At 59.3% G+C, this 56,918-nt stretch carries 51 protein-coding genes and 2 pseudogenes (1 of these 53 running past the window's edge); 21 read left to right on the top strand and 32 right to left on the bottom strand.

The genetic code is table 11. From position 1 onward, the window contains the following. Positions 1–1,112, top strand: partial view of a putative porin gene (locus tag CKW19_RS24890; protein WP_095060684.1) — the 3' portion only. Its footprint begins 220 nt before the window's first position; only the last 1,112 of its 1,332 coding nucleotides appear in the window; its start codon lies off the left edge, out of view; the stop codon is at positions 1,110–1,112. A gap of 316 nt (positions 1,113–1,428) precedes the next feature. On the opposite strand, the gene CKW19_RS24885 is transcribed toward CKW19_RS24890, so the two are convergent. The 3 genes from CKW19_RS24885 to aceK all read right to left on the bottom strand — a co-directional run bounded on the left by CKW19_RS24885 (position 1,429) and on the right by aceK (position 8,667). Next, positions 1,429–2,550 (bottom strand): beta-ketoacyl-ACP synthase III, encoded by a 1,122-nt coding sequence (locus CKW19_RS24885; RefSeq protein WP_095060682.1) that lies wholly within the window; start codon positions 2,548–2,550, stop codon positions 1,429–1,431. 321 nt (positions 2,551–2,871) lie between these two features. Further along, positions 2,872–6,783, bottom strand: a complete 3,912-nt coding sequence (gene hrpA, locus CKW19_RS24880) for an ATP-dependent RNA helicase HrpA (protein WP_095060680.1) — start codon at positions 6,781–6,783, stop codon at positions 2,872–2,874. Positions 6,784–6,948: 165 nt separating this feature from the next. Further along, positions 6,949–8,667, bottom strand: a complete 1,719-nt coding sequence (aceK, locus tag CKW19_RS24875) for a bifunctional isocitrate dehydrogenase kinase/phosphatase (protein ID WP_095060678.1) — start codon at positions 8,665–8,667, stop codon at positions 6,949–6,951. A gap of 158 nt (positions 8,668–8,825) precedes the next feature. On the opposite strand from aceK, the gene CKW19_RS24870 reads away from it, so the two are divergent. Continuing rightward, positions 8,826–9,734 carry a DMT family transporter gene (locus tag CKW19_RS24870; RefSeq protein ID WP_095060676.1) on the top strand — a complete coding sequence of 303 codons (909 nt, stop codon included), beginning with the start codon at positions 8,826–8,828 and terminating at the stop codon, positions 9,732–9,734. Positions 9,735–9,845: 111 nt separating this feature from the next. Here the strand turns inward: CKW19_RS24870 and CKW19_RS24865 are convergent, their stop codons facing one another. The 6 genes from CKW19_RS24865 to CKW19_RS24840 form a co-directional block, all read right to left on the bottom strand. Continuing rightward, the gene (locus CKW19_RS24865) at positions 9,846–11,426 is read right to left on the bottom strand and encodes an aldehyde dehydrogenase (NADP(+)) (RefSeq protein WP_095060674.1); all 1,581 of its coding nucleotides are present in this window, start codon (positions 11,424–11,426) and stop codon (positions 9,846–9,848) included. 120 nt (positions 11,427–11,546) lie between these two features. After that, the gene (araD1, locus tag CKW19_RS24860; protein ID WP_095060672.1) at positions 11,547–12,542 is read right to left on the bottom strand and encodes an AraD1 family protein; all 996 of its coding nucleotides are present in this window, start codon (positions 12,540–12,542) and stop codon (positions 11,547–11,549) included. 52 nt (positions 12,543–12,594) lie between these two features. Further along, entirely contained in the window at positions 12,595–13,770 is a 1,176-nt protein-coding gene (locus tag CKW19_RS24855) for an L-rhamnonate dehydratase (protein ID WP_095060670.1), read from the bottom strand. A gap of 320 nt (positions 13,771–14,090) precedes the next feature. Continuing rightward, a complete protein-coding gene (locus CKW19_RS24850; RefSeq protein ID WP_095060668.1) occupies positions 14,091–15,095 on the bottom strand; it encodes a 4-hydroxythreonine-4-phosphate dehydrogenase PdxA in 1,005 nt (334 codons plus the stop codon). Beyond that, positions 15,092–16,063 carry an amidohydrolase gene (locus tag CKW19_RS24845; protein ID WP_371856294.1) on the bottom strand — a complete coding sequence of 324 codons (972 nt, stop codon included), beginning with the start codon at positions 16,061–16,063 and terminating at the stop codon, positions 15,092–15,094. Before CKW19_RS24845 ends, CKW19_RS24850 begins: the two co-directional genes overlap by 4 nt. Further along, positions 16,056–17,393, bottom strand: coding sequence for an MFS transporter (locus CKW19_RS24840; RefSeq protein WP_095060666.1), 1,338 nt, complete (start codon positions 17,391–17,393; stop codon positions 16,056–16,058). Before CKW19_RS24840 ends, CKW19_RS24845 begins: the two co-directional genes overlap by 8 nt. Positions 17,394–17,838: 445 nt before the next feature. Here CKW19_RS24840 and CKW19_RS24835 point away from each other — a divergent pair, with 445 nt between their 5' ends. The 4 genes from CKW19_RS24835 (at position 17,839) to CKW19_RS24820 (ending at position 21,974) form a co-directional block, all read left to right on the top strand. Beyond that, entirely contained in the window at positions 17,839–18,852 is a 1,014-nt protein-coding gene (locus CKW19_RS24835; RefSeq protein WP_095060665.1) for a tripartite tricarboxylate transporter substrate binding protein, read from the top strand. Positions 18,853–18,903: 51 nt separating this feature from the next. Next, positions 18,904–19,437, top strand: coding sequence for a tripartite tricarboxylate transporter TctB family protein (locus CKW19_RS24830; protein ID WP_095060663.1), 534 nt, complete (start codon positions 18,904–18,906; stop codon positions 19,435–19,437). Continuing rightward, positions 19,434–20,963 carry a tripartite tricarboxylate transporter permease gene (locus CKW19_RS24825; RefSeq protein ID WP_095060662.1) on the top strand — a complete coding sequence of 510 codons (1,530 nt, stop codon included), beginning with the start codon at positions 19,434–19,436 and terminating at the stop codon, positions 20,961–20,963. Before CKW19_RS24830 ends, CKW19_RS24825 begins: the two co-directional genes overlap by 4 nt. A 69-nt stretch (positions 20,964–21,032) precedes the next feature. Then, positions 21,033–21,974, top strand: coding sequence for a LysR family transcriptional regulator (locus tag CKW19_RS24820; protein WP_095060661.1), 942 nt, complete (start codon positions 21,033–21,035; stop codon positions 21,972–21,974). 292 nt (positions 21,975–22,266) lie between these two features. On the opposite strand, the gene cysK is transcribed toward CKW19_RS24820, so the two are convergent. Next, positions 22,267–23,241 (bottom strand): cysteine synthase A, encoded by a 975-nt coding sequence (gene cysK / locus CKW19_RS24815; RefSeq protein WP_095060660.1) that lies wholly within the window; start codon positions 23,239–23,241, stop codon positions 22,267–22,269. A gap of 137 nt (positions 23,242–23,378) precedes the next feature. Between cysK and CKW19_RS24810 the strand changes: the two genes are divergently transcribed. Next, positions 23,379–24,455: a DUF748 domain-containing protein gene (locus CKW19_RS24810; protein ID WP_095060659.1), complete on the top strand. Its 1,077-nt coding sequence runs from the start codon at positions 23,379–23,381 to the stop codon at positions 24,453–24,455. On the opposite strand, the pseudogene CKW19_RS24805 reads toward CKW19_RS24810, so the two are convergent. Next, a pseudogene (locus tag CKW19_RS24805) lies at positions 24,452–24,796 on the bottom strand (helix-turn-helix domain-containing protein); the annotation flags it as partial. The gene CKW19_RS24810 and the pseudogene CKW19_RS24805 overlap by 4 nt on opposite strands. A 164-nt stretch (positions 24,797–24,960) precedes the next feature. Between CKW19_RS24805 and CKW19_RS24800 the strand changes: the two are divergent. Both CKW19_RS24800 and CKW19_RS24795 read left to right on the top strand, forming a co-directional pair. Then, positions 24,961–25,806, top strand: a complete 846-nt coding sequence (locus CKW19_RS24800) for a MoxR family ATPase (protein ID WP_034150015.1) — start codon at positions 24,961–24,963, stop codon at positions 25,804–25,806. An 11-nt stretch (positions 25,807–25,817) separates the two neighbouring features. Beyond that, positions 25,818–26,996, top strand: a complete 1,179-nt coding sequence (locus tag CKW19_RS24795; protein WP_095060658.1) for a VWA domain-containing protein — start codon at positions 25,818–25,820, stop codon at positions 26,994–26,996. Positions 26,997–27,096: 100 nt separating this feature from the next. Here the strand turns inward: CKW19_RS24795 and CKW19_RS24790 are convergent, their stop codons facing one another. From CKW19_RS24790 to CKW19_RS24775, 4 genes are all read right to left on the bottom strand, one after another. Continuing rightward, positions 27,097–28,017: a biotin-dependent carboxyltransferase family protein gene (locus tag CKW19_RS24790; protein ID WP_095060657.1), complete on the bottom strand. Its 921-nt coding sequence runs from the start codon at positions 28,015–28,017 to the stop codon at positions 27,097–27,099. Continuing rightward, positions 28,014–28,718, bottom strand: coding sequence for an allophanate hydrolase subunit 1 (locus CKW19_RS24785; protein WP_095060656.1), 705 nt, complete (start codon positions 28,716–28,718; stop codon positions 28,014–28,016). The genes CKW19_RS24790 and CKW19_RS24785 overlap by 4 nt, the downstream gene beginning before the upstream one ends. Further along, a complete protein-coding gene (locus CKW19_RS24780; protein WP_095060655.1) occupies positions 28,715–29,467 on the bottom strand; it encodes a 5-oxoprolinase subunit PxpA in 753 nt (250 codons plus the stop codon). Before CKW19_RS24780 ends, CKW19_RS24785 begins: the two co-directional genes overlap by 4 nt. A 66-nt stretch (positions 29,468–29,533) precedes the next feature. After that, entirely contained in the window at positions 29,534–30,820 is a 1,287-nt protein-coding gene (locus CKW19_RS24775) for an MFS transporter (RefSeq protein WP_095060653.1), read from the bottom strand. Positions 30,821–30,966: 146 nt separating this feature from the next. On the opposite strand from CKW19_RS24775, the gene CKW19_RS24770 reads away from it, so the two are divergent. Further along, the gene (locus tag CKW19_RS24770) at positions 30,967–31,881 is read left to right on the top strand and encodes a LysR family transcriptional regulator (RefSeq protein ID WP_095060651.1); all 915 of its coding nucleotides are present in this window, start codon (positions 30,967–30,969) and stop codon (positions 31,879–31,881) included. A gap of 68 nt (positions 31,882–31,949) precedes the next feature. On the opposite strand, the gene CKW19_RS24765 is transcribed toward CKW19_RS24770, so the two are convergent. Genes CKW19_RS24765 through CKW19_RS24755 form a run of 3 tightly spaced genes read right to left on the bottom strand, consistent with a single transcriptional unit; the run spans position 31,950 to position 33,812 of the window. Beyond that, the gene (locus CKW19_RS24765; RefSeq protein WP_095060649.1) at positions 31,950–32,492 is read right to left on the bottom strand and encodes a DUF2937 family protein; all 543 of its coding nucleotides are present in this window, start codon (positions 32,490–32,492) and stop codon (positions 31,950–31,952) included. Positions 32,493–32,504: 12 nt separating this feature from the next. Further along, on the bottom strand, positions 32,505–33,281 hold the full coding sequence (locus CKW19_RS24760; protein WP_095060647.1) for a class II glutamine amidotransferase: 777 nt from the start codon (positions 33,279–33,281) through the stop codon (positions 32,505–32,507). Between the two features lie 33 nt (positions 33,282–33,314). Further along, the gene (locus CKW19_RS24755; protein ID WP_095060645.1) at positions 33,315–33,812 is read right to left on the bottom strand and encodes an MFS transporter; all 498 of its coding nucleotides are present in this window, start codon (positions 33,810–33,812) and stop codon (positions 33,315–33,317) included. Positions 33,813–33,943: 131 nt separating this feature from the next. Between CKW19_RS24755 and CKW19_RS24750 the strand changes: the two genes are divergently transcribed. Both CKW19_RS24750 and CKW19_RS24745 read left to right on the top strand, forming a co-directional pair. Further along, positions 33,944–35,998: a S9 family peptidase gene (locus CKW19_RS24750; protein ID WP_095060644.1), complete on the top strand. Its 2,055-nt coding sequence runs from the start codon at positions 33,944–33,946 to the stop codon at positions 35,996–35,998. Between the two features lie 129 nt (positions 35,999–36,127). Then, positions 36,128–36,601 (top strand): Crp/Fnr family transcriptional regulator, encoded by a 474-nt coding sequence (locus tag CKW19_RS24745; protein WP_095060642.1) that lies wholly within the window; start codon positions 36,128–36,130, stop codon positions 36,599–36,601. On the opposite strand, the gene CKW19_RS24740 is transcribed toward CKW19_RS24745, so the two are convergent. After that, on the bottom strand, positions 36,598–36,888 hold the full coding sequence (locus CKW19_RS24740; RefSeq protein WP_095060640.1) for a hypothetical protein: 291 nt from the start codon (positions 36,886–36,888) through the stop codon (positions 36,598–36,600). The genes CKW19_RS24745 and CKW19_RS24740 overlap by 4 nt on opposite strands. 95 nt (positions 36,889–36,983) lie before the next feature. Between CKW19_RS24740 and CKW19_RS24735 the strand changes: the two genes are divergently transcribed. The 4 genes from CKW19_RS24735 (at position 36,984) to CKW19_RS24720 (ending at position 39,240) form a co-directional block, all read left to right on the top strand. After that, positions 36,984–37,670: a spermidine synthase gene (locus CKW19_RS24735; protein WP_095060638.1), complete on the top strand. Its 687-nt coding sequence runs from the start codon at positions 36,984–36,986 to the stop codon at positions 37,668–37,670. A gap of 49 nt (positions 37,671–37,719) precedes the next feature. Next, on the top strand, positions 37,720–38,091 hold the full coding sequence (locus CKW19_RS24730; protein WP_017336997.1) for a YajD family HNH nuclease: 372 nt from the start codon (positions 37,720–37,722) through the stop codon (positions 38,089–38,091). 208 nt (positions 38,092–38,299) lie between these two features. Further along, a complete protein-coding gene (locus CKW19_RS24725; protein ID WP_095060636.1) occupies positions 38,300–38,770 on the top strand; it encodes an RNA methyltransferase in 471 nt (156 codons plus the stop codon). Positions 38,771–38,862: 92 nt separating this feature from the next. Continuing rightward, on the top strand, positions 38,863–39,240 hold the full coding sequence (locus CKW19_RS24720; protein ID WP_095060634.1) for a DUF2892 domain-containing protein: 378 nt from the start codon (positions 38,863–38,865) through the stop codon (positions 39,238–39,240). Between the two features lie 85 nt (positions 39,241–39,325). Here the strand turns inward: CKW19_RS24720 and CKW19_RS24715 are convergent, their stop codons facing one another. Then, a complete protein-coding gene (locus tag CKW19_RS24715; RefSeq protein ID WP_095060632.1) occupies positions 39,326–40,555 on the bottom strand; it encodes a hypothetical protein in 1,230 nt (409 codons plus the stop codon). A 36-nt stretch (positions 40,556–40,591) separates the two neighbouring features. Then, the gene (locus tag CKW19_RS24710) at positions 40,592–41,041 is read right to left on the bottom strand and encodes a YcgN family cysteine cluster protein (protein WP_095060630.1); all 450 of its coding nucleotides are present in this window, start codon (positions 41,039–41,041) and stop codon (positions 40,592–40,594) included. 164 nt (positions 41,042–41,205) lie between these two features. Here CKW19_RS24710 and CKW19_RS24705 point away from each other — a divergent pair, with 164 nt between their 5' ends. Then, on the top strand, positions 41,206–41,799 hold the full coding sequence (locus tag CKW19_RS24705) for a nitroreductase family protein (RefSeq protein ID WP_095060628.1): 594 nt from the start codon (positions 41,206–41,208) through the stop codon (positions 41,797–41,799). A gap of 121 nt (positions 41,800–41,920) precedes the next feature. Here CKW19_RS24705 and CKW19_RS24700 read toward each other — a convergent pair whose 3' ends face one another. The 4 genes from CKW19_RS24700 to CKW19_RS24685 all read right to left on the bottom strand — a co-directional run bounded on the left by CKW19_RS24700 (position 41,921) and on the right by CKW19_RS24685 (position 46,232). After that, positions 41,921–42,853: a D-2-hydroxyacid dehydrogenase gene (locus CKW19_RS24700; RefSeq protein ID WP_095060626.1), complete on the bottom strand. Its 933-nt coding sequence runs from the start codon at positions 42,851–42,853 to the stop codon at positions 41,921–41,923. A 119-nt stretch (positions 42,854–42,972) separates the two neighbouring features. Further along, positions 42,973–43,266 carry a YcgL domain-containing protein gene (locus CKW19_RS24695; RefSeq protein ID WP_095060624.1) on the bottom strand — a complete coding sequence of 98 codons (294 nt, stop codon included), beginning with the start codon at positions 43,264–43,266 and terminating at the stop codon, positions 42,973–42,975. Continuing rightward, entirely contained in the window at positions 43,263–44,396 is a 1,134-nt protein-coding gene (rnd, locus tag CKW19_RS24690; protein WP_095060622.1) for a ribonuclease D, read from the bottom strand. Before rnd ends, CKW19_RS24695 begins: the two co-directional genes overlap by 4 nt. A 186-nt stretch (positions 44,397–44,582) precedes the next feature. Further along, a complete protein-coding gene (locus CKW19_RS24685) occupies positions 44,583–46,232 on the bottom strand; it encodes a phosphoethanolamine transferase (RefSeq protein WP_095060620.1) in 1,650 nt (549 codons plus the stop codon). Positions 46,233–46,583: 351 nt separating this feature from the next. Here CKW19_RS24685 and CKW19_RS24680 point away from each other — a divergent pair, with 351 nt between their 5' ends. Continuing rightward, positions 46,584–47,501, top strand: coding sequence for a DMT family transporter (locus CKW19_RS24680; protein WP_095060618.1), 918 nt, complete (start codon positions 46,584–46,586; stop codon positions 47,499–47,501). A gap of 114 nt (positions 47,502–47,615) precedes the next feature. After that, positions 47,616–48,551, top strand: coding sequence for a LysR family transcriptional regulator (locus tag CKW19_RS24675; protein WP_095060616.1), 936 nt, complete (start codon positions 47,616–47,618; stop codon positions 48,549–48,551). Between the two features lie 3 nt (positions 48,552–48,554). Here the strand turns inward: CKW19_RS24675 and CKW19_RS24670 are convergent, their stop codons facing one another. The 4 genes from CKW19_RS24670 to CKW19_RS24655 all read right to left on the bottom strand — a co-directional run bounded on the left by CKW19_RS24670 (position 48,555) and on the right by CKW19_RS24655 (position 50,892). Beyond that, a complete protein-coding gene (locus tag CKW19_RS24670) occupies positions 48,555–48,920 on the bottom strand; it encodes a 5-carboxymethyl-2-hydroxymuconate Delta-isomerase (protein WP_095060614.1) in 366 nt (121 codons plus the stop codon). Positions 48,921–48,977: 57 nt separating this feature from the next. Next, a complete protein-coding gene (locus CKW19_RS24665) occupies positions 48,978–49,904 on the bottom strand; it encodes a LysR family transcriptional regulator (RefSeq protein ID WP_095060612.1) in 927 nt (308 codons plus the stop codon). A 121-nt stretch (positions 49,905–50,025) separates the two neighbouring features. Further along, complete coding sequence (locus CKW19_RS24660) at positions 50,026–50,217, bottom strand: DUF1508 domain-containing protein (RefSeq protein WP_095060610.1); 192 nt, start codon at positions 50,215–50,217, stop codon at positions 50,026–50,028. 237 nt (positions 50,218–50,454) lie between these two features. Then, complete coding sequence (locus CKW19_RS24655; protein ID WP_143500385.1) at positions 50,455–50,892, bottom strand: hypothetical protein; 438 nt, start codon at positions 50,890–50,892, stop codon at positions 50,455–50,457. Between the two features lie 194 nt (positions 50,893–51,086). On the opposite strand from CKW19_RS24655, the pseudogene CKW19_RS29630 reads away from it, so the two are divergent. Further along, a pseudogene (locus CKW19_RS29630) lies at positions 51,087–51,557 on the top strand (Arm DNA-binding domain-containing protein); the annotation flags it as partial. 37 nt (positions 51,558–51,594) lie between these two features. Here CKW19_RS29630 and CKW19_RS24645 read toward each other — a convergent pair. Continuing rightward, a complete protein-coding gene (locus CKW19_RS24645) occupies positions 51,595–54,624 on the bottom strand; it encodes an FAD-binding and (Fe-S)-binding domain-containing protein (RefSeq protein ID WP_095060606.1) in 3,030 nt (1,009 codons plus the stop codon). Between the two features lie 158 nt (positions 54,625–54,782). Between CKW19_RS24645 and CKW19_RS24640 the strand changes: the two genes are divergently transcribed. Further along, positions 54,783–55,667: a LysR substrate-binding domain-containing protein gene (locus tag CKW19_RS24640; protein ID WP_095060604.1), complete on the top strand. Its 885-nt coding sequence runs from the start codon at positions 54,783–54,785 to the stop codon at positions 55,665–55,667. A gap of 3 nt (positions 55,668–55,670) precedes the next feature. On the opposite strand, the gene CKW19_RS24635 is transcribed toward CKW19_RS24640, so the two are convergent. Further along, complete coding sequence (locus CKW19_RS24635) at positions 55,671–56,726, bottom strand: amidase family protein (protein ID WP_256580382.1); 1,056 nt, start codon at positions 56,724–56,726, stop codon at positions 55,671–55,673. A gap of 72 nt (positions 56,727–56,798) precedes the next feature. Continuing rightward, positions 56,799–56,918: transposase (locus tag CKW19_RS24630; protein ID WP_141228961.1), on the bottom strand; the 120-nt coding region annotated here is incomplete at its 5' end.

Below are 56,918 nucleotides of genomic sequence, written 5' to 3'. Positions count from 1 at the left end.
AAATCACCGCGACCGCGAAGAAAACCGAAGCCCTGAGCACCTTCGACCAGAAACTGGCGTGGGCTGCCAAGACCCAATTCAAGGGCGACATGCGTTTCCGTCAGGAATCTATCGAGAACAACGACGCGCCCAACAACAAAGACAAGAACCGTCAGCGTATTCGTGCCCGCCTGGGTGCCTACAGCGAAATCAACCCGCAAGTCGACACCGGTATTCGTATTGCCACTGGCAGCAACGACGACGCTCGCTCCACCAACCAGGACTTGGACAACTACTTTAACAAGAAGGAGATTTGGCTGGACCTGGGTTACATCGACTACCACCCCGACGCCATCAAGAACCTGCACCTCGTTGGCGGCAAGATGCCGCAGCAATGGGTGAGCATGGGCGACATCATCTGGGATAGCGACGTCAACCCGGAAGGACTGGCAGTCACTTACAAGTACCCGCTGGGCGGCAGCACCGAGCTGTTCGGTAGCGCTGGTCACTACACCCTCAAGGACAACGTCGACGGCGAAGGCGTGCAATTCAAAAATGACCTGCGTCTTTACGCAGGTCAGTTGGGTGGGCGCTTCGCTCTCACTGACAACCTGAAAATGACCCTGGGCGGCAGTCTCTACGCCTACGACAACGATGAAGACAGCGCTTGCCCTACCTCCGGCAGCACCACTGCGCCGTGTGCGCTGGCCGTCAATGGCAACAGCCCGGGCGAAGAATTCAACTTGTACGAAGGTTTCGGTCAGTTGGACATCGGCGGTCTGCCAATGCCGCTGTCGCTGTACGGTCAGTACGTCAACAACACCGACGCCAGCAATGACCAGGACACTGCTTGGTTGGCCGGGGTCAAGACCAAGTTCTACGGCGTTGCACTGGACTACAACTACCGTGATGTACAACGTAACGCGGTGGTCGGCGCCTTCACCGACTCTGACTTCGCCTACGGTTACACCGGTTCGCGCGGCAGTAAGTTGAAAGCGAGCTACGAGTTGGACAAGAACTTCACCCTCGGCGCCACGTACTTCATGGCTAACTCTGACTACACCAACGCCAGCACCAACAAGAAAGATTCTGACATCAACACCCTGCAACTGGATGCTGAAGCGAAGTTCTGATTCACCGCGCCATACGACTCCAGCAAGGATGCCTGAGCCCGTTTTACAGCCTCGCGTTGATGTATCGGTCCCCATCATCCGCCGATACTTCAACGCTGGGCTTTTTGTTTTTCAAAGCCTGGAAAACCGGACATTTGTGGCGAGCGAGCTTGCTCGCGCTGGACTGCGAAGCGGTCCCGAAAGCAGCCATCGCAGACTGTCGGACACACCGCACCGCTGTATTGCGACGACTGCGTCGTCGAACGGGGGCAAGCCCCCTCGCCACAAAAAACTCACCGCCACAAAACACGCGATCTTTTCAGTTACCGCAACACAATCAGCGCTTGCGCAGCAACACACTACCAATCGAATAACCGGCACCGAACGAGCTCAGTACCGCCAGCGAGCCGGCAGCCAGATCGTCCTGGTTCTTGTGGAATGCAATCACGGAGCCTGCGGAGCTGGTGTTGGCGTATGTGTCGAGAATCACCGGCGCTTCCAGTTCGGTAGCGTCGCGACCGAGCAGTTTCCTGACGATCAGGTGGTTCATGCTCAGGTTGGCCTGGTGCAGCCAGAAGCGCTTCACGTCGCTGATGTTGAGCTGGTTTTCTTCCAGGTGCGTAGCGATCAGCTCGGCCACCATCGGGCAAACATCGCGGAACACCTTGCGGCCTTCCTGCACGAACAATTTGTCCTTGGCACCGATGCCCTCTTCCGCCGCGCGGTTGAGGAAGCCGAAGTTGTTGCGGATGTTGTTGGAGAACTTGGTCAGCAACTTGGTGCTGACGATGTCGAACTGGTGCTTGGACGTCGCCAGATCGGCACGTTCGATGATCACGGCGGTGGCGGCGTCACCGAAGATGAAGTGGCTGTCGCGGTCGCGGAAGTTCAGGTGACCGGTGCAGACTTCCGGGTTGACCATCAGGATCGCCCGGGCCTGGCCCAGTTGCACGCTGTTGGCAGCGGTCTGGATGCCGAAGGTCGCCGAGGAGCACGCCACGTTCATGTCGAAACCGAAACCCTGGATGCCCAGCGCTTCCTGAACTTCGATCGCAATGGCCGGGTAGGCGCGTTGCAGGTTGGAACAGGCGACGATCACGCCGTCGATATCAGCGGCGGTCTTGCCGGCGCGTTGCAAGGCTTGTTCGGCAGCGCCGATGGCCATTTGGCAAAGCACCGACCATTCGTCGTTGGAACGCTCCGGCAAGCGCGGTGCCATGCGTTGCGGATCGAGGATGCCTTCCTTGTCCATGACAAAGCGGCTCTTGATGCCGGACGCTTTTTCGATGAAGGCTGCGCTGGATTCGGTCAACGCGTCGACTTCACCGCGCGCAATGGCGTCGGCGTTATCGGCGTTGAATTGCGCCACATAAGTATTGAAAGACTGCACCAGCTCTTCGTTGGAGATGCTGTTGGCCGGGGTGTACAGGCCGGTGCCGCTGATGACGACGTTATGCATGGTCGTGTCTCTAATAATCTGTTCAGGCAGAAAGCATTGGCACCGACGTACCAACACACAAGGGGTCTATTCCCATCCGGGGAGGCAAACCTGGCATCACATTATCCGTCCTGCTCACGGCGCGAAGGCTCAAAACCGCGGGGTCGGCATTTATAGGCGCGAAGTTTGCCATAAACCTTGGGTTTTCGCCCTATTTGCGAGATGACTTGACCTGAAACGGCGTTTCGGAATGGGGATGACTAACCTGTAGGAGCCGGCTTGCTGGCGAAAGCGCCTTGAAGAACGCCATCGCCAGCAAGCCGGCTCCTACAGGGGGCTGTGTCAGGGTTCGACCTGAGTCCACTGCTTGTTCAGGCGCTTATCGGAGATCGGGACCTTGGTCCCCAATTGCTGGGCGAACAATGAAACCCGGTACTCCTCGAGCCACCAGCGATACAGCTCCAGCTGCGGATCACGCTTGCCTTCCTGGGCATGCTTGTTGGCGCGGGTCTGGTATTGCGCCCACAGACCGGACAATTCGCCGCTCCAGACCCGATCCCGCTGTACCTGGGCGCCGATTTTTTCGAAGCGTTGTTCGATCGCCTTGAGATAACGCGGCAGTTCCTTGAGCCACTGCATCGGCGTTTCCCGGACAAACCCCGGGTACACCAGATGACTGAGCTGTTGCTTGATGTCGTTCAGGGCCACGGCTTGGGCGAGGTCGATCTTGCCCTTGAAGCGTTTTTGCAGGCCATGCCAGAGCTTGAGGATTTCCAGGGTCAACTTCGCCACGCGCTCGGCGTGCTCGGTCCAGGCGCCACGCTTGCGCTCGGCCAGCGATGCCAGACCGGCGCCGTCACGGGGTAACGGGTCTTCGCCCTCGAGAATGCAGCTGTCGAGGCTGGCTAGCAGAATGTCTTCCACCAGCGCATCGACACGGCCCATGTCGCGGTACAGCAGGCCCAGCTCGGTCAAGCCCGGCAACTTGCCGCGCAGGAACTTGGCGGGTTCAGCCAGTTGCTGCATCAGCAGGCGTTGCAAGGCGCGGCGATGCTGGAACTCGGCTTCGGCCGGGGTCGAGAAACGCCCTTCCTTGACCGTGCCACCCTCTTCCACCAAGGCAGGGTAAACCGTCATCGACAGCCCGGCGATCTTCTGCTGGGTTTTCTCGGCCACGGCAGCGAACACTTTCGGCTCGACCGGTTGCTGGTTTTTTGCGGTTTGCGGTACGGCCAATGCCGCCTGGCTGGCTTCGGCAAAACGCGCCGTCAGTTCAGCCAGATCGCGACCTTCGCCGAGGAATTTGCCCTGGGCGTCGACGATTTCCAGGTTCATCCGCAGATGGCTTTCGACCTGCTGCGCCGCTTCGCTCCAGGCTTCGTCGCTGACGCGGGCGCCGGTCATGCGCAACAGTTCACGGCCCAACGCCTGGGGCAGCGAGCCCTCGGCAAACGTCATGCGCTGCAACGCCGCTTTGACGAAGTCCGGCACCGGCACAAAATTCTTGCGCAAGGCCTTGGGCAGGTTGCGCACCAGGGCAATGCACTTGGCTTCGATCAAACCCGGCACCAGCCATTCCAGGCGCTCCGGTGGCAGCATCGGCAACAGCGGCGCCGGCACACGCAGGGTCACGCCATCCCGTGGATGGTTCGGTTCGAAGTGGTAGCTCAGCGCCAGTTCCAGATCGCCGATGTGCAGCGTGTCCGGGTAATGCTGGGCGGTGACTTCACTGGCTTCGCGGGCCAGCACGTCTTCTTCGCGCATGATCAGCAGTTGCGGATCTTTCTGGCTGTTGATCCGGTACCAACTGTCGAAAGTCGCGGTCTGGTGGATCTCTGCCGGCAATCTCGCGTCATAGAAGGCGTACAGGGTTTCTTCGTCGGCCAGAATGTCGCGGCGACGGGCCTTGGCTTCCAGTTCGTCGAGTTGTTCCAGCAACGCTTTATTGGCCGTCAGGCATTTGGCTTTGGATTGAATCTCGCCGCGCACCAGCGCTTCGCGGATGAACAATTCGCGGGACACCACCGGATCGACCGGACCGTAATGCACCGGGCGACGACCGACCACGATCAAGCCGAACAAGGTGATCTGCTCGAACGCCACGACCTGACCACGCTTCTTCTCCCAATGGGGTTCGAAGTGGTTTTTCTTGATCAGGTGCCCGGCCAGTGGCTCGATCCAGTCGGCATCGATCTTGGCGACCATGCGCGCGTAGAGCTTGGTGGTTTCCACCAGTTCGGCAGTCATCAGCCATTGCGGGCGCTTCTTGCCGATGCCCGACGACGGGTGAATCCAGAAGCGCCGCTGACGGGCGCCGAGGTAATCGCCGTCTTCGGTCTTCTGGCCGATCTGGCTGAGCAGGCCCACCAATACCGCTTTGTGCAGTTTCGGGTAATCCGCCGGCTCTTTATTGAGGCTCAACTGCATGTCGCGGCAGATCAGGCTCAACTGGCGATGGGAGTCACGCCATTCACGCAAGCGCAGGTAATTGAGGAAATTCTTGCGGCACCAATTGCGCAGTGGACTGGCCGTCAGCGCCTGGCGCTGCTCTTCAAAACCACGCCACAGATTGACCAGCCCGGCGAAATCCGAATCGGTGTCTTTCCATTGAGCATGGGCCTGATCCGCCGCTTGCTGGCGTTCCGGCGGACGCTCGCGCGGGTCCTGAATCGACATGGCGCTGGCGACGATCAGCACTTCCTGCAAGCTGCCAAGCTTGGCCGCTTCAATCAGCATGCGCCCCATGCGCGGGTCCACCGGCAGCCGCGCCAACTGGCGACCGAGCGGGGTCAGCTGGCTGTTGCGGTCCACCGCCGAGAGTTCCTGCAGCAGGTTGTAACCGTCGCTGATCGCCTTGCCATCTGGCGGCTCGATGAACGGAAACGCGGTGACCTCGCCGAGACGCAGGTGCAGCATCTGCAAAATAACGGCGGCGAGGTTGGTACGCAGGATTTCCGGATCGGTAAATTCCGGGCGCCCGAGGAAATCTTCTTCGCTGTAGAGGCGGATGCAAATGCCCGGTTCGACGCGCCCGCATCGACCCTTACGCTGGTTGGCGCTGGCCTGGGAAACCGCTTCGATGGGCAGGCGCTGAACCTTGGCGCGGTAGCTGTAGCGACTGATGCGTGCGGTGCCGCTGTCGATCACGTAACGGATGCCCGGTACGGTCAGCGAGGTTTCCGCGACGTTGGTCGCCAGCACCACGCGACGCCCTGGGTGCGACTGGAAAATCCGCTGTTGCTCGGCGGGTGACAGCCGTGCGTACAACGGCAGAATTTCGGTGTGCTTGAGCTGGGCCTTGCGCAGCATGTCGGCGGCGTCGCGAATCTCGCGCTCACCGGGCAGGAACACCAGCACGTCACCGGGACTGCGGCGTTCGCTGCGCTCAAACGCGGCGATTTCGTCGAGGGTGGCGAGGATGGCCTGATCCACGGTCAGGTCATCTTCGACGCGGTTGCCCTCTTCGTCCTGCTCAAGCGTCAGCGGACGGTACCAGGTGTCCACCGGGAAGGTGCGACCGGAGACTTCGACAATCGGCGCATCGTCGAAATGCTTGGAGAAACGCTCCAGGTCGATGGTGGCCGAAGTGATGATGACTTTCAGGTCCGGACGACGCGGCAGCAGGGTTTTCAGGTAGCCGAGCAGGAAATCGATGTTGAGGCTGCGTTCGTGGGCTTCGTCGACGATGATCGTGTCGTAGCGTTCCAGATACCGGTCGTTCTGGGTTTCCGCGAGCAAGATGCCGTCGGTCATCAGTTTGATCAGGGTATTGGAATCGCTCTGGTCCTCGAACCGCACCTGATAGCCGACCAATGCGCCCAACGGCGTGCCCAACTCTTCGGCAACGCGACTGGCCACGCTGCGCGCCGCGATCCGGCGTGGTTGGGTGTGACCGATCAGGCCATGCTGGCCGCGACCGATTTCCAGGCAGATTTTCGGCAACTGGGTGGTTTTACCCGAGCCGGTTTCGCCAGCGATGATCAGCACCTGGTGCTTTTCCAGTGCCTTTTTGATTTCGTCGCGCTTGGCGGCAATCGGCAAACTGTCGTCGTAACGAATCAGCGGCAGGCTGGCGCGGCGGGCCAGCACCTGATCACAGGACACCTGCATCCGCGCCACCCACTGGGCCAGCTTGGCCTCGTCGGGTTTCTTGCGCAGCTCAAGCAACTGCCGCCGCAGCCGGTGGCGGTCGGCGAGCATGGCGTGATCGAGGTTTTTCAGCAGTTTGTCGATGGAGGGCGATTCGTCGGTCATCGGGTACGCAATTCAGTCGTCTAGTGGCGCAGGGTGCGGATTGTCGCAGATTTAAAGGATGAACGAGATCCCTTGTAGGAGCCGGCTTGCTGGCGGAGGCGCTCGCACTGGCGATGCAAGGCTCAGGATTGCCTTCGCCGGCAAGCCGGCTCCTACAGGTGGGGGTTATTCGGTATCGTGGCCCTTGCGCCGATACGGGAACACATCAATCACCTTCCCCGCCCGAATCGCCTCTTGCAGGCTTTTCCAGTAATCGGCGTTGTACAACTCGCCATGCAGTTGATCGAACAGCTTGCGCTGGCCGAAATCGGCAAACAGGAACGGCGGGAACTCTTCGGGGAACACGTCCAGCGGCCCGATCGAATACCACGGCTCGGAGGCCATTTCGTCTTCCGGGGTGCGCGGTAGCGGGATGTGGCGGAAGTTGGCTTCGGTCAGGAAGCAGATCTCGTCGTAGTCGTAGAACACCACCCGACCGTGACGGGTGACGCCGAAGTTCTTCAGCAGCATGTCACCGGGAAAGATGTTCGCCGCCGCCAGTTGCTTGATCGCCAGACCATAATCCTCCAGCGCTTCACGCACCTGCGCCTCGTTGGCGTTTTCCAGGTACAGGTTAAGCGGAGTCATGCGTCGTTCGGTCCAGCAGTGACGGATCAGCACCGTGTCGCCTTCCACCGACACCGTGGACGCCGCGACTTCCAGCAATTCTTCGAGGCACGCCGGATCGAACTTGCTCAGCGGAAAACGGAAGTCGGCGAACTCCTGGGTATCGGCCATGCGCCCAACGCGGTCGACGCTTTTTACCAGCCGGTACTTCTCGATCACCGTGGCGCGGTCGACGTTTTTCGACGGAGAGAATCGGTCCTTGATGATTTTGAACACGGTGTTGAAACCCGGCAGGGTGAACACGCTCATCACCATGCCGCGCACACCGGGGGCCATGATGAACTGGTCATCGGTGTTGGCCAGGTGATTGATCAGCGCCCGGTAGAACTCCGACTTGCCGTGTTTGTAGAAACCGATCGAGGTGTACAGCTCGGCGATGTGCTTGCCCGGCAGGATGCGCTTGAGAAAGCCGATAAACTCCGCCGGCACCGGCACATCCACCATGAAATACGAACGGGTGAACGAGAAGATGATCGACACGTCCGCTTCGTCGGTGATCAACGCATCGATCTGAATGCCGCGACCTTCGAGGTGCAGCAGCGGAATCGCCAGCGGCCATTGCTCATCGGCGGTGTAGATGCGCCCCACCAGGTACGCGCCTTTATTGCGGTAGAGCACCGAGGAAAACAGTTCGACGCTCAGCTCCGGGTCCTTGCACACCCAGTCCGGCAGGTTCTCGCGCAGCTGCGCTTCCAGGCGCGTCAAGTCACCGGACAGGTCGGCGTATTCCTCGCTGAAACGGTAATCGGCAAAGATGCTCGCGAGCATGCCGGACAACTGACCCTGGGGTTTGTAAGTGCGGGTTTGCGCAGCGCGGGCCCGACGCAGGCTCGGTCGGGTGGTGTGGATGAACATGCAGCCGTCGCTGATCAGGTCGTGGCTGAACAGCCCGCAGAAGATCGAGTTGTACCAGGTCTCGGACAGTTCATCGTCGAAACGCAGGTCGATCAGGCTGATGTAGGCGCTTTTCACCAGCGGCCAGCAGCTGACGTCCAGCGTGTCTGCGTCAAACGCAGTGCGCAGTTTCTCCACCGTTTCGCTGACTTTATCTTCGTACAGATTGATCCGCGCCGCCGACGCCGTTTGCGTTTCCTGCCACTTGGCTTGTTCGAAACGCGCCCGGGCGCCATCGGTGATCTGGCGAAAATGCTCGCGGTAATCGTCAAAGCCATCGAGGATCAAGCGGGCGATATCGGCGGCTGGCCATTGCTGCGGCATGGGTGAGACCTCTGCGGGAATTCGTGAGCCCTGAGCTTAGCCAGTGAAACGGGTGCAGGAGAAGCGTAATTTTGCCGGGGAATTAAATGCCCGTTTTCCGGTTGCCACGGACAAGGCTGTCAGCAACACTCTCGCCCTCATCAAGGAAGGAACGCGCTGTGAACCCCGTCGATATTTTCCGTTTACTGTCCCTGGCGGCCATTTGGGGTGCGAGTTTTCTGTTCATGCGCATCATCGCTCCGGTGATTGGCAGCATTCCGACCGCTTTTTTCCGTGTATCGATCGCCGCAGCCGGACTGCTGGTGATTCTTGGGCTGATGCGCATCAGTTGGGATTTCAAGGGCAAACTCAAAACCGTGATGCTGCTCGGGGTGATCAACTCCGGGATTCCGGCGACGCTCTATTCGGTGGCCGCGCAGGTGCTGCCGGCCGGTTACTCGTCGATTTTCAATGCCACGACCCCCTTGATGGGCGTGCTGATCGGCGGCCTGTTTTTCCATGAAAGGCTCACCGGCGCCAAACTCGGCGGCGTGTGCCTGGGGCTGTTCGGCGTGGGCGTGCTGACCCGTGCCGGCCCGGTGGCGTTCGATATGGAACTGCTGATGGGTGCCATCGCCTGCCTGCTCGCAACCACTTGCTACGGATTTGCGGGGTTTCTGGCCCGCCGCTGGCTCGATCAGGCCGGAGGTCTGGACAGCCGTTTGTCGGCACTGGGCAGCATGCTCGGCGCGACGTTGTTCCTGCTGCCGCTGTTCGGCTACAGCGTGATCAGCCAACCACCCGCAAGCTGGGGCGGCTGGAGCGTGTGGCTGTCGTTGCTGGGGTTGGGCCTGGGCTGCACGGCGTTTGCGTACATTGTTTACTTCCGGCTCCTGAGCTCGATTGGTCCGGTGAAATCGATGACCACAACCTTTTTGATCCCGCTGTTCGGCGTATTGTGGGGGGCGATGTTTCTCGATGAGCCGCTGTCGATGGCGCATGTCTATGGCGGGTTGTTGATTGCGCTGGCGTTGTGGCTGGTGTTGAAGCCGGCGGCTGTGAAGGTGGCTGAGGTGACTGCCAAGTAGTTCGGTGGTGCTGCTGATGACGCCATCGCTGGCAAGCCAGCTCCTACAAGGACGCGTATAACCCTGTAGGCGCTGGCTTGCCAGCGATGGCGTCAGATCAGACACCAACAATCACAAAGCTGACTGAGTGACCTCCCCATCCACCAACCGCCGAATCCTCAACGGATTACTGTCCTGCAACGCCTCGGGCAACAACGCATCCGGGTAATTCTGGAAGCACACCGGCCGCAGGAAACGATCAATCGCCAGGGTCCCGACGGACGTGCCACGCGAATCCGACGTCGCCGGATACGGCCCGCCATGCACCATCGCCTCGCAGACTTCGACTCCGGTCGGATAGCCATTAAGCAAGATCCGTCCAACTTTCTCTTGCAGCATTTCAGCCAGCCAACGGTACTCCAGCAACTCATCGGCCTCGCCGATCAGCGTCGCCGTCAATTGCCCACGCAACCCCTGCAACGCCGCCGTGAGCTGCGCCCGGTCCTCGACTTCGATAACGATGGTCGCCGGCCCGAACACTTCCTCCTGCAACAGCTCATCACCCTTGAGCAACAAACCGACATCGGCCTTGAACACCTGCGGCTGCGCCTGATTGCCCAGTTGTGGCTTACCCGCCAAATGGGTCAGACCCGGATGCTCGTGCAATTCCCCCAAGCCTCGGCTGTAGCTGTCCAGGGTTCCGGCATTGAGCATGGTTTGTGGCGGTTGCTGGTTCATGCTCGCGCAAAAGGTTTCCAGAAAGGTGCTGAATTGCGGCGAGCGCAAACCGATGACCAGGCCGGGATTGGTGCAGAACTGACCGCACCCCATCGTGACCGAACCGGCCAGTTGCGCTGCGATCTGCTCACCGCGCACCGCCAACGCCTCGGGCAACAGGAACACCGGATTGATACTCGACATCTCGGCGAATACCGGGATTGGCTGCGACCGAGTCGCGGCCATTTGGCCCAAAGCATTGCCGCCCTTGAGCGAACCGGTAAAACCCACGGCCTGAATAGCCGGGTGCTTGACCAGCCACTCGCCGACACCGCCGCCGTAGATCATGTTGAACACGCCGGCTGGCATTTGCGTGCGCTCGGCGGCGCGAATGATTGCGTCTGCCACCCATTCGGCCGTCGCCATGTGCCCGCTGTGAGCCTTGAACACCACCGGGCAACCGGCAGCCAGTGCCGAAGCGGTATCGCCACCGGCGGTGGAGAATGCCATCGGAAAGTTGCTGGCACCGAACACCGCCACCGGCCCAAGCGCGATGCGGTACTGGCGCAGATCCGGACGCGGCAACGGTTGGCGATCCGGCAACGCCCGGTCGATGCGCGCACCGTAAAAGTCGCCGCGACGCAGTACTTTGGCGAACAGACGCAGCTGGCCGCTGGTTCGCCCCCGTTCACCTTGAATACGCCCGGCTGGCAGCGCGGTTTCGCGACACACGGTGGCAACGAACTCATCGCCCAATGCATCGATTTCATCGGCAATGGCATCGAGGAAAGTGGCGCGTTTTTCCGCGCTCAGGTTGCGGTAGATCGGGTACGCCGCGGCAGCGGCATCGGCAGCGGCATTCACCTCGGCTTCGGATGCCTGAAAGTACAATCCGGGGAGCGGTTCGCCCGTCGTTGCATCGAAACTTTGCAGTTGCGTCGTGCCATCGGCACTGCGGCGACCGCCGATGTAGTTGTGTCCGAGTAACGTGGTCATGTCGAATTCCTTGATCAATTGCCGCCCTGTAGGAGCCGGCTTGCTGGCGATAGCGGTGTGTCAGGCGCTATCAATGTTGATTGATGCGCCGCTATCGCCAGCAAGCCGGCTCCTACAGGATCAGAGTGTGCGCACCTGGCCGATGGCTAACGGCTGGGCGCTCTCGCCGATGCCGTTGACCAACGGTGCACCGAACGCGTCGAGGCTGATCTGGAAGCGATCCCCCGGCTGGGTTTTCACGCCGTCGGCAAACGACAGCGTGGCGGTGCCGAAGTAATGCACATGGACATCGCCGGGACGCAAAAACTGCGCGTATTTGAAGTGGTGAAATTCAAGGTTGGCCAAGCTGTGGCACATGTTGTCCTCGCCGCTGAGAAACTCCTTTTCCCAGATCGTTTCGCCGTTGCGCTTGATCCGGCTGGTGCCGACCAAATGCCTAGGCAACTCGCCGACACGCAGCTCCGGACCGTAGGAACAACTGCGCAGTTTTGAATGGGCGAGGTACAGGTAATTGCACCGTTCCATCACATGGTCGGAGAACTCGTTACCCAGCGCATAACCGACGCGATACGGCTGGCCATCGTCGCCAATCACGTAGAGGCCGGTCAGCTCCGGTTCTTCACCGGCGTCCTCGGCAAAGGGCGGCACGGGGAAGTCCGCACCGGGGCGCACGACAATGCTGCCATCGCCTTTGTAGAACCATTCCGGTTGCGCGCCGACCTGCCCCGCTTCTGGCTTGCCGCCCTCAAGGCCCCACTTGAAGATGCGCATGGTGTCGGTCATGCCGGCTTCGACGGCGCCGTCCTGCTGGTGCATCTTGTCTCGAGTCGCGGCGCTGCCCAGATGCGTCAGGCCGGTGCCGCTGATCAGGCAATGAGCCGGGTCTTCGTGATCCAGCGGAGGCAGGACTTTGCGCTGCTGCAATAGCGTCGCGTAATCCGGGCCCGGGTCTGTGCCGCGCAAGGCGACTTCTTCCTGCAGATTGCGTTGGCTGCGGATCGCCGCCAGCGCCAGTTCACGAGTGCTGCGGGTGTCGCGCACGACCAGAATCTGCGCGCCGGCGACCAGCCCGACCTGACGCTCGCCGTCAGTGTTTTCAAATTGAATCAGGTGCATGTTGTGTCTCCGACAAGTCAGCCGGGCGCCGCCCGAAAGCGGCGCCTGAAGGTCATTCGATGATGTTGAAATCGCTCAGGTACTCATCGGAGATTTCCAGGCCCAGGCCCGGTTTGTTGTCATCGAGCTGGATGTAGCCGTTGACCGGTTGCGGCTCGCCCTTGAACACGTAGTAGAAGAGCTCGTTGCCGACCTCGACGTCGAACACCGGGAAGAACTCGGCCATCGGCGAGGCGGTGGTGGACATGGTCAGGTGGTAATTGTGCATCTGCCCGGCGTGGGGGATGACCGGCACCGACCAGGCCTCGGCCATGGCGTTGATCTTGCGCGCAGCGGTGATGCCGCCTACGCGGTTGGTGTCGTACTGGATCACGTCGACGGCGCGGCGTTCCAGCAGGTCCTTGAAGCCGTAGGAGGTGAACTCGTGTTCGCCGCCGGAGATCGGCATGATCCCCATTTTTTTCAGCTCGATGTAGCCTTCGATGTCGTCGGCGATCACCGGTTCTTCGAGCCAGCGCGGTTCGAATTCGGCCAGTTTCGGCAACATGCGGCGCGCGTATTCCAGGGTCCAGCCCATGTAGCATTCGAGCATGATGTCGACATCGGGGCCGGCCAGCTGACGCAGGGCGCGCACCTGTTCGATGTTGCGGCGCATGCCCGCAGGGCCGTCTTTCGGGCCGTAGCCGAAGCGCATTTTCAGCGCGGTGAAACCCTGGTTCAGGTAGCCCTGGGCTTCTTCGAGGAACAGGTCGAGGTTGTCGTTGGCGTAGAGCTTGGACGCGTAGGTCCAGATCTTTTCCTTGGTGCGCCCGCCCAGCAACTTGAACACCGGTTTGTTCACCGCCTTGCCCATGATGTCCCAGATGGCAATGTCGATGGCCGAGATCGCGGCCATGCCGATGCCTTTGCGGCCCCAGGCGTGGCTCTGGCGGTACATTTTCTGCCAGATGTATTCGTTGTCGAACGGGTCTTCGCCAATCGCGATCGGCGCCAGATAGGTGTCGATGATTTCCTTGGCCACGCGTGGTGCCAGGGCGCAGTTACCGATGCCGACAAGACCGGTGTCGGTCTCGACTTCCACCACCAGCCAGCCGTGGAAACGGAACGAGCCCATGGCATCGCCGCGCTCGAACAGGATGTCGCTGGCGTTGGTGCAGAAGTGCGCTTGAGGAGGAACGACTTTGCCTTTCCACTCGAAAACGCGGGTACGGATCGCTTTGATTTTCATGAATACAGTTCCTTGGGCTACCGGCCTTCTTGTCATTGTGGGTCGTGTGCGCAGAGCCTCTGGATAGTTGGGCTTTCGCATTCGATGGACCGACTTTAGCCAGCGCCCGGGGGCTGCGGATAATCACTTATGCGTATCCGGCGATAACCTGGGGTGATAGGAAAAAGCAGTTACCCCGTAGATCGAGTTATCGGGGCAATACCTAAAACTGTAGGAGCTGGCTTGCCAGCGATAGCGGCCCGACAGTCACTTCAAGGGTGTCTGTCAGGCCGTCATCGCTGGCAAGCCAGCTCCTGCAAGGGGTTGCGTGGGTCTGAAAGTCAGTAGCGGTTGCCACCCATCCGGCAAGCAATCTCGAACGCCTGGCGAATCGCGCCCACATTCGCCGTGCCCTGCCCCGCGATATCAAACGCCGTGCCGTGAGCCGGAGTGGTGATCGGGATCGGCAGACCGCCCTGCACCGTCACGCCGCGAGAGAACCCCATCAACTTGATCGCAATCTGGCCCTGGTCGTGGTACATCGTGACGACCGCGTCGAAAGCACTGGCATCGCCCTGGACCTTGAGGAAAATCGTGTCACCCGGATACGGTCCTTCCGCCGCAATCCCCAGCGCCTGAGCCGAGCGCACGGCCGGGCCGATAATGTCCAGTTCTTCGCGGCCGAACGAGCCGTTGTCGCCGTTATGCGGATTCAACCCACACACGCCGATGCGCGGTTTTTCCAGGCCGTTGCGCTTGAGTGCTGTGTCGATCAACTGGATCGCTTCGACCACCCGCTTTTCGCTGAGCAGCCCCGGCACATCCTTCAAGGCCACATGGGACGTCACCCGTGAAGTCCACAGATTGTCGAGCACGTTGAATTCGCAGAACGGCCCGTGGAAATCCAGCAGCTCGGCGAACCAGTGCAACTCATCGCTGTGGGCCATGCCGGCCATGTGCAGCGAAGTCTTGTTCAACGGCCCGAACAGCACCGCGTCAGTCGTGCCGGCCTCGGTCAGGCGCAGGGCAACTTCCAGGGTATCGAGACTGTAGCGACCGCCGACGACGCTGGCTTCACTGCGCGGGAACTCACCAACGGCATCGCCGCGAAAGTCGTAGAACAGGGGCGTGTCATCAATAAAGGAAAGTTGCTCCAGCGAATCCACGCGTCGATACGGAAATTCCATCCCGGCGATGCGCATGCCGCGGAGCATTTCCGCTTCGTCGGCGATCAGGATCACGTTGGCCTTGCTGCGCACGTCGGACTCGCCGAGCAGGCGTGCGATCAATTCCGGACCGATGCCCGCGGGGTCTCCCAGGACCATCGCGATGGTGGATTTTTTCATGCTTCACTCCTCAAGGGTTCAGGCTGCGCCCGGTCAATGGCGCAAGGCTCGCAGCGATACACACGCTGCGCGTTGCTGTAGAACAGTCGCTCCTGATCAGCCCAGGGCAGATCGGCGACGATGGATTTGAAACCGCTGTAGATGTCATCGAACGAGCCGCACAGGCTGTCGACGGGAAAGTTGCTGGCGAACATCGCCCGGTGGCTGCCGAACATGGCGATGACTTCGCGCACGATCCACGTGTTGTCCTTGGCGCGCCAGCGTTGGCCGCCCTGGCCCAGTCCGGAAATCTTCACCACGACGTTCGGCCATTGCGCCAGCCGCGCCATCGCCAGGCGCCAACCGGCGAGGCCTTCGGCGCTGCGGTCATTGGGCAACCCGGCATGGTTGAGAATCAGCGTGATGCCAGGGAAATCCCGAGCCAGGCGTTCGGCTTCGTGCAGGTTCCACCAAGGCGTCTGCAAATCGAAATGCAGGCCCAGGCCTTCCAGCGCGGCGTAGCTGCGACGCCAGTGCTCGTCGCTCATCAGGCTGCGCATGTGTCCCACCTGCGACGCCGTGATCGGCCCGCCCGGTTTGTGGCGCACGCTGCGCACATGCTTGAAGCGCGCCTGCTCGGTGAGCACGTCGATGGCGTCCGGGTGATCGAGCCAGGCTTGCGCGACGACAGCATTCGGCACGCCGTAGCGGGCGGCGAGTTGCTCGATGAAACGGGTTTCGCCAATCGGATCCTCAGGGTTCCATTCGGTCTCGACGTACACCGTTTGCACGACGTTGTGCGGACCTGCATCGGCGAAATAATCCTCAGGGAAATATCGGCGTTTGATCGCGGTGTAATCGCCGTAGCGAAACGGGATGCTGGCCTCGGGCGCGAGCCACGGATGGTCGTTGACGGTCGGATCCCAGAAATGATGATGGGCATCGATGATCGGGCCGTTCCAGGCTTTTTTCAGTAAGGGCTCAGTCATGACGCACCTCGTCGAGGCTGATGAACAACGTCGCCAGCACAAACACTGCCGAACACGCCGCGAAGAACCCGAGCACCGGGGCAAAACCACCGGCCGCTTGCAGAATCACCCCCACCAGAATCGGCACCGCAATACCGCCGGTGCTGCCGGCCATGTTCATCACACCGCCGATCAGGCCGACCCGCGCCGGGGCTGCCAGCAGCGCCGGGAAGCTCCAGTAGAGGCTGCCCCACATCAGGAAAAACGCAGTCATGGCCAACAACGCCACCGCCGCGTAGGGATTGGTCAGTGTTGGCAGCATCAGGAACGCACCCAGTGCGACCAGCCCGGAAAACGCCAGCAGGCTCTTGACCGCGACACCGCGGCTGACACCTTTGCGGATCAAACCGTCGCACAGGAAACCACCGGTCAACGAACCCAGCGCACCGCAGATGAAAATCACAAACGTCGCGGCACCAATGCCCTTGATATCAAAGCCGCGAGCCTGAGACAGATAACTCGGCCCCCAGGTCAGCAGACCGAAATACACCATCGCCCAACTGGCCCGTCCGATCAGCAAACCGCTCAGGGAACGGGCGGCGATGCCCAGTCCTTTGACCGGAACCCGCGCTGCTTCGGCGGCAGGGGTTGCACGACCGGCGTTGATTTTTTCCAGCTCCGCGTCGTTGACCTGCGGATGGCTGGCCGGGTCATCCCGCAGATAACGCCGGGCCACCCACGCCAGCACCAACGTGGCAATGCCGGCGATCACAAAGGCCAGGCGCCAGGAGTCCAGCGACGCGATCAGGTACGCAATGATCAAGCCGCCCAGCGCCACCCCCAATGGGCTGCCACTGTCCATCAACACCGCGCCACGACTGCGTTCGCTCGGGGCCAGCCACAAGGAAATCAGCTTGCCACCCGACGGGAACAACGGCGCTTCCGCCGCACCCAGTGCCACCCGTGCAAATAACAGCGACAAGCCGCCGGTAGCAAACGCCGCCAGCACCTGGAAGGTTCCCCACAATCCCGTCGACCAGCTGATGACCCGATGCGGGCCGAAGCGATCGATCAACCAGCCGCCGGGAATCTGCAACAACGCATAGGCCCAGAAGAAGCTGCTGAGGATGAGCCCTTGCAGGCTTGGTGACAGGGAGAACTCATGGGCGATGGTCGGCATCGCGATAGACAGCGACACCCGGTCGATCAGGTTGACCATGGTCAGCGCGAAGATGATCGCGAAGATTTTCCAGCGCACACCGCTGGCTTTGGCACTGGCTTGCGCGGGCGCAGCGGCCTGCTTCTGGACACCTGCGTCGGGCAGGCTCAGGGAAGCACTGGATCGAGCCATGGTGCGTACCTCGTTTTATTATTTTTGTGGAGATGCAAACGTCGATCTGTAGGAGCCGGCTTGCTGGCGAAAGCGGTGTGTCAGTCGCAATCAATGTTGATGCGCCATGATCGCCAGCAAGCCGGCTCCTACGGGATTGGCGTTGTGACGTTGTGACGTTGTGACGTTGTTGAACACTATCGAAGGCTCACTGATAACCGTCTAATCAAAACTTGAAATCAGGTGATAGCCACGGGTTATGTCATGTCGTGCTTTCAATGACCTTTCAACTCAGATCCTTGTAGGAGCAGGCTCGCTCCCATTGCTATAACCCCAGGCTATCGGTGTATGTATTGTTTTGACTAGACGCCACGCCTGGACCTTCACACACTCAGGCCAGGCTTGCAGCTTTCGAGCGCAGACAAGTCACTACTCATAACAACTACAAAAACGAGGCCCTTCCATCATGCGAAATGCATTCGTCCGTCGCACATCCCGTCTGTTTCTCGGTTGTACACTGGTCGCCGCCGGCGCCCTTCCCGCGCTGGCTCACGCCTGGCAACCGGACAAAAATGTCGAAATCGTTGTCGCCGGTGGCCCCGGAGGCGGTACTGACCAACTCGGTCGCCTGATCCAGTCGATCATCACCACGCACAAGCTGCTCGACGTCAATACCATCGTCCTCAACAAGGGTGGCGGCAACGGTGCCGAAGCCTTCCTCGACATGAAAATGAACAAGGGCGATGCCGAGAAACTGGTGATCGGCACCAACAACATCTACCTGTTGCCGCTGGTCTCCAAGCTCGGCTACCAATGGCAGGAGCTGACGCCGATTGCCGCCGTGGCCGAAGATGACTTCATCCTCTGGAGCTACAAAGGCGCGCCGTGGAAAGACGCGAAAAGCTTCTACGAAGCGGTCAAGGCTGACCCATCGAACCTGCGCATGGGTGGCAGCCAGTCCAAGGACGTCGACCAGACCCTGACCCTGCTGCTCAACCAGACCAACAACAGCAAACTGGTGTACATCCCGTTCAAGAGCGGCAGCGAGGCCGCGACCCAACTGGCCGGCAAACACATCGCCGCCAACGTCAACAACCCCAGCGAAAGCATCAGCCAGTGGCGTGGTGATCAGGTCGAGCCGCTCTGCGTGTTTAGTAAAGAACGCATGAGCTACACCGAAAAAGTCGCCGGCGACAAAGCCTGGGCCGACGTGCCGACCTGCCATGAACAGGGCCTTGGGATCGATCAGTATCGCTTCCCGCGCACCGTGTTCATGCCCGGCGATATCAGCGCCGAACAACGGGCGTTCTATGTCGAGCTGATGCGCAAAGTTACCGAAACGCCGGAGTTCAAGGCCTACGTAAAACAGAACGCGCTGGTGCCGACCTTCCTTGAGGGCGAGCCACTGACCGCCTACATCGAAAAAGACACCGCCCGCGTCACCCCGGTGTTCAAAGAAGCCGGCTGGCTGAAAAACTAAGTTGTCGCGGCCGCTCGCCTGCGGGCGAGCGTCTCCTGCTGGAGGTGTTTCATGTCCCATTCTTCGGATTCACCGGCGCTGGTCGGCACCCGTTGGGTCGAACTCGGCCTGACGCTGTTCACCACCCTGATCGGCGCCGTGGTGATGTTCGGCAGTGTCGAACAAGGCATCGGCTGGGGTGATGCCGGCCCCGAGCCGGGTTACTTCCCCTTTTATATCGGCCTGCTGCTGAGCGCCGCGAGCGTGGGTAACGCCGTTCTGACGCTGGTGCGCTGGCAGGCCATGAGCGTGGCTTTTGTCAGTCGCGACGCGTTCAGGCAAGTGTTGTCGGTGTTCATTCCAATTGCACTGTTCGTCGGCGCCATGCCGTTCACCGGCATCTACGTGGCCTCGGCGTGTTTCATCGCCTGGTTCATGTGGCGTGACAAGGTTCGCGTCAAGCCGTACGGCAAGTTGATGATCGGATGCGTATCGCTCGGCGCGGTGCTCGCCAGCTACCTGATTTTCGCGTTGTGGTTCAAGGTGCCGCTGGATGCCGGCCCAATGGGCGACTTGATTGCCCTGGTCGGGAGAAATTTCAAATGAGCGAGTTCGATTCCCTGCTGCAAGGCATGAACCTGATCCTCACCCCAGGCCACATCGGCTTGATGGTGATCGGCGTGCTGCTGGGCATTCTGGTCGGCGTCCTGCCCGGCCTTGGCGCCCCCAATGGCGTGGCGTTGCTGCTGCCGCTGACGTTCACCATGTCGCCGGTGTCGGCGATCATTCTGCTGTCGTGCATGTATTGGGGCGCGCTGTTCGGCGGTTCGATCACCTCGATCCTGTTCAACATACCCGGCGAGCCCTCATCGGTGGCCACCACGTTCGACGGCTACCCCATGGCCCGCGAAGGCCGCGCTGCCGAGGCGTTGACCGCCGCGTTCAGTTCGGCCCTGATCGGCGCGTTGTGCGGGGTGCTGCTGCTGACATTCCTGTCGACCAAGATCGCGGCGTTCGCCATGTCGTTCAGTTCACCGGAGTTCTTTGCGGTGTACCTCTTGGCGTTCTGCACCTTCATCGGCATGAGCAAGAACCCGCCGCTGAAAACCGTGGTGGCGATGATGATCGGTTTCGCCATGGCGGCGGTCGGCATGGACACCGTTTCCGGCAACCTGCGCCTGACTTTCGACCAACCGATCCTGATGACCGGTATCAGTTTCGAGGTGGCGGTGATCGGCCTGTTCGGCATCGGCGAAATCCTCTGCACGGTCGAAGAAGGTCTGGTGTTCCGTGGGGAGCACGCGCGCATCACGCCGATGGTGATTTTGCGCACCTGGGCAAAGCTGCCGCGCTACTGGTGGACAATCGTGCGCAGTACGCTGGTCGGTTGCTGGATGGGCATCACACCTGGCGGCCCAACCGCTGCGTCCTTCATGAGCTACAGCCTCGCGCGGCGCTTCTCGAAGAACCGTGACAATTTCGGCAAAGGTGAAATCGAAGGCGTGATCGCCCCGGAAACCGCCGACCACGCCGCTGGCACCAGCGCACTGTTGCCAATGCTGACCCTCGGCATTCCGGGTTCGGCCACTGCCGCGGTCATGCTCGGCGGCTTGATGATCTGGGGGCTGCATCCCGGGCCGACGCTGTTCGTCGAGCAACACGACTTTGTCTGGGGCCTGATCGCCAGCATGTACCTGGGTAACGTGGTGAGCCTGATCGTGGTGTTGGCCACCGTGCCGCTATTCGCTTCGATCCTGCGCATTCCGTTCTCGATCATCGCGCCGATCATCATCATGGTCTGCGCCATCGGCGCGTACTCGGTGCACAACTCGTTCTTCGATGTGGTCCTGATGCTGGGCTTCGGTGCGCTGGGTTACCTGTTCAAGAAACTCGGCTATCCGATTGCGCCGCTGGTGCTGGCGGCTGTGTTGGGAGACAAAGCGGAAGACGCCTTCCGTCAGTCGATGCTGTTCTCTGACGGGCAACTGGGGATTTTCTGGTCCAACCCACTGGTGGGCAGCCTGACCACGGCAGCCCTGCTGATGCTGTTCTGGCCGTTGATTTCCAAGGCCTTGGGCCTCTTGATCGGCCTGCGCAAACCTCACGTCGCCAAGCCAAAATCGGTGCTGTGACACAGCAATGCTGGCAACGCCTGACATTTGTTGTCAGGCTTGCCGCAGACTTTCTTGCGAGCGCGGCCCATGACCCGAATTCCAGTTGCCAATGTCATCCATAGTCGTCTGCGTTTGCGCCAATTGCGGCTGATGCTGGCGTTGCAGGAATTCGGTTCATTGCGCCGCGCTGCCGACCACATCGGCATGACCCAACCAGCGGCGACCAAGATGCTTCACGAAGCCGAGGACTTGCTCGGCGTCGAACTCTTCGAACGCCTGCCCCGGGGCATGCGCTCTACCCCGTTCGGGGAAACCGTCATCTATTACGCGCGCATGGTCTTCGCTGAATTGAGCGGCATGCGTGAAGAACTGGTCGCCCTCGAATCCGGCAACCTGGGCCGGGTCGCGGTCGGCGCCATTCCGGCACTCGCCTCAGGGTTGTTGACCCGCACCATCGCCACCTTGAAAAAAAGCCACCCGCGCTTGTCCATGAGCATCCAGGTCGATACCAGCGACGTGCTGGTACAGGCGCTGTTGCAGGATCAACTGGACATCGTGTTGGGACGAATTCCCGCAGGTGCCCGCGCCGAAGAATTGCTCTTTGACAGCCTCGGCGAAGAAGCCCTGTGCGTGATTGCCGGTGCGCAACATCCACTGGCCAAAGCCACGCAACTGAGCTGGGCCGAATTGCAGAACATGACCTGGGTGCTGCAACAACACCCAAGTCCGATGCGCGCAATCATCAATCAGGTGTTTCACAACGCCCGCGTCGACATCCCGAGCAGCATCGTTGAAACCACATCGATCATGACCTTGCTGTCTTTGATTCAACAAACCGACATGCTCGGTGTAACGCCGGTGTCAGTGGTCGAGGACTATCCCGGCCGGGATCTGCTGGCGGTGTTGCCGATCAAATTCGAAGCGCGACTTCCGCCTTATGGGTTAATCACCCGCCGACATCGTATTCAGTCTTCGGCGATGCAGGCGTTCATGAATTCGGTGCGGGCTGAGCATACTCAGGTTAAATAAAAAATCGCTCCCAGAGCGCTGTTTCTTCATCAGAATCACCCAAACAGCCAATACCCCAACAACGTCAGCACCACGACCGCCAACACCGGGACGCCTTTGCGACAAAGGATAGGTCCACCTACAACTACCCGACATCGCCAACCACGGGAATAACCCGCCTGACCCGACATTCAGTCTTAACAGTTACGCAACAAAGCCGTTGCTAACATGAAGCACCTGAACGCTCGCTGACCTTGAATCTCCTTGATGAAGAGGCGGTTGCCCCGCCCCTTCATTGTCCTGCACCCGACTGTTACTGCTGGTTCTCCTGCTCGGTGAACAGATCGCTGAAGAGCATGCTCGACAGATAACGCTCGCCCGAATCCGGCAGGATGACCACGATGGTCTTGCCCTGCATTTCCGGGGTTTCGGCCAACCGCACCGCTACCGCCATCGCTGCACCGCAGGAGATGCCGCACAAAATCCCTTCTTCCTGCATCAACCTCAGGGCCATCGCCTTGGACTCATCGTCGCTGACCAACTCGACACGGTCGACCATCGACAGGTCCAGGTTCTTCGGCACAAATCCGGCACCGATGCCCTGGATCTTGTGCGGGCTCGGTTTGATTTCCTCTCCCGCCAGCGCTTGGGTAATCACCGGGGAGACCACCGGTTCTACCGCCACCGAAATAATCGGTTTGCCCTGGGTATTCTTGATATACCGCGAAACACCCGTGATCGTTCCGCCCGTTCCGACGCCGGCTACCAGCACGTCGACAGCGCCATCGGTATCGTTCCAGATTTCCGGGCCGGTGGTCTTTTCGTGGATGGCCGGGTTGGCCGGGTTGTCGAACTGCGCAGGCATGAAATATCTGGACGGATCGCCGGCAACGATTTCGCCCGCTTTCTCGATGGCGCCTTTCATACCCTTGGCGGGCTCAGTCAGCACAAGTTCGGCGCCCAGGGCCTTGAGCACTTTGCGCCGTTCGATACTCATGGACGCGGGCATGGTCAGCATCAATTTGTAGCCACGGGCAGCGGCCACGAAGGCCAGGCCGATGCCGGTGTTGCCGGAGGTCGGTTCGACGATGGTCATGCCCGGCTTGAGTTTACCGCTGCTTTCGGCGTCCCAGATCATGTTCGCGCCGATCCGGCACTTGACCGAGTAACCCGGGTTACGACCTTCGATTTTGGCCAGGATAGTGACGCCACGCGGGGCGATTCGGTTGATCTGCACCAGCGGTGTATTGCCGATGGAATGGGCGTTGTCAGCAAAAATTCGGCTCATGGCTGTGTCCTTGACTCATGACTTCAACATTAAAAACAGGGCATCAAGGTAAGCCTCTTGCACGTAGGCGTCCAGTCAGGTCGAACGTCCGCTTACCCGCGCAGTCAACCGCATTACATCGCCAGAGATTTGCCATCATGAAACGTCGATACAGCTGGCCCCTGTGGACCTTCGCCGCCCTCGTCGTGCTGTTGGTTACCTTGCACTTCACCCTGCCTTATCTGGTGCGTGATTATCTCAATGAGCGGCTGGCTGACATGGGCGACTACCGTGGCCAGGTGATCGATGTGGACCTGGCCCTGTGGCGCGGCGCTTACAAAATCAATGGCCTGAGAATCGTCAAGGTCAATGGCAAGGTGCCGGTGCCCTTCGTCAATGCGCCGTTGATCGACCTCTCTGTCAGTTGGCACTCCTTGTGGTACGACCGCGCGGTCGTCGCTCAAGTGCATTTTTTTGACCCCGAAATAAACTTCGTCGATGGCGGGGCCAACAAGAAAAACTCACAGACCGGTGAAGGCACTGACTGGCGGGCTCAATTGGGTAAATTACTGCCCATTACCCTGGACGAAGTGCGGATTTACGATGGCCGAATCACCTTTCGTAATTTCAATTCCAAACCGCCGGTCAACATGAATGCCACAAAGGTAAACGCCAGCATCTTCAACCTGACCAACGTGGTGGACAAAAAAGGCAAACGCGACGCGCGCTTCGAAGGCAAAGCACTGCTGCTGGGCCACGCCCCTCTGGAAACCACGGCAACGTTTGATCCCCTGAGCGACTTCCAGGATTTCGAATTCCGGATGAGAGCCACGGACATCCAGCTCAAACGCTTGAACGACTTCGCAGCGGCGTACGGCAAGTTCGACTTCAACGCCGGTCATGGCGATGTGGTGATAGAAGCCAAGGCCGAGAAGGGGCGCCTCACCGGCTATATAAAGCCGTTGCTGCGCGATGTTGACGTGTTCAATTGGCAGCAGGATGTGGAAAACAAGGACAAGGGCCTGTTTCGCTCCATATGGGAAGCCTTGGTCGGCGGCACTGAGAACGTGTTGAAAAATCAGGGCAAAAACCAGTTCGCAACGCGCGTCGAACTCAAAGGCAATGTGCATCAACGGGATATCAGCGGATTCCAGGCGTTTTTACAGATTTTGCGCAATGGTTTCGTCCAGGCCTTCAACGCACGGTACGAACGGCCAAAGCCGGAATCCGGTTAACGTTTACGCGTGACGGTGTATCGACCTGTTTCCTCCGCCGCCCTGGACGGGTTCGATTGCTGTTGCAGAAAATCCCAACCCAGACAGGCCAGGGCCAAAGAACGCGGCACCGTTTCGCGACCACTGCTGTAGCGACTGATACTGCGGGTGCTGACCCCCAGAGCCTCGGCGGCCTGATTGAGCGGTAACCCGGTGCGTGCACGCCAGTCGATAAAGATACGGGTATTTTCATCCGCTGCGTTTTGCGCCAGGGCATCCAGATACAAGGTGTCGGCGCCAATCTGGATATCCGGCTCGAGCCATTCGACACACCAACCGTCATCACCGAGGGTGGCGGCCTGGCTACACGCCGAGACTGAGTCAAGATGTGACGCCCCATTCAGAGACTGAATAAGCCGTCTGCGTTCACAGTCGACGGGGCGCCGCGTTATAGTCGGGGCTGACCATTTTTATTGCGCCCCGCCCTGCCTCGCTCAGGTCGGCGTTACCGTTCGAGGATTAGCAGATGAAGTTCGAAGGCACCCAGGCCTACGTCGCCACCGATGACCTGAAGCTGGCGGTCAACGCCGCCATCACCCTGGAGCGGCCATTGCTGGTCAAGGGCGAACCGGGCACCGGCAAGACCATGCTCGCCGAGCAACTGGCCGAATCCTTTGGCGCCAAGCTGATCACCTGGCACATCAAGTCGACCACCAAGGCCCATCAAGGCCTGTACGAGTACGACGCGGTCAGCCGCTTGCGCGACTCGCAACTGGGCACGGAAAAAGTCCACGACGTTCGCAACTACCTGAAAAAGGGCAAGCTGTGGGAGGCTTTCGAGTCCGAAGAGCGTGTGATCCTGCTGATCGACGAAATCGACAAGGCCGACATCGAGTTCCCTAACGACCTGCTGCAAGAACTCGACAAGATGGAGTTCTACGTTTACGAGATCGACGAGACCATCAAGGCCAAGAAACGCCCGATCATCATCATTACCTCCAACAACGAGAAAGAGCTGCCGGACGCCTTCCTGCGCCGCTGCTTCTTCCACTACATCGCCTTCCCTGACCGCACCACCCTGCAAAAAATCGTCGACGTCCACTACCCGGACATCAAGAAAGACCTGGTCAGCGAAGCGCTGGACGTGTTCTTCGACGTGCGCAAGGTGCCGGGCCTGAAGAAGAAGCCGTCGACCTCCGAACTGGTGGACTGGCTGAAGCTGCTGATGGCCGACAACATCGGCGAAGCCGTACTGCGCGAACGTGATCCGACCAAGGCCATCCCGCCGCTGGCCGGCGCTTTGGTGAAGAACGAACAGGACGTGCAATTGCTTGAGCGTCTGGCGTTCATGAGCCGTCGCGGCAGTCGATAAGGGCCAACGCCATGTTGCTCAACCTGTTCAATGAAATGCGCGCAGCCAAGGTGCCGGTCTCGGTGCGTGAACTGCTGGACCTGATCAACGCGTTGAAACAGCGCGTGACGTTCGCCGACATGGACGAGTTTTACTACTTGGCCCGGGCGATCCTGGTGAAGGACGAAAAGCATTTCGACAAGTTTGACCGCGCCTTCGGTGCTTACTTCAATGGTCTGGAAAAACTCGACGACCACTTGCAAGCGCTGATTCCCGAAGACTGGCTGCGCAAGGAATTCGAGCGTTCGCTGACCGACGAAGAACGGGCGGCGATCCAGTCCCTTGGCGGGCTCGACAAGCTGATCGAAGAGTTCAAGAAACGCCTGGAAGAACAGAAAGAACGCCATGCCGGCGGCAACAAGTGGATCGGCACCGGTGGCACCAGCCCGTTTGGTTCTGGCGGTTTCAACCCGGAAGGCATTCGGGTCGGCGACGCCGGCAAGCGCCAGGGCAAAGCGGTCAAGGTCTGGGACCAGCGCGAGTACAAGAACCTCGACGATTCGGTGGAACTGGGCACGCGCAACATCAAGGTCGCGCTGCGCCGTTTGCGCAAGTTCGCCCGTCAGGGTGCGGCGGAAGAACTCGATATCGATGGCACCATCGACCACACCGCCAAGGATGCCGGCCTGCTGAACATCCAGATGCGTCCGGAGCGACGCAACACGGTCAAGTTGTTGCTGCTGTTCGACATCGGCGGCTCGATGGACGCGCACGTGAAGATCTGCGAGGAACTGTTCTCGGCCTGCAAGACCGAGTTCAAGCATCTGGAGTACTTCTACTTCCACAACTTCATTTATGAATCGGTGTGGAAGAACAACATGCGCCGCACTTCCGAGCGCACGTCGACCATGGACCTGCTGCACAAGTACGGCGCCGACTACAAAGTGATCTTCATCGGCGACGCCGCGATGGCGCCGTATGAAATCACCCAGCCCGGCGGCAGCGTCGAGCACTGGAACGAAGAAGCCGGTTACGTGTGGATGCAGCGCTTCAAGGAGAAGTACAAGAAGCTCATCTGGATCAACCCGTATCCGAAGGAAACGTGGAGCTATACCTCGTCGACCAACATCGTGCGGGATTTGATCGACGACCAGATGTATCCGCTGACCCTTCGGGGGTTGGAGGAAGGGATGCGGTTTTTGTCCAAGTAACACCTCTGTCCTGTAGGAGCTGGCTTGCCAGCGAAGGCGTCCGATCTGTCGCGACAAGGATCAAGATTGCTTTCGCCGGCAAGCCGGCTCCTACAGGGGGTCAGCTGAACCGGTGCAGATATTCGACCTGTTCGCGATGCGCCACTTCCTGCACCACCGGCCGCAACCGCACCTGCGCCCCCGGCAGACACTGCGCCAGCCGCGCCAGCGCCAACGGCGTCAACGCCCCCAATCGCGGATAACCGCCAATGGTCTGCCGATCATTGAGCAGCACAATCGGCTGCCCGTCCGGTGGCACCTGGACCGCGCCCAATGGAATGCCTTCGGAAATCATCGGTTTGCCCTGGTACTGCAACGCCGTGCCCAACAGGCGAATGCCCATCCGGTCGGCTCGGCTGTCGAGGGTCCAATTAGTGTTGAAAGCATCGAACAGGCTTTGCCCGCTGAACTCGCCGATCTGTGCGCCAAGGACCAGATCCAGAGGTGCATTCAGGGTCAGATCGGGTTGCTGGTCCGCCGTGAGCTCACGCAGCAACATCAGCGAATTGCCCGAATAGCGCAAACTCGCGCCGTTGCTCAGCGCACGGCCCATGCCATCCAGTCCACCGAGTTCTTCACGGACCACCGTCGCGCTGCTGCCCAACACCTTTGGCGCGTCAAACCCACCCGGCGCCGCCAGATAGGCGCGAGCGCCGAGCAACGGCTGGGTGAATTGCAAGCGCTGACCCTTGAGCAGCCGGAAACTGCGCCAAGGCGCCAAAACCTCGCCATCCACCCGCGCCCCCAAATCCGCACCGGCCAGCGCCAGCACGCAATCGTCTTCGGCCACTACAGTGAATCCGCCGAGGGTGATCTCGATCACCGCCGCGTCCAGCCCGTTACCCAACAGCCAGTTGGCCCAGGACATCGAACGCCAATCGGCCGCACCGCCCTGGGTCACGCCCAAATGCCGCACACCGAATCGACCGGCATCCTGCAACAGGCACAACGGCGTGCTCGTCTCAATCGTCAAACCGCTCATGCCAAGGCCTCCTGCGGTGTGTCATCACCGCCCAGGTTGATGAACTCGGCATGGCCGATCGCTTCGAACCGCACGGTATCGCCCGGTTGCATCAGGCTGTAGCCGTCACGATTTCGATCAAACAATTTGGCTGGTGTACGACCGATCAGGTTCCAGCCACCCGGCGATACCACCGGATAGGCGGCCGTCTGCCGTTCGGCGATACCGACACTGCCCGCCGCGACTTTCTTGCGGGGTGTGTTCAGGCGCGGCGCGGCGAGCACTTCTTCCACCAGGCCCATGAAAGCAAATCCCGGGGCAAACCCCAGCGCGAACACTTGATATTCATGCGCGCTGTGGCGGCGGATCACCTCCTCTATCGGCAGCCCGCTGCTTTGCGACAGCAGGCTCAATTCCGGGCCGACGCTCAAGTCGTACCACACCGGCAATACATGGCAGGTGCCACGAGTGCGCGCATTGGGCGTGAGGTCGATCAACGCTTCGGCAATCAACTCCCGTGCCTGGTTCGGGCTCAACGCGGTCAGGTCGTAATGCACCATCAACGTTGTGTAGGACGGCACCAGGTCGATCAAATGCTCAGCGAACGCCGCGCGCAGGCTTTCACTCGCGGCGAGCATCCACGGCATGTTGGCTTCGGCGATCTCGTCGAACAGACGCACCATCAGGCAATCGAGGGCGACCACTTCTACCCGCAGTTTCATGATGCGGTCTGCCGGTTCAGGGCTTCACGGATGTGTTGCACGGCGGCGACCGAGTGGGCGTTGTCGCCGTGTACGCAGAGGGTGTTGGCCTGCAAATGCAACGCGCTGCCGTCAATCGCGGTGAGCGGGTCGCCGCGGGCAATCGTCAGCGCCTGTTCGATGATGTGCTCCGGATCGTGATGCACGGCGCCCGGCGTTTGTCGCGAAACCAGCCTGCCGGCGCTGTCGTAGGCGCGGTCGGCAAAGGCTTCGAACCACAGGGTCACGCCGTACTCGTCGCCCAACTGCTGGGCGGCGCTGTTGTCTTTGGTCGCCATCAACATCAGCGGCAGGCTGCGGTCGTAGGACGCCACGGCTTGCAGCACCGCACGCAATTGGGCCGGGTTGGCCATCATGTCGTTGTACATCGCGCCATGAGGTTTGACGTAGCTCACCCGCCCACCCTGAGCGCGGCAGATGCCATCGAGTGCGCCGATCTGGTAGTGCAGAATGTCTTGAAGTTCCTGGGTGGCATAGGCCATGGAGCGACGGCCGAAACCGACCAGATCCTGATAGGCCGGATGCGCGCCGATCTGCACGCCATGGCTGAGAGCCAGGCTGACGGTCTTGCGCATGATGCTCGGGTCGCCGGCATGGAAACCGCAAGCGATGTTGGCGCAATCGATGAAGGGCATGACCTCGGCGTCCAGACCCATGGTCCAGCTGCCGAAGCTCTCGCCGATGTCGCAGTTCAGTAGCAGGCGGCTCACGATGAACACTCCTGTAGGCTTTATTCTTTTTAGCTGCGGGACATTTCTGATCCCGCAGGTTATCAGTTACTGCGCATCCAGTTGTTTGCCACGGGTTTCCGGCAGGCTCAGGGCCGCGAGGATCACCACGCCGTAGGACACCGCCGCAAAGGCACCGATGCCTACACTCAACGGAACGGTCTGGCTGAGCAGACCGATCAGCAGCGGAAACAACGCCGCCAGCGCACGGCCGATGTTGTAGCAAAAACCCTGGCCCGAACCGCGAATCCGGGTAGGGAACAACTCGGTCAGGAACGCGCCCATGCCGCTGAAAATCCCCGAGGCGAAGAAGCCCAACGGGAAGCCCAGCCACAGCATCACGCCGTTGCTGACCGACAGTTGCGTGTACAGCAGGACGATGGTGAAGGAACCGACCGCGAACAGGATGAAGTTCTTTTTTCGTCCGAGGATGTCAGTCAAATAAGCGCTGATGACATAGCCGACGTAGGAACCGATGATCACCATCGCCAGATAACCGCCGGTGCCGAGTACGCTCAACCCGCGTTCGTTCTTCAGAAAAGTCGGCAGCCAGGACGTGATGGCGTAGTAGCCGCCCAATGCACCGGTAGTCAGCAGCGAAGCGCGAATGGTGGTGAACAGCATGTCGGGGGCGAAGATCTCGTAGAACTTCGACGGATTGCTCGGCTCCTGTTTAGCCTTGGCCTCACGGTAGATTTCCGGGTCTTTCACCAACCGGCGAACGAAAATCACGAAAATCGCCGGCACGATGCCAAGGAGGAACAGTGCACGCCAGGCGTCTTCCGGCGGCAATACCGAGAACAGCAGCGCATACAGAATTGCCGTCAGGCCCCAGCCCAGCGCCCACCCGGATTGCACCATGCCCACAGCCTTGCCGCGGTCCTTGGCACGAATGACTTCGCCGATCAGCACTGCACCGGCCGTCCACTCGCCACCGAAACCAAAGCCCATCAACGTGCGCGCAATCAGCAGTTGCTCGTAGTTTTGCGCGAAGCCGCAGAGGAAGGTGAAGAAGGCAAACCACAACACCGTCAGTTGCAAGGTGCGAACACGACCGATGCGGTCGGAGAGAATCCCCGCTACCCAGCCACCGATGGCCGAGGCGATCAGGGTGCTGGTATGAATCAGCCCGGCCTGCCCGGTGGTGATGCCCCACATCGCAATCAGGGTCGGCACCACGAAGCTGAGCATTTGAGTGTCCATGCCATCCAGGCCATAGCCGATCTTGCAGCTCCAGAAGGTGCGACGTTCTTGCTGATTGATGTTTCGATACCAGTCGAAAGGTCCCGGCCGGGCCGTTGCTTTCGGGATGGCGGTGCTGTCGGGCGCACTCATGGCAAATCTCCGCGCTGATTTTATTGGTATTGTTCTGAGCCCCGACGACGCCTATCGTGGGAACCGGATGCGCCGATTTTTGGTCGCACACCCCTGCTGCGTCCAACTAATAAAAACCCGCCTTAGCCATAAGAAATCTTTATCCCATGAACCTGAAGTTTCTCGAGACCTTCGTCTGGGTCGCCCGACTCAAGAGCTTTCGCCTCACGGCCGACAAGCTCTTCACCACCCAGGCGTCGATTTCCAGCCGTATTGCCGTGCTGGAAAGCGAGCTGGGGGTGAAGCTGTTTCTGCGTGATTCGCGCGGCGTCAGCCTGACGCCCGAAGGCTTGAAAGTGCTCGACTATGCCGAGCAGATGATGGACACCATGCAGGCGCTCAAACAATCGATCGAAACCCGTTCGAGCAAGGCCGGACGTGTGCGCATCGGTGTGATGGACACCGTGATCCACACCTGGCTCAGCCCCTTGGTGGCGCAGATGACTGATCACTACCCGCGGGTGGAAATCGAGCTGGTGGCCGATACCTCGCTCAACCTCTGCGATCAGCTGCAAAAAGGCTTTCTCGATGTGATCCTGCAAACCGACCTGCTGCGTCATGAGAGCGTGCGCAGCCTGGAACTGGCGAGCCACCCGATGGGCTGGATCGTTGCCAGCAATTCCATCTACAACCGTGAGTATTCAGGCATCGCCGATCTGGCGAACGAACGGATCATCACCTATTCGAAAAACTCCCATCCGCATCAGGAAGTGCTCAGCCTGATGCAAGCCAATGGCGTGATGGCGCCTCGATTGAACTGCGTGAATTCGGTGTCGGCGATTACCCGCTTGTTACGCGACGGCTTTGGCATCGGCGCGTTGCCACCGGTGCTGGTGGCCGAAGAACTGGCGCGCGGCGAATTGACCTTGCTCGACATCGAACAACGTCCGCCGAACTTGCAGGTTGTGGTGTCGTGGCGGGTGGGCGTGGAGTGGGTCGAAGAGATTGTGGCGTTGTGTCAGCAGGTGCTGGAGGGGTATGCGCGGAAGGTGGGTGAGGGCTACATCGTTTTAAATCGCTGAAGATCAAAAGATCGCAGCCTTCGGCAGCTCCTACAGATGAGCGCGCTGCCGAAGGCTGCGATCTTTTCTTACAAACCGCGCAAATCCCGTTCTTCAATCGGCCGGCTCTGGCGCAGGCGTTTGCCGCCCAGCACCACCCAGTCGATCAGACGGAACAGGCATTCAATCCCGAACGACAGCAGCAACGCGCCGCTCATGCCCCAGATCATCGCCTCAGGCGTCAGCAGGATCTGATAGCTGTAGCCATTCCAGGTTTCCTTGCGAATGTCCGGATCGGCGGCCAGCACCACTTGCAGGAAGCGGATGTACCACGGGCCTTGCATCGCCTGAAACTGCTTGTCCAGCGCCACCTGGCGGGTCAACAGGTTGCTCAGGCTGTCGGCATCGCTGCGAAAGATCGGGTCTTCACTGGCGCGATAATGGGCAACCAAGGCCTGCATATCGCCCTTGAAAAACTGATTGGCGGTGCCCTGAAACCCACTCAGGCTGGTTTGCGCCTCAATCAGATGCGCCTCGACCCGCTTGGCATAATCGTTGATGAACCCCGGCACCTGGACACCGATCAACAGGCCCGCCGCAAACAACACCAGTCGTAGATAACTGAGCAACATGGGGAACAATCCTTAAAGGGTCTGGCCCTGGCTGACGCATTCGCCGCGTCGCCACAGGCTCCATTGACCCGGTTCGTAACGGGTCCAGGTTTCGTTTTCGGTCAACGGCTCGGTGGCGATCACGGTGACCACGTCATTGGGTGTGGTTTCGGCCTGAAAATCGACGATCACGTCGACATCTTTCAAGCGCGCCGGACCGAATGGAGCACGCCGGGTGATCTGTGCCAGCTTGGTAGAGCAGTAGCAGAACAGCCAGTCGCCATCACTGAGCAGGCAGTTGAACACGCCTTTGCTGCGGTATTCGGCGCAAGCGGCCACCAGGTCCGGCAGCAGCGCTTCGACCTCAACCGGTTCAGGGAACGCCGCCCGCACGCGGTTGAGCAAATCACAGAACGCCGCCTCGCTGTCGGTATCACCGACGGGGCGGTAGAAACTGGCCGTTGGCTGAAAGTCTGCCAATTGGCCGTTATGCGCGAAACACCAATTGCGTCCCCACAGTTCACGGACAAACGGATGGGTGTTGGACAGGCAAACCTTGCCGACGTTGGCCTGGCGGATGTGCCCGATGACCACTTCACTCTTGATCGGATAACGCTGCACCAGGTTGGCGACTTCCGACTCGCTGCTCGCGGCCGGGTCCTGGAACAGGCGCAGCCCGCGACCTTCATAGAAAGCGATACCCCAGCCATCACGATGCGGGCCAGTGCGCCCGCCGCGCTGCATCAGCCCGGTGAAGCTGAAGACAATATCGGTCGGGACATTGGCGCTCATGCCCAATAACTCACACATGCTCGGGATTCTCGCTCAATGACAGGGCCGGGGTTACAGACGGGGTTCGACGCGCATCCGCTGGGGATTGCTCGGCACAGGCGGACGACCGTAGCGATCATCGCCAGCACCGCCGAAAGGATGATCCTCCCCCGACTCGTCGGCACGGGCAGCCGCTTTGGCGGCGGCAGCCTGCTCCTTGCGAGCGCTGGAGGCACGTTCGATAGGGAAGCGGATCGCCACCATCACCAGATAGAGACCAAAGGCGATCATGCCGTACATGAACAGATCGGAAATCGCCCGCCAGGCGTTGTTGCCGACCTTGAACAACAGGTCCAGGGCGGTAATGGCGATGGCCGGTGCAACTTTATCCTTCACCGGGTCAATGATGGTCGGGCTGAACAGCAGCACCACCACCAGCAGCCGCAGCGGCTCGCGCAGCCAACGCCACATCCAGTGGGTAATGCGCATCCACACCAACAGGCAGCCCAAAGCGGCAAAGGCGTAGAGGCCCCAAGCGATCAGATAGTCGTTCTCGGTCATGGTGTCCATGGCAAGGCAGGCAAAGAGGCGCTTATGATAACGGCTTTTCGCCCATCAGGCTGCATCAATGCCTGACAGTTAAGCCGGCCCGCTCCCACAGGTTGCCAAGCCCCCTATTCCGTACTGTTCGAGAGTCCTTCATGCCTCTATCCGCCAACATTCACGACGCCCCGATCGCCCACAGGGCTGAAGGTCCCGACCCGTATGCCTGGCTGCAAGAACGCGACACCGCGGCCGTGCTCGATTACCTCAAGGCTGAAAACAGCTATCAGGAAGCACAAACCGCCGATCAGGCCGGGTTGCGCGAAACGCTGTTCGAGGAAATCAAAGGCCGGATTCTCGAGACGGACCTGTCCCTGCCTTCGCCGTGGGGACCGTATCTGTATTACACGCGCACCACGGCAGGCGACGAATATGCCCGACACTACCGCTGCCCGCGTCCGGCCGATGACAGCCTGACCCTCGACGAAAACCAGGAACAACTGCTGCTGGACCCGAACGTGCTGGCCAACGGCGGCTTCTTTTCCCTTGGCGCGTTCAGCATCAGCCCGGACCATCAGCGTCTGGCCTACAGCATCGACGCCACGGGTGATGAGATTTACACGCTGTTCGTGAAGGAACTGTCCGACGGGCGTGTCAGCGAACTGGAGTTCCAGGATTGCGACGGCAGCATGACCTGGGCCAACGACAGCCTGACGCTGTTTTTCGGTGAACTGGACGACACTCACCGCCCGCACAAGCTGTACCGCTACCGTCTGGACGGCACGGCGGCCGAAGAAGTGTTCCATGAGCCGGACGGGCGCTTCTTCATGCATTGCTACCGCTCAAGCTCCGAACAGCAATTGCTGCTGTCCGTGGGCAGCAAGACCACCAGTGAAGCCTGGGTCCTCGACGCCAACCAGCCACAGCAAGCCTTTACCTGCATCGCACCACGGGTCGAGGATCATGAATATGACGTCGACCACGGTATGCTCGATGGTCAATGGACCTGGTTCATTCGCACCAACCGCGACGGCATCAACTTTGCCCTGTACACGGCTGTCGATACCGGCAGTGCGCCGTTCGAGGCCGACTGGCAAAGCCTGATTGCCCACAGCGACAGCGTGATGATCGACGGTATCAGCCTGAACACCGGCGCCATGACCCTGAGCCTGCGGATCGGCGGCCTGCCGGTGATTGAAGTTCACCCACAAGGTTTGTCGCCCTATCGCGTGCAATTGCCGGACGCGGCCTACAGCCTGCACGTGCAAAACAGCCTGGAGTTCGTCAGCGACCGGATTCGCCTGCGCTACGAAGCGTTGAACCGTCCGGCGCAAATCCGCCAGCTTGAACTGGCGACCGGCGAGCAGAAAGTCCTCAAGCAAACCCCGGTGCTTGGCCCGTTCGATGCCGATGCCTATGTCAGCCAGCGCCTGTGGGCGACCGCGCCGGACGGTACCCAAGTGCCGATCAGCCTGGTGATCAAGCGCGAAAACCTCGGCAAACCGGTTCCACTGTATTTGTATGGTTACGGCGCCTACGGCGAGAGCCTCGACCCTTGGTTCTCCCACGCACGCCTGAGCCTGTTGGATCGCGGCATGGCGTTTGCCATTGCGCACGTGCGCGGCGGTGGCGAACTGGGGGAAGCCTGGTATCGCGCCGGCAAGCAGGAGCACAAGCACAACACGTTCAGCGACTTCATTGCCTGTGCCGAACACCTGATCGCCAATGGCTTCACCACCGCGCCACAACTGGCGATCAGCGGCGGCAGCGCTGGTGGACTGCTGATCGGCGCGGTACTCAACCAACGGCCGGAGCTGTTTGGTGCGGCCATTGCCGAAGTACCGTTCGTCGACGTGCTCAATACCATGCTCGACCCGGACCTGCCGTTGACCGTGACGGAATACGACGAGTGGGGTAATCCTGAAGAGCCGGACGTCTATGATCGGATCAAGGCCTATGCCCCGTACGAAAACGTCACCGCACAAGCCTATCCGGCGACGCTGGTCATTGCCGGCTACAACGATAGCCGCGTTCAATACTGGGAAGCGGCCAAATGGGTGGCGAAGTTGCGCGCGAGCAAAACCGACAACAATCCCCTGCTGCTAAAGACTGAACTCGGTGCCGGGCATGGCGGGATGAGCGGGCGTTATCAGGGATTGCGTGACGTAGCACTCGAATACGCCTTTTTGTTCAAGGTTTTGGGTATTGCCTGAGGAACTTGGGCCGATGAACCGGTCTTAATTCCGCACACCGAATGCCGATACAACACCTGCTCGCTTCCACAGGGGATTTACGGTGATTTCAAATTCGAGTCGGCAACACACACAAAAGACCATGACGACATGTCAGAACCAACCTTTCTAAACAACGAAATTCGCGACTGGCTGATGGACTGCGGCCTGTTCAATCAACTGCTGCCAGCGGACTTTGCCGCAGCATCGGGCTATTTCAGCATCAGCACCATTGCCCAGGGCGAACAGATTTTCCAGGAGGGCGATGCCGGCAGCTTCATGTGCATCATCCACACCGGCCAGGTCTCGGTGCAGAAAACCACCGCTGACGGGCAACGAGTAACCATCGCTACATTGCGCAGCGGTCGCTCGTTCGGCGAAATGGCCGTCCTCGACGGCGAACGGCGCTCGGCCAGTTGCGTGGCGGCGAGCAATTGTCAGCTGCTCAATCTGGGTAAGGACTCGCTGGAAAAAATGCTCAATGACGCACCGAAAATCGCTGCCAAGATCATCCGCGCCCTCGCCGTTTCGCTGTCCAAACGCTTGCGCATGGCCGATGGGCAACTGCTCTCCCAGCAGGTCTAACCGCCCGGTGGCTTGGGTTTCGGTGGGTTAGGCTCCAGCCCCGGCAGTGGCTGGTCCTTGGTCGGCGGGCTCGGCTTGTTGATGGGCACCAACGGCGGACCGCTGCTACCCGGGCCGACCCTGGGCAATGGCGCCGGGCTGATTTGCGGATAGGGCGTGGGCGTCGCGGTACCCGGTGAGCCGGGCATCGCAGCGGGACTGATGGGCGTGGCCTGCAACGGTTGGGCCTGTGCTGCAGTTATCGCGAGCGCGGCCAGGGCAATGACCGTTAGAATGGTGCGCTTCATCAATGGCTCCGTTAGCCTTGTTGTCATAAACAGGCTACTCCCAACTGCGTCTGTTTGCCCCTTCGAGTTCTGCCAATTTTCTTCAAGTGAGCCCCATGAAACGTTTCGTTCTGCTCGACACCACCCCCATCCCGGAAAACGGCGGAGCCCTGTGCCTGTTCGAATACGGTGAGGATTTCGTCATCAAGATCCAGGGCGGTGACGGCGGGCAATTGATGAACACCCGCATGCACGGCTCCGAGGATGCCCTGGCCGAGATCCCTTGCCGCAAGGTCGCCGGTCGGCCGAGTTCACGTGTATTGATCGGTGGCCTGGGCATGGGCTTCACCCTCGCCTCGGCCCTCAAGCACCTGGGCAAGACCGCCGAAGTGGTGGTCGCTGAGCTGGTCCCTGGCGTTGTGGAGTGGAACCGTGGTCCGCTCGGCGAGAAAGCGGGAAACCCGCTTCAAGACCCGCGCACCGTGATCCGCATGGAAGACGTGGCCAAGGTCCTGCAAGCCGAGCCGCAGGGTTTCGATGCGATCATGCTCGATGTCGACAACGGCCCCGAAGGCCTGACCCAGAAAGCCAACAGCTGGCTGTATTCCGCCGGCGGCCTGAGCGCCTGTGCCAAAGCCCTGCGCCCCAAAGGCGTGCTGGCGGTCTGGTCGGCCAGTGCAGACCGGCAGTTTTCCGACAAACTGAAAAAAGCCGGGTTCAAGGCCGAGGAAGTGCAGGTCTTCGCCCACGGCAACAAAGGCACTCGCCATACCATCTGGATTGCCGAGAAGCTCAAGGGCTGAGCTAAACTGGCTGCATAACCGTCATTAGTCTTTCTACAAAGGTGAACCCATGAGTTCGTCCACCCCAACCAACACGTCGAAACTGGACCGCATCCTCGCCGACAACCAGCGCGACAAGGAAATGGGTTACCGCGACAAGGCCCTGAAAATGTACCCGCACGTGTGCGGCCGCTGCGCCCGTGAGTTCTCCGGCAAGCGCCTGAGCGAACTGACCGTGCATCACCGCGACCACAATCACGACAACAACCCGCAGGACGGTTCGAACTGGGAGCTGTTGTGCCTGTACTGTCACGACAACGAACACTCGCGCTACACAGACCAACAGTATTTCGATGAAGGCTCGCTGAGCACACCGAAAATCGCCAAGGCGACACATAACCCGTTTGCGGCGCTGGCTGGCCTGATGAAGAAAGACGACTGAAAATCCTCAGCGCCTGGAATGGCCCCATCGCGGGCAAGCCCGCTCCCACAGTGATTGATGGTGACCACAAATGTGGTGTACACCACAGCACCCTGTGGGAGCGGGCTTGCCCGCGATTTCGATAGCCCGGCCACCACCAATCTCAAACTGAACACCCCTGCCCCATTCCCCGTATAATCGCGATTTTTTCCCGAAAGGCACCCCGCTCGTGGCAGACAAACGGTACAGCTGCATTGGTTTGTATAACCCCAAATCACCGGAGAACGTCGGTTCGGTGATGCGCGCCGCTGGCTGTTATGGCGTGGCGTCGGTGTTCTACACCGGCAAACGCTATGAACGCGCCGCCGATTTCGTCACCGATACCAAGCGTGTCCACTACGACATCCCGCTGATCGGCATCGACGACCTGAAAAAAATCCTGCCGCTGAACTGCGTGCCGGTCGCCGTGGAGCTGGTCGAGGGCGCCCGCCCGCTGCCGGAGTACACCCACCCGGACCGCGCGCTGTACATCTTCGGTCCTGAAGACGGTTCGCTGGATCAAGAGATTCGCGACTGGTGCGAAGACGTGGTCTACATCCCGACCACCGGTTGCATGAACCTGGCTGCCACGGTCAACGTCGTGCTTTATGACCGCATGGCCAAAGGGCTCAACACCCGCTCGGGGCCAAAATTCCGCTGAGCCACCGCACATTCGATGGAACAAGCGACAGGCCCCGGCAGTCAGCTTAACTATCGAGACTGAAGCTGCCCTTCCCTGCCTGGAGATAGATCATGAGCGAACTCAAACGCGTCGAGCGTATCGAATCCACACCGTTCCAGACTCCTTCCGAACAGAACGTCCAGGGCTGGGAGCGCATCGGCTCGATAGCGGGTGGCGTGGTGATGGTGGGCAAGGGCCTGCGTCGCGGCGGGATCTTTGGTTTGATTCAAGTGGCCATCGGCGGTGTTGCCCTGGCCCGTGGTATCACCGGCCACAGTTCGGCAAAAAGCCTGCTGGAGAAAAGCCGACAGGACATGGACAACGTACGGGCGAAAATCCAGCGGGCGGGTGAAGAGCTGAAGACGCTGAAGGCCAATGCCGAGGCAGCAACCAAAACCGCGACGGTTACGGGCAATGATTCATTGAATTCGCCAAAAACCGGCGTTTGATGATTCAAAGTAAAAGATCGCAGCCTGCGGCAGCTCGTGTGTGCGCGCCCTGCAGGAGCTGCCGCAGGCTGCGATCTTTTGATCCCTACTGAAGCAACCCGGTATCAAGGACCTTCGAAGCGTCGCCAATAACACTCTCCGACAGCTGCACAAACGCCTTGGTATCGATGCTCTCCAGCCGTATCGCCGCGCGCAACACATCATCCAGCGAGCGCTTGTTGCGCGTCTTCAGGCGAATCTCGCGATCCAGTTCCTGCAGCATCACCACCGCCCTGGCTACCTGCGCCGGGCTGGCCTGCTCACCGCGCAAGGTCGTGACCTTCTCGCCGCTCTTGAGCAGTTTTTCATGCAGGCTCTCGAACCGCTCATCGCTCATCCCTCCCGCCCGACGCACCCACTCAATCGCGTAATACTCGGCAAGTCCTTCACTGATCCAGTCACTGCGCTGTTTGTCGTTGATTCGCCCGAACACCTGGGCCAGCTCCCGCACCAACGCACTGGTGCCGCTTTCACTGACCAGCGGCAGACGACTGTTAAGGTAGATCGACTCGTGCCCGGCCAGGCTGCCGCGCCACATGGGATCGCTGGCGCCAACAATCAGCAGCTTGGCGGGATGATGAGGGAACACGGCTTGCACTTGTGGCCAGACGAACGTCAACAGCGTCAGCACATCCATTCGGCGCATGCCCTGCCCCTGCGGGGAGCTGACCGTGACTTCCGTTTCCCCCAGACGCGTACGGCGACTGCCCAAGTGGCCAGCGAGCATCCAGCCTGTGGGTCTATCGAACAGTCGGGATGGGTTATCGATACGGAATTTGTTTTTGCCAATCCGCGGCCACGCAGTTTCGACGCTCTTCCAGCCGCCGGGCAGCTCGAACTCAAGACGTGACACCAATTCGACGCCGTCCTGCTGATCGAGCCGGGCGGCGGGCACCAGATCGTCGCCGCGCATCAATGCCCAGTTCGGCGTCATGCGCGTATCGAAACTGCCGCTCTTGCGGCCATGGCTAATGCGAACGCGATAGGTCAGGCTGGCCTTGTCGGCGGCGGGTCTCCAGAGACCGCGAGCCTGCTTGCCGGGGCTCAGTTGCCATTGTCCGTCAGCCTTGAAATCGCTGTAGTGACTGCCGTCGCCAAGGTCGAAATCCAGACTGCGCACCGCTGCCCCCTGGGCCAGGGTCAGACGCACTTCGGCCTGGTCGCTTTGCGGCAACAGGCGCACGTGATAATCCAGATCAACCTTCTGAGCCGCCCACACGGGCGAGCCCAGGGCCAGACACCCAACCGTCAACGCCAGCCGCCATCCCACAGCCATACACACTCCTTCGTGAAACGTCAGATCCGTGGGCGATCAGCCTGCCCGGAAAATCAGATGTTCTTCCCAATCATCTTCCGGCACGCTGCCTTCGGCGAGCATGCGCCCTGACTGGGAAATGCGTTCGTGGTGCACCGCGTCGCGATCACCGCACACCAGGTGATGCCACAGCGGCAGGTCCTTGCCTTCGCTGACCAGGCGATAGCCGCAGGTCGGCGGCAGCCACTTGAACTCATCAGCCTTGCCCGGAGTGAGCTGGATACAGTCCGGCACCGAATCACGACGATTCGGGTAGTCGGTGCACTGGCAGGTTTTCAGGTCCAGCAGTTTGCAGGCAATGCGCGTGTAATAGACGCTGTTGTCATCTTCGTCTTCCAGCTTTTGCAGGCAGCACAGGCCACAACCATCGCACAGCGATTCCCATTCCTCCTGATCAAGTTGATCGAGGGTTTTGCGTATCCAGAACGGTTCTACTTTGGCAGCCATGGTTCGAGCGTCGACATCAGGTGGTGAAAAGGCCGCCAGTCTAGTGCCCGCAGGCCTTGCGGCCAAGCATTGGCGACTGCCGGTAGAACGTGCTTGTCAGTTTTAGCGCCGCCAAGTAGGGTTTTGCGTCGCCCACACCTTCAAACGTAGCAAGGAATCTATTGATGAGTGCCAACCCACGCGTTGCCGAGTACGCCATTCACCCGCAGTTCACCGATCGTTGGTCGCCCCGCGCCTTCACCGGTGAAGCCATTTGCGAAGAAACTCTGCTGAGCTTTTTCGAAGCCGCGCGCTGGGCGCCGTCGGCGTACAACTCGCAGCCATGGCGGTTTCTCTATGCGCGTCGCGATACACCGAACTGGGAGCGTTACCTGGGCCTGCTCAACGAGTTCAACCGCAGCTGGGCGCAGCATGCCTCGGCATTGGTGATCGTGATCTCGAAAACCACCTTTACCGCACCTGGCGCCACCGAAGAAACCCCGGCGCTGTGGCACACCTTCGACACCGGTTCGGCCTGGGGTCATCTGGCGCTGCAAGCGAGCATCAGCGGCTGGCACACCCACGGCATGGCCGGTTTCGATCAGGAGCTGACCCGCAAAGAACTGAACATTCCTGAAGGCTACGCACTGCACGCGGCCGTGGCCGTTGGCAAGCTGGGCGACAAGGCCAGCCTGGCGGAATACCTGCAGGCCCGTGAAGCGCCGAGCCCGCGCCGTCCGTTGAGCGAATTGGCAGCGGAAGGTGAATTCACCCTCTAACCCACACGGCAAAACCCTGTAGGAGCGAGCCTGCTCGCGATGAGGCCGTGTCAGTCAAAGTACATGTGAATGACACACCGCTATCGCGAGCAGGCTCACTCCCACAGGGGTGAGTGGTGGTTCAATACCCGCGATTGAAATCCACTTCCCCGCGCAACGCCTCGCCCGCCTGATACGCCCGCAGGTTTTCGACAAACAACTGCACCATCATCGACGGCGATGTCGGCGCGGAACTGTGGCCGGTCAGCAGTAATCCCCAGGCCGTCCAGAACGGATGGCGCTGCGGCAACGGCTCCTGACGGCACACGTCAATCACCGCCCCCGCCAGATGCCCTTCCTTCAGCGCTTCAACCAGGTCCGCGTCGACCACCGCCACGCCGCGTCCGACATTGATGAACAACCCCGTCGGCTTGAATTGCTTGAACAGCGCGGCATCGTAAATGTCGTGGGTGTCCGCCGTGTTGGGCAGCAGGTTGACCACGAAATCCATTTCACCGACCAGACGCGGCAGATCCGCCAGCGAACCGACTTCGACAAACGGTGCCTGCTCGCGAGCGCTGCTGGCGATTCCGTACAACTCGACGCCAAACGGTACGAGGAATTTCGCAACGGTCTGTCCGATGTCACCGGTACCGACAATCAACACCTTGCGCCCCGCCAGGCTCTGGCCATGGCGACTGTCCCACTTGCGCTCGACCTGGCTGACCAGCCGCGCCAGTACTTCACGCTCATGCCCGAGCATGTACGTGAGCACGTATTCAGCCATGACCTGCCCGAAGATCCCCACCGCGCGGGACAAACGATAGTGTCGCGGCAAACCGTCGGCCAGCAGCGGCGTGATGCCCGCCCAGGTCGATTGCAGCCATTGCGGCTGGTGGCCCTGACGCAACAGCGTCGCCAACAGATCAGGCTGACCGAGCCAGACCGGGCAATCGGCGGCCTGGGCGGCCAATTCAGCAGAGTCGCCGCTGGTCAGCACTTCCAGATCGGGCGCAGCCTCGCGCAACAACCGGGCGTACACGGGGTGGTCGTGTTCAGCAATCAGAACGCGCATGCTTCAAACCTTTCCAAAGCGGAGCGGACGACCGCCGGTGGAGTATCGCTCCATCGATGCGGTCATCGCCAAAATCAATCAGTGTTTCATCGCGGCCCTGAACCGAGCCTGTCTGGCGCTTACATCGGGTCGTTGCGACGCAGCAACTCTTCCGGCAAGTGCTCGATGTACTCGTCTTCAGCCGGCGGCATTTGCAGGTGATAACCCTGCTTATCGAGGTTTTCCAGCACGATCGTGATGTCTTCGCGCGACAGTTTGCGCTCGGGGCTCAGCACCAGGTCAAAGGCATGGATAGCTTTGCCGAAGGCGGCCATCAGCGTTTCCGGGACGCGCTCCAGAGCATCGCTCTTGAGCACATACAGGTACATTTCGTTTCTCTTGGTGCTGCGGTAGATCGAACAAATACGTTTCAAGGCTGTTCTCCGGCGGTGGCCAGGCTGTCGAGCAGCGCCTGGCCCATCAACTCGCGGCGCCAGCCACGCAGCGAATCAGGCAATTGGTAGGGACCATTGGGGAAGCCGCTCTTGAGCAGCGCTTCCAGGGTTTTCTTGCGCAGCATCAGTTCCGGCGCAATGCTCAGGCGCTCGGCCTCAGCCTGGCCGATGGCTTTCATTTGCTTGAGCAACACGGCGGCGTCCACCGGCAATGGCTCCGGCACGGCTGGCGGCCATTGATCAGGCGACACACTGCCAGAGCGCTTGATCAGATCAAGCAGAAACTCACCGTCCTGACGCACGGTACGCGGGTGCATGTCTTCGATTTTCGCCAATGCGCCAAGGTTGTCCGGCTGCGTGCGCGCCAGCGGCCACAGCGAATGCTCGCGGATAATGCGGTTGCGCGGCAGGTCACGGGCGCGGGCTTCTTTCTCGCGCCAGGCGCAGAGCTCACGCAATACGACGAGTTGGGCGCGGGACAGCTTCCAGGCCAGCTTGGCGTCGCGATAGACCTCGTAAGGGTCGATCTCGCGGCGCAGGTTGGCCACCAGTTCGGCGCCGTCTTCCAGGACCCAGGCGTACTTATCGTCCGAAAGCTTCGGGCGCAACTGTACGAAAACTTCCGCCAAGTGCACGGCATCTTCGGCGGCATAGCTGATTTGGGTCTCGGACAGCGGACGTTGCAGCCAGTCGGAACGGGTTTCGCCCTTGGGCAGGTCGATGCCGAGCACTTCCTGCACCAACCGCGAGTAACCCATGGAGAAACCCAGGTTCAGGTAAGCGGCGGCCAGTTGCGTATCGAACAACGACGCCGGCAGGCTGCCGGTCAGGCGCAGCAAGACTTCGAGGTCTTCGCTGCACGCATGCACGACTTTGACCACGGCGGGATTTTCCAGCAACGCGGCCAGGGGCTTCCAGTCATTAATGGTCAGCGGATCAATCAGGTAAGCGCGTTGGCCGTCACCGATCTGCAGCAGGCCGGCAATCGGGTAGAAGGTGTCGACCCGCATGAATTCGGTGTCGAGGGCAACGAATGGCAGCTGTTGCCACTCGGTACAAAACCGACCGAGGCTATCGTTGTCGCGAATCCAGTGAATATCGATGGCCACACGGCTCTCCCTTGAAGAATGGCGCGCAGTATATATCGCCCCCGGCGATTTCCGCGCATCCACTGAACAAGAGGCTTAGCAAAAATGCCTGGTTTTCAGAAGAATAGTCCGTTGAGCTTGGATTAACTTGCCTTGCGACGCTGGTAACGCGAGTTTGTTTGAAGGTCACGTGAAAGCGCTGACGCCTCATTTGCCAGCCAATACGCCATCGATCACCGCCCCCCGACACCCGGCAAACATGTCCAGACTCTGGTTGTAGACCTTACTGTTGACCTCCAGCAGCCCCAGCACCGAATGAAACAGGTTGTCCTGGCTCAAGGGTTTTTCACGACTCAATTGCAGGCAATGGGTGTCCACAGAGAACGATTTTTGATAGCTGTCGGAGAACCAGGCCAGCATCGCCACATGTTTCTGTTGCTCCGGTGCCAACATGTAAGGCGTGCCATGGAGGAACAGGTTGTATTCGCCCAGGGATTCTCCGTGGTCCGACAGATAAAGCATGGCTGTATCGACCTTTTCCTGATTATTGCGCAGTAAATCGATCAGGGTCGACAACACATGATCGGTATACACCAGCGTATTGTCATAGCCGTTAATAATACTTTCGCGACTGCAATTGTTCAGCGCGTTGCTTTCACAGACAGGAGTAAAGCGTTCGTACTCTTTCGGGTAACGCTTGAAATACTCCGGACCGTGACTGCCCATCTGATGCAATACCAGCACAGTGTCTTTATCCAGAGTGTCGATAAAGTGCTGCAGCCCTTGCAGCAGAATTTCGTCGCGGCATTCACTGTTGGCGCACAGACTCGGGTCTTTGAGATTACTCACATCCTGAAGGGTGACGCGATCGCAGGTGCCTTTGCAGCCGGACTGATTGTCCCGCCAGATCACATCCAGTCCGGCATGCTTGAGCACATCCAACAAACCTTCTTCGTTCTTTGCCTTGCTCGCGCTGTAATCCTTGCGGCCCATGTTGGAGAACATGCAAGGAACCGATACAGCGGTTTCAGTGCCACACGAGGTCACATCGGTAAAAGCGATCAGCCCAGGTTCTTTATCAAGTTTTGGCGTGGTATCACGGTCATAGCCGAGGATGCCAAAGTTCTCCGCGCGGGCACTTTCGCCTACCACCAGGACCGTCAGGGATTTACGACCATGGGTTTGCCAGCCTGGGTTTAACTGAGCGTCTTCGCCGATTTTCACAAACGGTTGCTGCGCTGACGCCACCCGCTCACCCAAATACCTGACCGTTGCGCCAATGTAATTGCTTGGCACCACCATCAAACGCAACTCATGATGATTGCGAAACAGCGAAGCAAGACCTTGGTAGTTAATCAGTGCAACGCCACCAATGACGGCGGCGGACACTAACGTCACTAACCCTTTACTCAGCAACTCGCGATGCCAGCGACGATAAACAACCGGTGTTCTCCACAACAACAACGATGGCAGGACGCCGAGAAAAACAACATAGACAAACAATTGGACTGATACCAAGTCACGCACTTCCGTGGCATTGGTCTCTGCAAAATTACGCAACATACCAGCGTCGATCAGAACGCCATATTGGCCCATAAAGTAAGCCACGCCAGCACTGATCATGAAAAGCAGCGTCAGGACGGGCTTCAGCAACGGCCGAAAAGCCAGCAGCGTCAATAGAATATTGAACGCTGCAAAAATCATCACCCCGAACGCCACGAACAGAGTGATACCTTTGCTATCTGGCGTGGCGATATCGAAAAGATGCCCCCAGAGTACAGAGTTGAATGCAATTAATAAAAAAGCACTGGCACTCAGCGTCACCCATTCCGGGCGCACGGCTTTAAACTTCAACATGATGATTCGCTGTCCCTGAAAAGGAATGACTGCGGTAAATGTGAAAATTCCATTCACCCAGACAACACTAATTTTAAGCAGCCAACCATCAATTTTTTGTGAAAAATAAGATAACGATTAGTTCACGTCAGCCATTAAGCCAAACCTGCCAAGTATTTGAGAATTGTTCAGCTTTTGTTCAGATCTGACTTAAATAACCTGCGTTTGATCGCTCGCGACCGCCCTCTGAATGTCAGCACTATTTAATTTCCAGATTCCCTCTCGGACTTTCTGATTTGCGGCCTTCAGGCTTGGCGCGCCTAATCGGGACTGGCGCTACACCTGCCCCAATCACTGACTTCGGAATCACCTATGAAAACCACCGGTTTCGCCGCTGCCCACGTTGGCATGCTGCTTTGGGCCTTGCTGGTCGCCGCTTCGTTTTCTGCGGCGGCACAGGTCAGCCAGGCCATCGACCCGATCTTGCTGACCGGATTACGACTGCTGCTGTGCGCCACGGTGTTTTTGCCGCTGCTGTTGCTCAAAGGCGATATCGCCATGACCGCCCGCGGATTGCTCGGGCATTGCGCACTCGGTTTGCTGCTGGCGCTGTATTTCGGTTCGCTGTTCGAGGCGCTGCGCTATACCTCGGCGGTCAACACTGGAACCCTGTTTACGCTCGTACCATTGCTGACCCTGCTTTTCGAAGCCGTGCTGACGCCTGACAGCAGCCTGAAGCAACGGATCTTGCCCATGCTGATTGCCGCTACCGGGGCCGCGCTACTGATCATGAAGGGCAACGGTCCGGACGAACTGCCATCGCTGTACGCATTGACGGTGTATGGCATCGGCTGCCTGGCGATGGCGTTCTATGCGCCGCTTAGCCAACGACTCAAAGGAAGTAGCCTCAAGGGCCGAGGACCGGTGGCGATGACGTTCTGGAACATGTTGTTCGGCGCATTGTTTCTGCTGGTGTTCTGTGGGTTCAGCGGCGGTTGGCGCTCGGCGTCATTGCTGACTGCCCATGATTTTTTCTGGCTGATCTATCTGGCGCTGTTTGCGACGCTGGCGACCTTCTGGTTGCTGCACCGTGCAATCGGTGTGATCGCCCCCTCTTCAGTGATTTCCTACATTTACCTGAGCACGCTGTTCATCACCCTGTTTCACTGGTTATGGGGGCGCCAGGCGCCACTGCCCTTGGAGGTTACCGGCGCCGCATTGGTGGGCATCGGCATGTTGGCACTGTTGAAATCCAGCCGCAGAACCGTGCCGGTCACGGTACAAGGCTGACACCAATACCCATGAAACGTCCCACAAGGCATTCTCCTGACTCCTCCGCTCCGCTAGGATCAATTCCCACAGCTTGCGCACGTTCTGCGCCAGTAGCACTGCGAGACAGAATGGATGCTGAACAGTAATTTGCTCAGAAAGCTCGATATGCAGGACCTCATGGTGTTCGTTGCCGTGTTCGAGCGAAACAACGTAACCGATGTATCCGAGCGGCTTTGCGTCAGCCAGTCCACGGTGAGTTATTGCCTGAAAAAACTGCGCAACTGCTTTGAGGACGAACTGTTCATCAATTCCCGCGCCGGTATGCAGCCGACGGACAAGGCCGGCACGATGTACCCTCACATTCTGAAGATCCTCGACAGCATCAACCAATGTCATGCAGGCTCGCCGATGTTCGACCCGACCTTGCAATCGGTGACGTTCAATCTCTGTGCACCGGAATACTTCGAACAGTTAATCCTGCCGCACTTGTTGAAACGTTTTGCGCTCGCCGATCTTCCGGTGACGGTCAACATGCACAAGTTCGAAGCCGAGATTCCTGTCGACGCCTTGCGCGATGGCAGTCTTGATCTGGTGATTTGCTTCGGCCCGAATTTTCATCGTGACCACGCAGGCCTCAAATCATGGACACTGCTCAAGGACGATCTGGTATGCGTCTTCGACAAACACGCTACACCGCTGGAGCCACGTTTAAACCTGCCGGCCTACGTCGAGCGTCGACATGTGTTTCCGACACCCTGGACGTCCGCCACCAACATGGTCGATGGCTGGCTCGCGCAACAGGGCAAAAAACGTCAAATCGTCGCGCGCGCCAACAGCTACAGCGCAGCGCTCAAGATGATCGCCGGCACTGACTTCATCCTGACCTTGCCTCGGCGCATCCAGCAGTTACTTGCCGCCGAAGCGGCATTCAATCACTGCGAAGTACCCGATGGTTTGCCGGGGTTCAGCCTCGAACTGCAGTGGAGCCAACACCTTGATCAGGACGGCGCCAACCGGTGGCTACGCGAACAAGTGATCCTGGCCTGTACGGAACAGGAAGTCGCCTGAGTCTCAGTTGTTAATGGCCGTCTTGCTGTAGGACTCGCGATCGATATCGAGTATCTCCACACATAGCTGGACTTCGATGCCTGCTGGCCATTCGCACAGGTCCTGCACTACAGCCAGTAAGCTTTCCGACAACTGCTGTTTGATCTGCGCGGAACGGCCGCTCAACAGCGCAAGCTTCACATGCACAAACGCCCGCTCCGCCAAAGCCGTTCCGACCTTGAATGTCTCGACCTTCACTGCACGACTCTTGATGTCGAACTCGACACCGAATTGACCAGAAGCCACCAGCGTATTGTTCAGCCGCATCAACGCTACGTCGGCATTCAGTTCAGGCAAGTTGGCGGTGTATTCCATGTGCAGGTGAGGCATGACATTGATCCTGATGGTGGGTGGAAAGATCCTACATATATCACGCTGTCGCCCTGCTCACTCAGGCAGGGGCAACACAGCGCGCTCGCTCATGAACGCTTCCAGGCGCGCACGCAGCCAGCGCTCGGCCGGGTCGGTGTCGACATGACTGAGCCAGACCATGGACAAGTCCAGGGTCGGCGTCTTGAACGGAAACGGCTCCTTGAATAATTGACCGGAGACGGCCATCGCCTCAGCGGTGTAGTCCGGCAGGCTGGCAATCAGATCGGTCCCGGCCAGCAGGGCCGGCAGCGAACTGTATTGCGGAACGGAGAGCACCACCTGTCGCGTACGGCCGATCTCCGCCAGCCACTCATCGGCGTAGCCACTGACGTTGGCGGTATGGGATACCAGCACATGCGGACGCGAGCAATATTCGTCGAGGGTCAGCGGCATGTCGGAGGCGTCGGCCCGTAAAATGCTGGGCTGGATGTGTCGCAACAACTTGCGTTTGGCATTGGCCGGCAGACCGCGGGTCTGGCTGATGCCCACCGTGATATCGCCGGACGCCAACAAGTCGGGGATCCGCCAGTAATCGACATGCTGCACCACAAACACCACGCTTGGCGCCTCCTGGCGCAATGCACGCAGCAAGGGTGGCAAGAGGCCAAACTCGACGTCGTCGGACAGCCCGATACGAAAGGTCATGGTGCTGCTGGCGGGATCGAAATCATGGGTCAGGCTCAAGGCCACCGACAGCGAGTCCAACGCGGGAGACAGATGTCGAATGATCTCTTCCGCTCGCGCTGTCGGCTCCATGCGATGCCCGACCCGAATGAACAAGGGGTCATTGAACATCGCCCGCAAACGGTTGAGCGCAGAGCTGATGGTCGGCTGACCGAGAAACAGCTTTTCCGCCACCCGAGTCACGTTACGCTCAAGCATCAGCGTTTCGAACACCACCATCAGGTTGATATCAGCCTTGCGTAGCTCGTTACGATTCATCCACTGCCCCCGTCCCTAAGTCTGCCGACAGTTTAGGTAGTGGATGCAACTGGCGTCTATTCACAACCCTGAGATCTGTTGAAACGAAGCTGCTCTGAGCGAGCAGCTTCACCACACACCATCAGACTTCCTTGGTTGGCGTCTGATCGTGCGTACCCTTGATCAAACTGATGGCGTGCACGCAATCAGCCTTGTTGACGTAGGCCTCGCCACTGGCCACCGTTTCATGATTGCCCGCCCTCAAGCGCCAGCGCCACTGACCCCTGCCAGTCTGTAGAGTCCCTCGGATCTGCCTGTAGATTTCAAAATACATCGTTCGCTCCTTGCGATGGCTGGTAACTGCAGATCAGTGATCTGCGGATGCCAGAGTAAATGAAGTTTTTTTACAGCGATAAACTGCAATGTCAGCGAATATTGCGAGAAAGCCCCTCAAACTTGCGAGACAGACAAAGGTTTAAAAGATGGGAAATATGGAGACGTCGTCAAGTAACTTTTCACTCGAACAATCTCACTCCCCTACACAACTGTAATACTTGACGCCCTCATCAGACTACGGACAGCCTTTGACAACCCCAACAACTTGTTTGAGCAGGCGTATAGCGTGCACCGCGTACCCCAGCGCTGCAAAGAAAAACAGATATGCCCCATCCACCCCCACCTTCGCCCACAGCAATGATGAGCAAATACAAAAAAGCACAACCACACCCAAAGGCAAAACCACCATCCACTTTAAGCGGCGTCTTGAACTTATAATCCCGGTCAAATAAATCGCCAAACTGTAAACTGGCATAACAAACAAAGTCCCGACGGCCGTAATAACCAGCAAAAAAATAGCAGCCGGACCATCATTTCCGGAATCATTGCCCTGACTATGCCAAAAAAATGTCACCCACGGAATCAAGGTAACCACGTTAAATAGCAAAACAGAGACAATGAAACCTTCCTCAATTAAACGCTTTTCCGCTCCGGGCATGATTTTCTCGATCAAATTCAGAATGTAACTTCCTAGATCACCTTCGTATGGAGATCGGTAACTCTCCCTGAATGATCACCTGATAAGGCTTACCTTTTTTTATGTTATCCAAGAGCCTCCCACCAGAAGGAAAAGACAGGCTAAACCGCATTAATACCGAGTACTGGCAAAAATACCATTAGCCATGAACCCTCCATGGATTTGAATAGATGATTAGCCCGCCAATCATTGACGAGTTGATGCTAGGTAATCATTCAGATCGATACACAGCAATACGAAACAGCGCAGGAAGATGTAGGACACCTCCTAAAAAAATGCAGTCAATCGATAAGTTGTGGGAGGCGAAATCGGCCTACGAGGATGGTGATGGTCTTCGCCTCCTGATCAAACCCAACGGGAAGAAATATTGGGTACTGCTGTTCCAGCTTGTGGGGAAACGCAGAGAAATGGGCTTGGGCACCTACCCCGCAGTCGGCTTAAAGGAGGCTCGGCAAAACAGCAGCGATAAGCGACGTTTATTGCGGGACGGCATTGACCCGTTGCAGGCGCGTGATGATGAGCGCACAGCACAGCAGGCTGCTGAACACCATCGCATACAGAAATCCGTAACGATCCAAGACGTAGCCAACGATTACATAGAGGCCCATCGTGCCGGTTGGAAAAACGTCAAACATGCTCAACAGTGGACGAATACACTGACTACTTACGCCGCCCCCATTATCGGTGAGCTAGCTGCGCATACTCCAACACCACGTCCAGCGGATGACGCAGCTGCCTGTCGGTTAAGCGCTTTACCTGGCTGCGGCAGGAATAACCCGTCGCCAGCGCTTCGCCCTTTTCATCCAACTTGCCAGCCCATGACTGCTCGAAAATGGTCCGCGAGGTGTTCTGATTCCGCGCCTCATGGCCGTAGGTGCCGGACATGCCACAGCAGCCGGTCGCCTCTGTCACTAGCTTGAGCCCAAGCCGGGCAAACACGGCTTCCCATTGCGAAGTACTGGCCGGGACATTGGTCTTCTCAGTGCAGTGCGCCAACAAACGGAATGTCTGGGTAGCGGGAGGCGAGTTTGCGGGCAACACATCGAACAGCCACTCCTGCGGGAGCAAGACTTTCGGGCAATCATTGAGTCCTGGTACTTTCTGATATTCCTGGCGGTAGACCAGCGTCATCGCCGGGTCCAATCCCACCAGTGCTACGCCGCAGTCGGCGAGAGCCTTGAGCTGATTGCCGTTGCGGATCGCCGCCTTGGCGAACGCTCCGAGGAAACCCTGAACGTGCAAAGGCTTGCCGTTGGGGCTATAGGGCGGCAGAAACACCTGATAACCCAATTGATGAGCCAACTGGATGAAGCTCGCCAGCAACGGCGTTTCGAAGTAACGGGTGAAGGCGTCCTGCACCAACACCACGCTGCGCTCACGTTGTGCCTCGGTCAGTTTGCGCAGAGCTGGCACGCTGGCGACCGCGACGTTGCAGCGGGTCAAAGTGGCCTGCAAGTCATGCCGGTGGATCAGTGGGCTGTCGAGCATGCCGACTTGTCGCTCAAGAAGGCGGCTCACCCATTTCGAGCCCATCACTGCGTTGTACAGGCCCGGCGCGTAAGCCATGTATGGAATCGTGAACTCCAGCGAGCCGATCAGGTAGTCACGCAGAGGACGTTGATAGCGACCGTGGTACAGCTCCAGAAAACGCGAGCGGAACTCCGGGACGTTGACTTTGACCGGGCATTGTCCCGCGCAGGATTTGCAGGCCAGGCAGCCCGCCATCGCGTCATAGACTTCATGCGAGAAGTCCGACTCGCCGTGCGAGCGCGCCAGGTTATTGCGCAACCTCGTCGGCAACCCGCTCAACCATGACCACTTGCCCCGGGCCGCTTGCAATACATCGATATTGGCCGCGCCTTGCAAACGCAACCATTCGCGAATCAACGAGGCCCTTCCCTTCGGCGAGTGCTGCCGCTCACGTGTAGCTTTCCACGACGGACACATCGCATCGTTGGGGTCGTAGTTGTAGCAGGCGCCATTACCGTTGCAGTGCATCGCGGTGCCAAAGCTTTGCCAGACACGCTCATCAATCTGCCGATCCAAATCACCCCGCAGCGAAACTTCGTTAACCTTGAGCAAACCTTGGGCAGCATCTGGGGGTGTGCAGATCTTCCCGGGGTTGAACTGATTGTGTGGGTCGAACGCCCCCTTGAGCGATTGCAACGCCGGGTACAGCTCACCAAAAAACCCGGGAACGTATTCCGAGCGTAAACCTTTGCCGTGCTCGCCCCACAGCAGCCCCCCGTAACGCTTTGTCAGCTCGGCCACAGCATCGGAAATCGGTTTGACGAGTGCAGCCTGGGCCGGGTCTTTCATGTCCAGCGCCGGGCGCACATGCAACACGCCGGCATCGACGTGACCGAACATGCCATAGCTCAGGCCATAACTATCGAGCAACGCACGAAACTCGGCGATGTAGTCGGCCAGTTTCTCCGGCGGCACGGCGGTGTCTTCAACAAAAGGCTGTGGCCGAATCTCGCCTTCGACGTTACCCAACAGTCCGACCGATCGCTTGCGCATGGTGTAGACGCGGGACACGGCTTCGGCGCCGTCCGCCAACGTGTGGCCCAGCCGCTCGATCGTCGTGTCGGCCTTCAGATGCGCCACGAACAACTCTACGTGAGCGTTCACTTGCGTCACGTCTTCACCGCTGAACTCCACCAGATTGATGCCCAGCGTCGGGCGCTCGGCGTCCGTCGGAAAATACTCGGCGACGCTATGCCAGACGATGTCTTTCATCGCCAGCAGCAACACCCTGGAGTCCACGGTTTCGATGGACAACGGCTTGTGCACCAACAACGCATTGGCATCGCGCAGCGCATCCATGAAGCTGCCGTAACACACATTCACCAGCACTGAGTATTTTGGAATTGGCAGCACGTTGAGCTTGGCTTCGACAATGTAGCCCAGTGACCCTTCCGCACCGCAGAGCACGCTGTTGAGGTTGAAACGCCCTTGCTCATTGCGCAGGTGCGCCAGGTCATAACCGGTCAGACAACGGTTGAGCTTGGGAAACACCGCCTCGATCAGGTCGGACTGGGTCTCATGAATACTGCGCGCCACCCGATACACATGGCCGATACGGCCGGGCCGCGTGCAAGCCGCCTCCAGTTCCGCATCTGACAGCGGATGGCTGTGCAAGCGCTCACCACCGAGCAGCACGCTATGCAATTCCAGAACGTGATCACGGGTCTTGCCATAGGTGCAACTGCCCTGGCCGCTGGCGTCGGTGTTGATCATGCCGCCGACGGTGGCACGGTTGGACGTCGACAACTCCGGCGCGAAGAACAGCCCGTGAGGTTTGAGCGCGGCATTGAGCTGGTCTTTGACCGCGCCCGCCTGCACCCGCACCCAGCGCTCGGCGACGTTGATTTCGAGGATGGTGTTCATGTGCCGCGACAGATCGACCACGATGCCATCGGTCAATGACTGCCCGTTGGTGCCGGTGCCACCACCGCGCGGGGTCAGCTTGATCTGGCGAAAGCGTCGCTCGGCCATCAAGGTCGCGATGCGTACGATGTCATCCACATCCAAGGGGAACACCGCCGCTTGCGGAAGACGCTGATAAATCGAGTTATCGGTCGCCAGCACGGTGCGGGTGGCGTAGTCAGCGCTGAGCTGACCGCGAAAGCCGCTGGCACGCAGGGCTTGCAGAAATTCCGGGTACTGTGCCGCGAGTGCAACGGTAGGCAACTGAGCGATCATCGCAGGCGGGTCTCTTGTTGGTCTATTCACGGAAAACTCAAAACACTTGTCGCCTGAGCATTAATGCGGCAGCCTCAGGTCTTCAGCTACACCAATGATCCTGCAGGGTCCGGCACCAGACAAACGGATAATCCTGCCGCTATCGATGACTTTTACGAATGAATTACCGTCACCTCACCCCTTCAATGTCGTTGCTGCTGGCGTTTGAAGCCGCCGCCCGACATGAAAGCTATACCCGTGCAGCGATGGAGCTCTCACTGACTCAAAGCGCCGTGAGCCGGCAAGTCCAAGCGCTGGAGCAGCAACTGGGCCTGACGCTGTTCCGCCGTGAAGGCCGGCAAGTACAACTGACCGATGTCGGTCGTCTTTATCAGCGGGAAATGAGCGAAGCGCTCGGGCGCATACGCAGCGCCACGTTGCAGGCCATGGCTTATCAATCAGGCAGCGGCACGTTACGCCTGGCCACCTTGCCGACCTTCGGCTCAAAGTGGTTATTGCCGCGCCTGCATGATTTCTACAAAACCCACCCAGGCATCCTGGTACACATCAATTCCCGAATCGACGCCATTGACTTTGAAACCAGCGGCATCGACGCCGCGATTGTCGTTGGCAATGCCGACTTTCCAGGCTTGATCAGCCATCGCCTGCACACCGAAGAACTGATGGTGATCATGTCCCCACAAGCGGCCGAAGCCCACGACACCTGGACCCCGGAACGCATTGGCGGTCAGACGCTACTCAACGTCGCGAGCAATGCCAACGTCTGGGGCGAGTGGTTCAGCCACCAAGGCCTGCCCCATCGGATGATGCGGCTCGGCCCGAGCTTCGAACTCACTTCGCACTTGATCCAGGCCGTCAGGGCCGGCATCGGCATCGGTCTGGTACCGCGTATTCTGGTGGCCGACGAGTTGGCCAACAGCGAACTCATCAGTCTCGATCGACCCTTTGCCAGCCAGCGCAGTTATTACCTGGCTTATCCGCCGCGCAACGAAATGCTGCCATCACTCGTCGCGTTTCGTACCTGGCTGCTGACACAGATCTGACGATTACCGACCAAGGAACGCGTAGCCGAAACCAACCACCTTGGCGTCTTCGCCATAGCCGCCCAGGAACGAAACACCGACCGGCAGGTTGCCCTTGATGGTGCCTGCCGGAACCGTAATCTCGGGAAATCCTGTGGCGGAGGCAATATACGACGACGCATAGGTATCGCCGGATGTGCAGACGTAACTGTCATCGGTCACGCCATGCACCACCGACGCCGGGCAGTTGATGGTCGCGAAGAACAGACTGTCGACTTTGTTCTGCTTCATGATCTCCATCAGCTGCGCGCGCAACTGAGGAATCTTCCGGGAGAGGATGGAGATGTACTGCGGCGAATCGGTGCTTGTGGCATTCGCGACCGTTTCCAGTCCGGCCAGGCGTGCCGGGTTCATCCCGTGTGCAGCGTTTTGCGCCTGATTTTGCCTGGCCAGCTCGAGAAACTGCGCAAGCGTTCGCGGTTGGCCCGGATTGAGGGTGGCGAGGTAGCGTTCGAATTGAGGCTTGAATTCGCCCTCTCCCACTGGACCGAGCACATCGCTCCATAAGGTTTCAAAAGCTTTTCGCAGTTCGATGGAGACGACACGAGCGCCGCGCTTGCCGAGGGTTTCCTGAGCGGCCTTGAAGACTGCATCCACCTCTGGATTGGCGCCTTTGAAATTGGTGATCACGCCAATGGTCTTGCCTAGCAACGAGGAACGGCTCAGTGCCGGTTCGAACTGTATTTTATCTGCAGCAAGGTCGAGGGTCGCCGGATCACTTTTGTCCTGGCCCTTGATCGCATCGAGCACGATGGCCTGATCCAGCACGCTGTTGGTGATGACGCCTGCTGTATCGAACGCGAGCGACAGCGGAATAATGCCGCTGCGGCTGATCAACCCCAGCGAAGGTCGCAAACCCACTGTGCCGGTGACGCTGGCCGGCGCGCGGATCGAGCCGCTCGTGTCCGACCCTAGCGCAAACGGTGCAAACGCTGCCGCCACGGCGGCGGCAGAACCGCTGCTGGAGCCGGAAGCATCCCGCTTGGTGTTCCGCGGATTCTGTAATTCCCCTAAGTACAGACGAACGGAATGAGCTCACGCCCTAAGCGATTGGGCTGAGCGTCACAACTACGCAGGATAAAAAGAGGTTCTTCACGGATTACCGGGAAAGACGCTCTTGATCTTCATGAAAAAGAATTCGCTATCCCGGTAACCGTACGCCATCCGCTTGATGACCTTTATTCGATTGTTTATCCCTTCCAGCTGACCCGT

The organism is Pseudomonas sp. Irchel s3f7, assembly GCF_900187615.1.
In the GTDB taxonomy this organism is placed as follows: domain Bacteria; phylum Pseudomonadota; class Gammaproteobacteria; order Pseudomonadales; family Pseudomonadaceae; genus Aquipseudomonas.
The sequence above is the reverse complement of the archived record's forward strand: the minus strand, read 5'-3'. Positions and strand labels throughout refer to the sequence as shown.

Excerpts from the sequence above, each read along its gene's own strand:
- CKW19_RS24885 (WP_095060682.1), bottom strand. The coding sequence starts at position 2,550 with ATGCATAACGTCGTCATCAGCGGCACCGGCCTGTACACCCCGGCCAAC.
- hrpA (WP_095060680.1), bottom strand. The coding sequence starts at position 6,783 with ATGACCGACGAATCGCCCTCCATCGACAAACTGCTGAAAAACCTCGAT.
- aceK (WP_095060678.1), bottom strand. The coding sequence starts at position 8,667 with ATGCCGCAGCAATGGCCAGCCGCCGATATCGCCCGCTTGATCCTCGAT.
- CKW19_RS24865 (WP_095060674.1), bottom strand. The coding sequence starts at position 11,426 with ATGACCACGTTACTCGGACACAACTACATCGGCGGTCGCCGCAGTGCC.
- araD1 (WP_095060672.1), bottom strand. The coding sequence starts at position 12,542 with ATGCACCTGATTCAATTTGAAAACACTGACGGCGAGCGTCAGGTCGGG.
- CKW19_RS24855 (WP_095060670.1), bottom strand. The coding sequence starts at position 13,770 with ATGAAAATCAAAGCGATCCGTACCCGCGTTTTCGAGTGGAAAGGCAAA.
- CKW19_RS24850 (WP_095060668.1), bottom strand. The coding sequence starts at position 15,095 with ATGAAAAAATCCACCATCGCGATGGTCCTGGGAGACCCCGCGGGCATC.
- CKW19_RS24845 (WP_371856294.1), bottom strand. The coding sequence starts at position 16,063 with ATGACTGAGCCCTTACTGAAAAAAGCCTGGAACGGCCCGATCATCGAT.
- CKW19_RS24840 (WP_095060666.1), bottom strand. The coding sequence starts at position 17,393 with ATGGCTCGATCCAGTGCTTCCCTGAGCCTGCCCGACGCAGGTGTCCAG.
- CKW19_RS24835 (WP_095060665.1), top strand. The coding sequence starts at position 17,839 with ATGCGAAATGCATTCGTCCGTCGCACATCCCGTCTGTTTCTCGGTTGT.
- CKW19_RS24830 (WP_095060663.1), top strand. The coding sequence starts at position 18,904 with ATGTCCCATTCTTCGGATTCACCGGCGCTGGTCGGCACCCGTTGGGTC.
- CKW19_RS24825 (WP_095060662.1), top strand. The coding sequence starts at position 19,434 with ATGAGCGAGTTCGATTCCCTGCTGCAAGGCATGAACCTGATCCTCACC.
- CKW19_RS24820 (WP_095060661.1), top strand. The coding sequence starts at position 21,033 with ATGACCCGAATTCCAGTTGCCAATGTCATCCATAGTCGTCTGCGTTTG.
- cysK (WP_095060660.1), bottom strand. The coding sequence starts at position 23,241 with ATGAGCCGAATTTTTGCTGACAACGCCCATTCCATCGGCAATACACCG.
- CKW19_RS24810 (WP_095060659.1), top strand. The coding sequence starts at position 23,379 with ATGAAACGTCGATACAGCTGGCCCCTGTGGACCTTCGCCGCCCTCGTC.
- CKW19_RS24800 (WP_034150015.1), top strand. The coding sequence starts at position 24,961 with ATGAAGTTCGAAGGCACCCAGGCCTACGTCGCCACCGATGACCTGAAG.
- CKW19_RS24795 (WP_095060658.1), top strand. The coding sequence starts at position 25,818 with ATGTTGCTCAACCTGTTCAATGAAATGCGCGCAGCCAAGGTGCCGGTC.
- CKW19_RS24790 (WP_095060657.1), bottom strand. The coding sequence starts at position 28,017 with ATGAGCGGTTTGACGATTGAGACGAGCACGCCGTTGTGCCTGTTGCAG.
- CKW19_RS24785 (WP_095060656.1), bottom strand. The coding sequence starts at position 28,718 with ATGAAACTGCGGGTAGAAGTGGTCGCCCTCGATTGCCTGATGGTGCGT.
- CKW19_RS24775 (WP_095060653.1), bottom strand. The coding sequence starts at position 30,820 with ATGAGTGCGCCCGACAGCACCGCCATCCCGAAAGCAACGGCCCGGCCG.
- CKW19_RS24770 (WP_095060651.1), top strand. The coding sequence starts at position 30,967 with ATGAACCTGAAGTTTCTCGAGACCTTCGTCTGGGTCGCCCGACTCAAG.
- CKW19_RS24765 (WP_095060649.1), bottom strand. The coding sequence starts at position 32,492 with ATGTTGCTCAGTTATCTACGACTGGTGTTGTTTGCGGCGGGCCTGTTG.
- CKW19_RS24760 (WP_095060647.1), bottom strand. The coding sequence starts at position 33,281 with ATGTGTGAGTTATTGGGCATGAGCGCCAATGTCCCGACCGATATTGTC.
- CKW19_RS24755 (WP_095060645.1), bottom strand. The coding sequence starts at position 33,812 with ATGGACACCATGACCGAGAACGACTATCTGATCGCTTGGGGCCTCTAC.
- CKW19_RS24750 (WP_095060644.1), top strand. The coding sequence starts at position 33,944 with ATGCCTCTATCCGCCAACATTCACGACGCCCCGATCGCCCACAGGGCT.
- CKW19_RS24745 (WP_095060642.1), top strand. The coding sequence starts at position 36,128 with ATGTCAGAACCAACCTTTCTAAACAACGAAATTCGCGACTGGCTGATG.
- CKW19_RS24740 (WP_095060640.1), bottom strand. The coding sequence starts at position 36,888 with ATGAAGCGCACCATTCTAACGGTCATTGCCCTGGCCGCGCTCGCGATA.
- CKW19_RS24735 (WP_095060638.1), top strand. The coding sequence starts at position 36,984 with ATGAAACGTTTCGTTCTGCTCGACACCACCCCCATCCCGGAAAACGGC.
- CKW19_RS24730 (WP_017336997.1), top strand. The coding sequence starts at position 37,720 with ATGAGTTCGTCCACCCCAACCAACACGTCGAAACTGGACCGCATCCTC.
- CKW19_RS24720 (WP_095060634.1), top strand. The coding sequence starts at position 38,863 with ATGAGCGAACTCAAACGCGTCGAGCGTATCGAATCCACACCGTTCCAG.
- CKW19_RS24715 (WP_095060632.1), bottom strand. The coding sequence starts at position 40,555 with ATGGCTGTGGGATGGCGGCTGGCGTTGACGGTTGGGTGTCTGGCCCTG.
- CKW19_RS24710 (WP_095060630.1), bottom strand. The coding sequence starts at position 41,041 with ATGGCTGCCAAAGTAGAACCGTTCTGGATACGCAAAACCCTCGATCAA.
- CKW19_RS24705 (WP_095060628.1), top strand. The coding sequence starts at position 41,206 with ATGAGTGCCAACCCACGCGTTGCCGAGTACGCCATTCACCCGCAGTTC.
- CKW19_RS24700 (WP_095060626.1), bottom strand. The coding sequence starts at position 42,853 with ATGCGCGTTCTGATTGCTGAACACGACCACCCCGTGTACGCCCGGTTG.
- CKW19_RS24685 (WP_095060620.1), bottom strand. The coding sequence starts at position 46,232 with ATGTTGAAGTTTAAAGCCGTGCGCCCGGAATGGGTGACGCTGAGTGCC.
- CKW19_RS24680 (WP_095060618.1), top strand. The coding sequence starts at position 46,584 with ATGAAAACCACCGGTTTCGCCGCTGCCCACGTTGGCATGCTGCTTTGG.
- CKW19_RS24675 (WP_095060616.1), top strand. The coding sequence starts at position 47,616 with ATGCTGAACAGTAATTTGCTCAGAAAGCTCGATATGCAGGACCTCATG.
- CKW19_RS24670 (WP_095060614.1), bottom strand. The coding sequence starts at position 48,920 with ATGCCTCACCTGCACATGGAATACACCGCCAACTTGCCTGAACTGAAT.
- CKW19_RS24665 (WP_095060612.1), bottom strand. The coding sequence starts at position 49,904 with ATGAATCGTAACGAGCTACGCAAGGCTGATATCAACCTGATGGTGGTG.
- CKW19_RS24660 (WP_095060610.1), bottom strand. The coding sequence starts at position 50,217 with ATGTATTTTGAAATCTACAGGCAGATCCGAGGGACTCTACAGACTGGC.
- CKW19_RS24645 (WP_095060606.1), bottom strand. The coding sequence starts at position 54,624 with ATGATCGCTCAGTTGCCTACCGTTGCACTCGCGGCACAGTACCCGGAA.
- CKW19_RS24640 (WP_095060604.1), top strand. The coding sequence starts at position 54,783 with ATGAATTACCGTCACCTCACCCCTTCAATGTCGTTGCTGCTGGCGTTT.